This is a genomic window from Shewanella marinintestina, assembly GCF_023283845.1.
Taxonomy (GTDB): domain Bacteria; phylum Pseudomonadota; class Gammaproteobacteria; order Enterobacterales; family Shewanellaceae; genus Shewanella; species Shewanella marinintestina.
The window spans coordinates 57,672-115,342 of the sequence record NZ_JAKILC010000012.1 but is presented as its reverse complement, the minus strand read 5'-3'; the positions used below and the strand labels follow the sequence as shown (position 1 = coordinate 115,342).

At 43.3% G+C, this 57,671-nt stretch carries 46 protein-coding genes and 1 riboswitch (2 of these 47 cut by a window edge); of the genes, 28 read left to right on the top strand and 18 right to left on the bottom strand.

Annotated elements, in window-relative coordinates:
* The 12 genes from L2747_RS13955 to tilS all read left to right on the top strand — a co-directional run.
* Positions 1 to 26 carry the final stretch of a phosphatidate cytidylyltransferase gene (locus L2747_RS13955; RefSeq protein WP_248999628.1) on the top strand. It extends 832 nt beyond the left edge of the window, so 26 of the gene's 858 nt are visible here — the last part of the coding sequence; the start codon falls outside the window, past its left edge; it ends in the stop codon at positions 24 to 26.
* Between the two features lie 4 nt (positions 27 to 30).
* Complete coding sequence (gene ispC, locus L2747_RS13950) at positions 31 to 1,221, top strand: 1-deoxy-D-xylulose-5-phosphate reductoisomerase (protein ID WP_248999627.1); 1,191 nt, start codon at positions 31 to 33, stop codon at positions 1,219 to 1,221.
* Between the two features lie 14 nt (positions 1,222 to 1,235).
* Positions 1,236 to 2,606 carry a sigma E protease regulator RseP gene (gene rseP / locus L2747_RS13945; protein ID WP_248999626.1) on the top strand — a complete coding sequence of 457 codons (1,371 nt, stop codon included), beginning with the start codon at positions 1,236 to 1,238 and terminating at the stop codon, positions 2,604 to 2,606.
* A 31-nt stretch (positions 2,607 to 2,637) separates the two neighbouring features.
* Positions 2,638 to 5,121, top strand: a complete 2,484-nt coding sequence (gene bamA / locus L2747_RS13940; RefSeq protein ID WP_248999625.1) for an outer membrane protein assembly factor BamA — start codon at positions 2,638 to 2,640, stop codon at positions 5,119 to 5,121.
* A 59-nt stretch (positions 5,122 to 5,180) separates the two neighbouring features.
* Complete coding sequence (locus L2747_RS13935; RefSeq protein WP_248999654.1) at positions 5,181 to 5,678, top strand: OmpH/Skp family outer membrane protein; 498 nt, start codon at positions 5,181 to 5,183, stop codon at positions 5,676 to 5,678.
* 4 nt (positions 5,679 to 5,682) lie between these two features.
* A complete protein-coding gene (lpxD, locus tag L2747_RS13930; RefSeq protein WP_248999624.1) occupies positions 5,683 to 6,699 on the top strand; it encodes a UDP-3-O-(3-hydroxymyristoyl)glucosamine N-acyltransferase in 1,017 nt (338 codons plus the stop codon).
* A gap of 32 nt (positions 6,700 to 6,731) precedes the next feature.
* Positions 6,732 to 7,193, top strand: coding sequence for a 3-hydroxyacyl-ACP dehydratase FabZ (gene fabZ / locus L2747_RS13925; protein ID WP_248999623.1), 462 nt, complete (start codon positions 6,732 to 6,734; stop codon positions 7,191 to 7,193).
* Positions 7,190 to 7,960: an acyl-ACP--UDP-N-acetylglucosamine O-acyltransferase gene (lpxA, locus tag L2747_RS13920; RefSeq protein ID WP_248999622.1), complete on the top strand. Its 771-nt coding sequence runs from the start codon at positions 7,190 to 7,192 to the stop codon at positions 7,958 to 7,960. Before fabZ ends, lpxA begins: the two co-directional genes overlap by 4 nt.
* Positions 7,961 to 8,030: 70 nt before the next feature.
* Entirely contained in the window at positions 8,031 to 9,182 is a 1,152-nt protein-coding gene (gene lpxB / locus L2747_RS13915) for a lipid-A-disaccharide synthase (protein WP_248999621.1), read from the top strand.
* Positions 9,182 to 9,808, top strand: a complete 627-nt coding sequence (gene rnhB, locus L2747_RS13910) for a ribonuclease HII (protein WP_248999620.1) — start codon at positions 9,182 to 9,184, stop codon at positions 9,806 to 9,808. The genes lpxB and rnhB overlap by 1 nt, the downstream gene beginning before the upstream one ends.
* A 163-nt stretch (positions 9,809 to 9,971) precedes the next feature.
* Positions 9,972 to 13,442, top strand: a complete 3,471-nt coding sequence (dnaE, locus tag L2747_RS13905; protein ID WP_248999619.1) for a DNA polymerase III subunit alpha — start codon at positions 9,972 to 9,974, stop codon at positions 13,440 to 13,442.
* Between the two features lie 17 nt (positions 13,443 to 13,459).
* Positions 13,460 to 14,875 (top strand): tRNA lysidine(34) synthetase TilS, encoded by a 1,416-nt coding sequence (gene tilS / locus L2747_RS13900; RefSeq protein WP_248999618.1) that lies wholly within the window; start codon positions 13,460 to 13,462, stop codon positions 14,873 to 14,875.
* A gap of 215 nt (positions 14,876 to 15,090) precedes the next feature.
* On the opposite strand, the gene dgcS is transcribed toward tilS, so the two are convergent.
* Positions 15,091 to 15,981 (bottom strand): diguanylate cyclase DgcS, encoded by an 891-nt coding sequence (dgcS, locus tag L2747_RS13895; RefSeq protein ID WP_248999617.1) that lies wholly within the window; start codon positions 15,979 to 15,981, stop codon positions 15,091 to 15,093.
* A gap of 203 nt (positions 15,982 to 16,184) precedes the next feature.
* On the opposite strand from dgcS, the gene L2747_RS13890 reads away from it, so the two are divergent.
* Positions 16,185 to 18,134, top strand: coding sequence for a monovalent cation:proton antiporter family protein (locus L2747_RS13890; protein WP_248999616.1), 1,950 nt, complete (start codon positions 16,185 to 16,187; stop codon positions 18,132 to 18,134).
* A gap of 33 nt (positions 18,135 to 18,167) precedes the next feature.
* Positions 18,168 to 18,881 (top strand): SGNH/GDSL hydrolase family protein, encoded by a 714-nt coding sequence (locus L2747_RS13885; protein WP_248999615.1) that lies wholly within the window; start codon positions 18,168 to 18,170, stop codon positions 18,879 to 18,881.
* A gap of 36 nt (positions 18,882 to 18,917) precedes the next feature.
* On the opposite strand, the gene L2747_RS13880 is transcribed toward L2747_RS13885, so the two are convergent.
* The 8 genes from L2747_RS13880 to L2747_RS13845 form a co-directional block, all read right to left on the bottom strand.
* Complete coding sequence (locus tag L2747_RS13880) at positions 18,918 to 20,042, bottom strand: patatin-like phospholipase family protein (protein ID WP_248999614.1); 1,125 nt, start codon at positions 20,040 to 20,042, stop codon at positions 18,918 to 18,920.
* 249 nt (positions 20,043 to 20,291) lie between these two features.
* Positions 20,292 to 22,004, bottom strand: coding sequence for a proline--tRNA ligase (locus L2747_RS13875; RefSeq protein WP_248999613.1), 1,713 nt, complete (start codon positions 22,002 to 22,004; stop codon positions 20,292 to 20,294).
* Positions 22,005 to 22,257: 253 nt separating this feature from the next.
* Positions 22,258 to 22,902 carry an acyltransferase gene (locus tag L2747_RS13870; RefSeq protein ID WP_248999612.1) on the bottom strand — a complete coding sequence of 215 codons (645 nt, stop codon included), beginning with the start codon at positions 22,900 to 22,902 and terminating at the stop codon, positions 22,258 to 22,260.
* A 2-nt stretch (positions 22,903 to 22,904) separates the two neighbouring features.
* The gene (gene tsaA, locus L2747_RS13865) at positions 22,905 to 23,654 is read right to left on the bottom strand and encodes a tRNA (N6-threonylcarbamoyladenosine(37)-N6)-methyltransferase TrmO (protein WP_248999611.1); all 750 of its coding nucleotides are present in this window, start codon (positions 23,652 to 23,654) and stop codon (positions 22,905 to 22,907) included.
* A 30-nt stretch (positions 23,655 to 23,684) separates the two neighbouring features.
* Positions 23,685 to 24,065, bottom strand: coding sequence for an Rcs stress response system protein RcsF (gene rcsF, locus L2747_RS13860; RefSeq protein WP_248999610.1), 381 nt, complete (start codon positions 24,063 to 24,065; stop codon positions 23,685 to 23,687).
* Between the two features lie 122 nt (positions 24,066 to 24,187).
* On the bottom strand, positions 24,188 to 25,558 hold the full coding sequence (locus tag L2747_RS13855) for an amidohydrolase family protein (RefSeq protein ID WP_428848521.1): 1,371 nt from the start codon (positions 25,556 to 25,558) through the stop codon (positions 24,188 to 24,190).
* The gene (locus tag L2747_RS13850; RefSeq protein WP_248999609.1) at positions 25,558 to 28,602 is read right to left on the bottom strand and encodes an amidohydrolase family protein; all 3,045 of its coding nucleotides are present in this window, start codon (positions 28,600 to 28,602) and stop codon (positions 25,558 to 25,560) included. Before L2747_RS13850 ends, L2747_RS13855 begins: the two co-directional genes overlap by 1 nt.
* A 160-nt stretch (positions 28,603 to 28,762) precedes the next feature.
* Positions 28,763 to 29,155, bottom strand: coding sequence for an H-NS histone family protein (locus tag L2747_RS13845; protein WP_248999608.1), 393 nt, complete (start codon positions 29,153 to 29,155; stop codon positions 28,763 to 28,765).
* Positions 29,156 to 29,511: 356 nt separating this feature from the next.
* Between L2747_RS13845 and L2747_RS13840 the strand changes: the two genes are divergently transcribed.
* From L2747_RS13840 to L2747_RS13830, 3 genes are all read left to right on the top strand, one after another.
* Entirely contained in the window at positions 29,512 to 30,261 is a 750-nt protein-coding gene (locus L2747_RS13840) for an electron transfer flavoprotein subunit beta/FixA family protein (RefSeq protein ID WP_248999607.1), read from the top strand.
* Positions 30,261 to 31,184, top strand: coding sequence for an electron transfer flavoprotein subunit alpha/FixB family protein (locus tag L2747_RS13835; protein WP_248999606.1), 924 nt, complete (start codon positions 30,261 to 30,263; stop codon positions 31,182 to 31,184). Before L2747_RS13840 ends, L2747_RS13835 begins: the two co-directional genes overlap by 1 nt.
* A 206-nt stretch (positions 31,185 to 31,390) precedes the next feature.
* A riboswitch (Lysine riboswitch) is annotated at positions 31,391 to 31,613 on the top strand.
* 80 nt (positions 31,614 to 31,693) lie between these two features.
* Positions 31,694 to 33,274, top strand: coding sequence for a Na+/H+ antiporter NhaC family protein (locus tag L2747_RS13830; RefSeq protein ID WP_248999605.1), 1,581 nt, complete (start codon positions 31,694 to 31,696; stop codon positions 33,272 to 33,274).
* A gap of 236 nt (positions 33,275 to 33,510) precedes the next feature.
* On the opposite strand, the gene L2747_RS13825 is transcribed toward L2747_RS13830, so the two are convergent.
* Positions 33,511 to 35,643 carry a M3 family metallopeptidase gene (locus L2747_RS13825; protein ID WP_248999604.1) on the bottom strand — a complete coding sequence of 711 codons (2,133 nt, stop codon included), beginning with the start codon at positions 35,641 to 35,643 and terminating at the stop codon, positions 33,511 to 33,513.
* 379 nt (positions 35,644 to 36,022) lie between these two features.
* On the opposite strand from L2747_RS13825, the gene L2747_RS13820 reads away from it, so the two are divergent.
* The 5 genes from L2747_RS13820 (at position 36,023) to L2747_RS13800 (ending at position 41,151) form a co-directional block, all read left to right on the top strand.
* On the top strand, positions 36,023 to 36,601 hold the full coding sequence (locus L2747_RS13820) for a thymidine kinase (RefSeq protein WP_248999603.1): 579 nt from the start codon (positions 36,023 to 36,025) through the stop codon (positions 36,599 to 36,601).
* Between the two features lie 286 nt (positions 36,602 to 36,887).
* A complete protein-coding gene (locus tag L2747_RS13815) occupies positions 36,888 to 38,228 on the top strand; it encodes a DUF3137 domain-containing protein (protein ID WP_248999602.1) in 1,341 nt (446 codons plus the stop codon).
* The gene (locus L2747_RS13810; protein WP_248999601.1) at positions 38,215 to 39,477 is read left to right on the top strand and encodes a DUF3137 domain-containing protein; all 1,263 of its coding nucleotides are present in this window, start codon (positions 38,215 to 38,217) and stop codon (positions 39,475 to 39,477) included. The genes L2747_RS13815 and L2747_RS13810 overlap by 14 nt, the downstream gene beginning before the upstream one ends.
* Before the next feature lie 101 nt (positions 39,478 to 39,578).
* Positions 39,579 to 40,145, top strand: coding sequence for a LemA family protein (locus tag L2747_RS13805; protein ID WP_248999600.1), 567 nt, complete (start codon positions 39,579 to 39,581; stop codon positions 40,143 to 40,145).
* A gap of 544 nt (positions 40,146 to 40,689) precedes the next feature.
* The gene (locus L2747_RS13800; RefSeq protein ID WP_248949450.1) at positions 40,690 to 41,151 is read left to right on the top strand and encodes a hypothetical protein; all 462 of its coding nucleotides are present in this window, start codon (positions 40,690 to 40,692) and stop codon (positions 41,149 to 41,151) included.
* A 258-nt stretch (positions 41,152 to 41,409) separates the two neighbouring features.
* On the opposite strand, the gene L2747_RS13795 is transcribed toward L2747_RS13800, so the two are convergent.
* The 7 genes from L2747_RS13795 to L2747_RS13765 form a co-directional block, all read right to left on the bottom strand.
* Positions 41,410 to 41,970, bottom strand: a complete 561-nt coding sequence (locus tag L2747_RS13795; RefSeq protein WP_248949451.1) for a hypothetical protein — start codon at positions 41,968 to 41,970, stop codon at positions 41,410 to 41,412.
* Positions 41,971 to 42,455: 485 nt separating this feature from the next.
* Complete coding sequence (locus tag L2747_RS13790) at positions 42,456 to 43,730, bottom strand: hypothetical protein (RefSeq protein ID WP_248999599.1); 1,275 nt, start codon at positions 43,728 to 43,730, stop codon at positions 42,456 to 42,458.
* Positions 43,731 to 43,846: 116 nt separating this feature from the next.
* Positions 43,847 to 44,797, bottom strand: a complete 951-nt coding sequence (locus L2747_RS13785; protein WP_248999598.1) for a PA3715 family protein — start codon at positions 44,795 to 44,797, stop codon at positions 43,847 to 43,849.
* Positions 44,787 to 45,767 (bottom strand): hypothetical protein, encoded by a 981-nt coding sequence (locus L2747_RS13780; RefSeq protein WP_248999597.1) that lies wholly within the window; start codon positions 45,765 to 45,767, stop codon positions 44,787 to 44,789. The genes L2747_RS13785 and L2747_RS13780 overlap by 11 nt, the downstream gene beginning before the upstream one ends.
* Positions 45,768 to 45,797: 30 nt before the next feature.
* A complete protein-coding gene (locus tag L2747_RS13775; protein ID WP_248999596.1) occupies positions 45,798 to 46,697 on the bottom strand; it encodes a hypothetical protein in 900 nt (299 codons plus the stop codon).
* Between the two features lie 2 nt (positions 46,698 to 46,699).
* The gene (locus L2747_RS13770) at positions 46,700 to 47,425 is read right to left on the bottom strand and encodes a hypothetical protein (protein ID WP_248999595.1); all 726 of its coding nucleotides are present in this window, start codon (positions 47,423 to 47,425) and stop codon (positions 46,700 to 46,702) included.
* A gap of 45 nt (positions 47,426 to 47,470) precedes the next feature.
* On the bottom strand, positions 47,471 to 47,782 hold the full coding sequence (locus L2747_RS13765) for a hypothetical protein (protein WP_248999594.1): 312 nt from the start codon (positions 47,780 to 47,782) through the stop codon (positions 47,471 to 47,473).
* A gap of 462 nt (positions 47,783 to 48,244) precedes the next feature.
* Between L2747_RS13765 and L2747_RS13760 the strand changes: the two genes are divergently transcribed.
* Positions 48,245 to 49,681, top strand: coding sequence for a DUF1176 domain-containing protein (locus L2747_RS13760; RefSeq protein ID WP_248999593.1), 1,437 nt, complete (start codon positions 48,245 to 48,247; stop codon positions 49,679 to 49,681).
* Between the two features lie 112 nt (positions 49,682 to 49,793).
* On the opposite strand, the gene L2747_RS13755 is transcribed toward L2747_RS13760, so the two are convergent.
* On the bottom strand, positions 49,794 to 50,318 hold the full coding sequence (locus L2747_RS13755) for a methyltransferase family protein (RefSeq protein WP_428848520.1): 525 nt from the start codon (positions 50,316 to 50,318) through the stop codon (positions 49,794 to 49,796).
* 665 nt (positions 50,319 to 50,983) lie between these two features.
* On the opposite strand from L2747_RS13755, the gene L2747_RS13750 reads away from it, so the two are divergent.
* The 5 genes from L2747_RS13750 to L2747_RS13730 all read left to right on the top strand — a co-directional run.
* Complete coding sequence (locus tag L2747_RS13750; RefSeq protein WP_248999592.1) at positions 50,984 to 51,910, top strand: DmsE family decaheme c-type cytochrome; 927 nt, start codon at positions 50,984 to 50,986, stop codon at positions 51,908 to 51,910.
* Positions 51,911 to 51,927: 17 nt separating this feature from the next.
* Positions 51,928 to 53,952 (top strand): MtrB/PioB family decaheme-associated outer membrane protein, encoded by a 2,025-nt coding sequence (locus L2747_RS13745; RefSeq protein WP_248999591.1) that lies wholly within the window; start codon positions 51,928 to 51,930, stop codon positions 53,950 to 53,952.
* A gap of 39 nt (positions 53,953 to 53,991) precedes the next feature.
* A complete protein-coding gene (locus tag L2747_RS13740; RefSeq protein ID WP_248999590.1) occupies positions 53,992 to 56,502 on the top strand; it encodes a DMSO/selenate family reductase complex A subunit in 2,511 nt (836 codons plus the stop codon).
* A 14-nt stretch (positions 56,503 to 56,516) separates the two neighbouring features.
* Positions 56,517 to 57,182, top strand: coding sequence for a DMSO/selenate family reductase complex B subunit (locus L2747_RS13735; protein WP_012156042.1), 666 nt, complete (start codon positions 56,517 to 56,519; stop codon positions 57,180 to 57,182).
* Positions 57,183 to 57,266: 84 nt separating this feature from the next.
* A protein-coding gene (locus L2747_RS13730) for a TorD/DmsD family molecular chaperone (protein WP_248999589.1) crosses the window boundary here: on the top strand, positions 57,267 to 57,671 show its 5' portion. The gene runs 306 nt beyond the window's last position; the window shows 405 of its 711 coding nt (coding positions 1-405); the start codon lies at positions 57,267 to 57,269; the stop codon falls past the right edge of the window.

Here is a 57,671-nt window from a genome sequence, read left to right as displayed (position 1 = left end):
TAATCTATATAGCTTTTTGGATGTAACTAAATGCAAAACATGGTGATTTTAGGCGCGACAGGCTCTATCGGGGCAAGCACTTTAAGTGTTATTGCGCGTAATCCAGAGCAATACAAGGTGTTTGCTTTAGTGGCAAATACCAATGTCGCAAAGATGCTAGAGATTTGTAATTTGCATCAACCTAAAATTGTTCATATGGTCGATGTTAATGCAGCGAGAGCATTAAAAGCACAGCTGCCAGCTCATTTAGGTATCGAGGTCACCACTGGTGAAGATGAGTTATTGTCACTGGTCGCCAGCAGTGAAGTCGATACCGTGATGGCTGCTATTGTTGGCGCTGCGGGGCTTCCTTCAACGTTAGCTGCGGTTAATGCGGGTAAGCGTGTATTGCTGGCTAATAAAGAGTCGTTGGTGATGTCTGGCCAACTGTTTATCGAAGCAATGCAAAAGTCTGGCGCACAAGTATTACCTGTTGATAGTGAACACAATGCTATTTTTCAGTGTTTGTCCGAGCGTTCACAATTAGAGATTGGCCGCTGTGATTTAACCGCTGCTGGCGTATCGCATATTTTGCTTACTGGCTCTGGCGGGCCATTTTTAAAATCTGAGCTATCGACATTGTCAGGCATGACGCCTGATCAAGCTTGTAAGCATCCTAACTGGTCTATGGGGCGTAAAATCTCCGTTGACTCGGCTACGATGATGAACAAAGGCCTAGAATACATTGAAGCCCGCTGGTTGTTTAACGCGAGCTCGGAGCAATTAAAGGTGGTTATTCATCCGCAAAGCGTGATTCATTCGATGGTGCAATATCGCGATGGTTCTGTGTTGGCGCAATTAGGTAACCCTGATATGCGTACACCTATTGCGCATTGCATGTCTTTTCCACAGAGAATTACATCAGGAGTTGAACCTTTAGACTTTTTCAAAGTCGGACAGTTAAGCTTCTTAGAACCTGACTTTAATCGTTTTCCTTGTTTAGCATTAGCCATTGAAGCATGTAAACAGGGCCAAGAAGCGACAACCGTATTAAATGCTGCCAATGAGATTTCGGTGCAAGCATTTTTAGACGGCAAAATACGTTTTACCGATATAGCAAAAATAAACGAACAGAGCTTAATGAATACGGCAACGCATCCATTAAATAACATTGACGATATCTTGGCGCTTGATGCACAAAGCCGTCGATATACGTTAGATGCCATCAATAAGCTGAATTAGTTCAGAGGAAAGGAATGATCGATTTTTTATGGAACCTTGGTTCCTTTATTGTTGCTTTAGGGATTTTAATTGCTGCCCATGAATATGGGCACTTTTGGGTTGCACGTCGCTGTGGTGTGAAGGTCGAACGCTTTTCAATTGGCTTTGGCAAAGCTATTTGGCGTAAGACGGGGCAAGACGGCACAGAGTATGTGTTGGCAATGATCCCATTGGGTGGTTACGTCAAAATGCTTGATGAGCGTGTTGATGAAGTCCCTGAAGAGCTGAAAGACCAAGCCTTTAACCGCAAAACCGTTTGGCAGCGAATTGCGATTGTTAGTGCTGGACCAATTGCTAACTTCCTGTTTGCAATAGTCGCACTTTATGCCATGTATCTAATTGGTGTTCCCGCTGTTAAGCCTGTTATCGATTCAACGATTGCCGACACTCCCGCGGCGCAAATTATCGTTAAAGAACCTATGCAAGTCATTGCCGTCGGTGGCCAAAAGGTCAGAGATTGGGAAGAAGTGAACCTTGCATTGGCCGGCCATATTGGTGATAGCAAGGTTGATGTCACTGTTGCTCCTTTGTCACGTTTAGAAGGTGCTTCAGGCGATGAAAAAACTTATTCTTTAAATACGCAAGATTGGAAATTTAATCCTGAGAAAGAATTGCCAATCACAGCGATTGGTCTTGGGATGTATCGTCCTGCTATTTTGCCTGAACTTGGTATGGTAACCGAAGACGGTGCTGCTGGGATCGCAGGGATTAAAGTGGGCGATACCTTAGTCGCGATTGATGGCGAGAAATATAAAGATTGGCCGCGATTTGTTGAAATAGTGCAAAACTCAGCTAATAAGCCGCTTTCAATTACCGTACGTCGTAACGGTGAACAGTTAAAAATAGATGTTACGCCAAAATCACGTGAGAATGCTGCCGGCAAACTTGAGGGCGTTATTGGTGTTGCACCCACTTCTGAGCCATGGCCAGAGAATATGAAAGTGCAGTTGGAATATGGATTTTTAGAATCTTTTCCTGTTGCAGTCGATAAAACATGGCAACTTGTCTCTGTCAGCATTAAGATGATTGGCAAGTTATTTACTGGTGACGTTTCGGTTAAAAATTTGAGTGGCCCTATTTCTATTGCACAAGGTGCGGGTAATAGTGCTAACGTCGGACTGGTATATTTTTTAGGTTTTCTTGCATTGATTAGCGTTAACTTAGGTATTATTAATTTATTGCCTTTGCCAGTGCTAGATGGAGGACACCTTTTGTATTACTTCGTTGAGGTAATTACAGGCAGGCCTGTACCGGAGAAGGTACAGGAAATTGGATTCAGAATTGGGGCAGCAATGCTGCTGATGTTGATGAGTGTTGCGCTCTTCAATGACTTTTCCCGACTCTGAGCAAGGACAGACAAATAATTAGAAGTGCTCTATGAGATTGAATAAACTTTTTGCCTCGATGTTATTAGTCGGAGCGTCTTTTTCAGGGAACGGTTGGGCAGAAACATTCCAACCCTTTGAAGTAGCTGATATCCAAGTTGAAGGTTTACAGCGAGTGGCACTCGGTGCGGCTTTGCTTAACTTACCTGTGAAGGTAGGGGATACCGTTGATCAATTAAAATTGCAGCAAGCGATTAAAAGCTTGTATGCATCGACTAACTTCGAAAAGATCGAAGTGCTACGGGACGGCAATGTTCTGGTAGTGAAAGTGACTGAAAGACCAACTATTAGCTCTGTTACTTTTGAAGGTAACAAAGATATTAAAGATGAGCAGTTACAAGAGAGTCTTGATGGTTCTGGCGTTAAAGTCGGCGAGTCTCTTGACCGTACTATGCTTTCTGGTATCGAAAAAGGTCTACAAGATTTTTATTATGGTGTAGGTAAATACGGCGCTAAAGTTAAAGCTGAAATTATTAACTTACCTCGAAACCGAGTTGAGCTTAAATTCACCTTTACTGAAGGTTTAGCGGCTGAAATTCGTCAAATTAACGTAGTGGGTAATACCGAGTTTAGCGATGCTGAATTGATCGGCATGCTAGAACTTAAAGACTATGTTGCTTGGTGGGATCTGTTTGGTGAGCGTCGCTACCAAAAGCAAAAGCTGCAGGCTGACCTCGAAACTATCAAGACCTACTATCAGAACCGCGGTTATATTCGTTTTGATGTGACGTCTACTCAGGTTGCTATGACACCTGACCGTAAAGGCCTTTACATCACTATTAACGTTGATGAAGGTGAGCAGTACAAAGTTAAAGACGTTAACCTAACGGGCGATTTAATGGGTAAAGAAGAGGTGTTAGAAGCCATCTTGCCATTAAAATCGGGCGATATGTATAACGGTGGTGATGTTACCTTTACTGAAGAAATGTACGGTAAGTATCTAGGTCGATTCGGTTACGCATACCCAGAAGTTAAGACTTACCCTGAAATTGATGATGAGACTAAAGAAGTTAATCTTAATATCAACATCAAGCCAGGCAAGCGCGTATACGTGCGTAATATCAACTTCACTGGTAACACAGTGACTAAAGATGAAGTGATGCGTCGCCAGTTGCGTCAGATGGAAGGTGCATGGCTTAACTCTGCGCAAGTTGAGTTGTCTAAGTCAAATCTTAATCGCCTTGGTTACTTTGAAACGGTTGATACTGAAACGGTACAGGTTCCTGGCACTGATGATTTAGTTGATGTGGCTTTTAACGTTAAAGAGCAGCCATCAGGTTCGTTCAACGCGGGCGTGGGTTACGGTACAGAATCAGGCTTAAGTTTACAGTTTGGTGTTCAACAAAGTAACTTCTTAGGTACGGGTAACCAGGCGGGTGTTAATTTAAACACCAACAAATACTCTAAGAATATCAATATTAACTATACCGACCCGTACTTTACTAAAGATGGCGTTAGTCTAGGTGGTAGCATCTATTGGAGTGAGTTTGATGCTGACGAGGCAAACCTTGAAGCTTATAAGAATAGCTCTTATGGTATCGCATTAAACTCAGGTTTCCCGATCAACGAATATAACCGTATTAATGGTGGTATTGGTTACCGTCATAACGAAATTTCTGAAATTTCGGCTTATGAGCAGGCAATTCGTTTTTATGATATTTATCGCGACAGTGATGATCCGAACGCAGGCTTAAGTTTTGATAACTTCGAGTTGAGTTTAGGTTGGTCTCGCAGTAACTTAAACCGTGGTACTTTCCCATCAGATGGTTCGTCACAACGTCTGAACGGTAAGATGACGGTACCGGGTTCTGATCTACAGTATTTTAAAGCAGACTTCGACACTAACTTCTACTTCCCTATCGATCGTAAGCATAGCTTCGTCGTATTGGCTCGTGGACGTTTAGGGTATGGTAATGGTTATGGTCAATTTAATGATAACGACCAAATCTTACCGTTCTGGGAAAACTATTACTCAGGTGGTAGTAGTTCACTACGTGGCTTTAAGTCGAACTCTGTAGGTCCGCGTTCATTCTACTTATACCGTGGTAGTGAGCCTTGTTCGCCAGATCCATCGGGTGAAGGTTGTAACTTGCCGGGTGATCCTAACCAAATTCAGGTGAGCTCTGGTCGTTCAATCGGTGGTAATGCCATTGCAACAGCAAGTTTAGAGCTTATTGTGCCAACGCCATTCTTGGATGAGGCCTATACAAATTCTGTTCGTACCAGCTTCTTCGTCGATGCCGGTAACGTATGGGATACTGAGTTTGACTATGATTCGTATCGTTACCTTCCTGTTGAAGAGTTTGATAAACTAGAAGATTATAGCGATCCGAGCCGTATTCGTGCCTCTTGGGGTATGAGTGTGCAGTGGTTATCGCCAATGGGTCCAATGGTATTTAGCCTTGCATGGCCAATCAAGGAATACGAGGATGATGAAACCGAAATCTTCTCGTTTAATATTGGTAAAACTTTCTAAAATCAATTTGAAAAAAGTCGGCAAGTTTTGCTGAAATAAAGGAGTTTGTTTTGAATAAGATGTTGAATCGCGCAATGATGGTTTTGGTTCTTTTAGGCGCACCGTTAGCGGCGCACGCTGAAAAGATCGCAGTAGTTGATATGCAAGCTGTATTTGAGCAGTTGCCACAGCGTGAGCAAGTGAACGAAACATTAAAAGCTGAGTTCGGTGATCGTGTTGCTGCAGTGCAAAAGATGCAAGAAGAACTTCGTGGCTTGCTAGAAAAGCAACAACGTGATGCTGCATTGATGAGCGAAGCTCAGAAGACTGAAATGATGCGTAAAATGGAATCTATGAAAGCTGAGCTACAATTGAAAGGCAAAGCATTAGATGAAGACATGCGTCGTCGTAACGGTGAAGAGCAGAACAAACTATTGTTAGAAGTTCAAAAGACAATTAACACTATTGCTGAAAAAGAGCAGTATGACATGGTACTTCAACGCGGTGCCGTTATTTATGTTAAGCCAAGCGCTGACATTAGTAACAAGGTGGTTGAGGCTTTAGGTAAAGGCAAGTAAATAGATGAAAAGCTATACTTTAAGAGTATTGGCTGACCATTTAAATGCAGACGTTCAAGGTGATGACACAGTTGAAATTTCAACTGTTGGCACCTTGGACGGTGCAGGTTCAGGTCAAATCTCTTTTCTGGCAAATTCTAAGTATCGTTCGCAGTTGGCTAGCTCAGCTGCGTCGGCGATCTTAATGACGCCAAAAGATGCTGAAGATTTTGTAGGCAATGCGATCGTATTAAACGATCCATACGTGGGTTTCGCACGCATTGCACAATTTCTTGATACAACGCCAAAGGCGGCTGACAGTATTCACCCATCTGCACAAATAGCGGCTTCTGCTATGCTAGGTGAAGGCGTGGCTATTGGTGCTAATGCGGTAATTGGCGAGAATGTTATTTTAGGTAACGACGTCCAAATCGGTGCTGGTTGCGTGGTAGGCCAAGACAGTGTGATTGGTTCAAATACACTTCTTTGGGCAAATGTAACTGTGTATCACGACGTGCATTTAGGTCAAGACTGTATTATTCATTCTGGTGCCATTTTAGGTTCTGATGGTTTCGGTTACGCCAATGAACGTGGTCAATGGATTAAAATCCCACAAACTGGTGGCGTCCGCATTGGTGATAGAGTTGAAATCGGTGCAAATACAACAGTCGATCGTGGTGCTATTGATCACACTGAAATCCATGACGGGGTTATCTTAGATAATCAAGTTCAGATTGCGCATAACGATATCATTGGTGCGAATACCGCGATTGCGGGCAGCACAGTAGTTGCAGGCAGTGTGACTATTGGTAAGTATTGCATTATTGGTGGTAACTGTGCAATTTCAGGCCATTTGAGTATTACTGATGGTGTTCATGTGACAGGCAGTACCAACGTCACCAGCATTATTCGTGAGAAAGGCGTTTATTCATCGGCGACAGCTGCAATGGATAATAAACTGTGGCGTAAAAACACCGTACGTTTTAGACAGCTAGATACGCTATTTCAGCGCGTTAAAGCACTAGAAAATAACGTAAAGTAAATGACTGCATTGAGCAGATAAAGGAAAGTTTAGTGTCAAATCAATTAAATACAATGGATATTAAAGAGATCCTAAAATTTTTACCTCACAGGTATCCATTTTTATTGATCGATAGAGTTTTAGATTTCACTCCGGGTGAAACTTTGCACGCTATCAAGAACGTCACAATTAACGAGCCATTTTTCCAGGGACATTTCCCGGTTCAACCTGTGATGCCTGGTGTGTTGATTTTAGAAGCAATGGCACAAGCAACAGGTCTACTTGCTTTTAAAACAATGAGTGATGAGCCGTCTAACGACGCATTATATTATTTTGCTGGTATCGACAAAGCGCGTTTTAAGCGTGTTGTTGAGCCAGGTGACCAACTTCATTTTGAAGTACAGATGATTAAAGAGCGCCGCGGGATTGGCGTGTTTACTGGCGTTGCAAAAGTGGATGGCGAGATTGTTTGTTCAGCAGAAATCATGTGTGCACGTAGAGAGATTTCTAAGTGATTGATAAATTAGCTTATATCCACCCGGATGCCAAAATTGGTAACAATGTTACTATTGGTCCTTGGACTTACATTGGTGCCGATGTTGAGATCGGTGATGACTGTTGGTTTAGCTCACACGTTGTTGTGAAAGGTCCAACGGTTATCGGTAAAGGCAATAAGTTTTACCAATTTGCTTCAGTTGGCGAAGATTGCCAAGACAAGAAGTTTGCTGGTGAAGCGACACGATTAATTATTGGTGACAATAACGTTATTCGTGAGTCAGTAACCATTCACCGCGGTACTACTCAAGATGAGTGGGAAACGCGTATTGGCTCAAACAACCTATTTATGGCGTATGTGCATATTGCACACGACTGTGTTGTAGGTAGCAACGTGATTATGGCTAATAACGCGTCAATCGCGGGCCACGTGCACGTTGGTGACTGGGCTATTTTGGGCGGTATGACTGGTGTACACCAATTTGTTCACATTGGTGCTCACGCCTTTACGGCGGGTAGTTCGCTAATCTTAAATGATGTTCCACCATTTGTGATGGCGTCTGGTTCGCCAGCAATCCCTCGAGGATTGAACATCGAAGGGTTAAAGCGCCGTGGATTCTCAAAAGAATCTCAGCTTTCAGTCCGCAGAGCCTATAAGACGCTATACCGTAGCAACTTAACCGTTGCAGAAGCGATTGAGCAGCTTAAAGAGGCTGCAGTTGATGACGAACAAGTTCAAATGTTAATTGAATTTGTTGCCTCCTCTCAACGAGGAATCATCCGCTAAGCAAGTTATCGAACCCGTGTCAAAGCGGGTTCTTTATTTCCATCCTACCAATAATGATAGACGTCACTTTATGAGTTCAAACAATCCTCGTATTTTTGCTATGGTTGCCGGAGAGATCTCAGGCGATATCTTGGGGGCAGGCTTAATTAAAGCGCTGCAAGTTAATTATCCTGATGCTAAGTTTGTTGGCATTGGTGGCCCGCGTATGGAAGCACTAGGTTTTGAATCTATTTTTTCATATGAAGAATTGGCGGTAATGGGGATTGTGGAAGTGCTTTCTCGTTTGCCTAGATTGCTAAAAGTTCGCAAAACTTTGATCGTAAAGCTAACTGAAATTAATCCCGATTGCTTTATTGGTATCGATGCTCCAGATTTTAATATTGGCCTTGAGCTTAAACTAAAGCAACGCGGCATTAAAACCGTGCATTATGTTAGTCCGTCAGTGTGGGCATGGCGACCAAAGCGTATTTTCAAAATTGCCAAAGCAACTGATATGGTATTGTCTTTATTACCTTTTGAAAAAGCGTTTTATGATGAGCACCAAGTACCTTGCACCTTTGTAGGTCATACCTTGGCAGACGATATTCCACTTGAGAATGATAAGGTACAAGCGCGAAAGCTACTTGAACTCGATCAAAGCGCAGAATACTTGGCGATTTTACCAGGATCTCGAGGTGGGGAGTTAAAACAGCTTGCAGAACCTTTTGTTAAAGCTGCAAGCCTAATAAAGCAGCGTTATCCGGATATCAAATTTGTCACGCCGTTAGTTAATCAAAAGCGTCGTGAACAGTTTGAGGAAGCATTACGTGAACATGCTCCAGATCTAGAGATCCATTTAGTAGAAGGCCAGTCTCGTGAAGTCATGAGTGCTGCCGATTGCATACTGCTAGCTTCCGGCACTGCAACACTTGAAGCTATGTTAGTTAAAAGACCTATGGTTGTGGCGTACCGCGTTAGCCCAATAACGTACCGGATTGCTAAAGGGATGATGCTGACCAAGCGTTACTCATTGCCAAACTTACTCGCCGATGACGATGTGATTGAAGAGCTTATTCAAGCCGATTGCACGCCAGAAAAAATTGCTATGGCAGTTGGTGTTCAACTCGATAACGATTTCACACCGACTTATGATCGCTTTATGCAAATGCATCAATCATTGCGTTGTGATGCCAGTGCTCGTGCGGCAGATGCTGTAATTAAATTGATTGAGGAGTCTGCGTAATGGCTGTAATTAAAGGAATTACTCCTGAGCAGGTTGCTGAGATCTGTATTGGTCAGTATGCCGGCGTCGATGAAGTGGGTCGTGGTCCACTAATCGGCAATGTAGTTACCGCAGCAGTTATTTTAGACCCGAATAATCCGATAGAAGGATTAAATGATTCTAAAAAATTGTCGGAGAAAAAGCGCGAACTATTGTTCGAGCAAATTCAGCAAAAAGCCTTGAGTGTTAGTGTCGGTTCTGCGAGCCCAGTTGAGATTGATGAGCTTAATATTTTGCATGCGACTATGCTGGCGATGCAGCGCGCAGTAGCAGGACTTACTATTAAACCTAGCAGTGTATTAGTCGATGGCAATCGCACGCCAGATTTTGGGGTGGAAAGTCACGCTATCATCAAAGGCGACGGCTTAATTGATGCGATAAGTGCGGCTTCGATTATTGCAAAAGTGGTTCGAGATCGTGAGATGGATGCTCTTGCTGCTCAATATCCAGCATACGGCTTTGATAAGCATAAAGGTTATCCAACTAAAGCGCACTTTGAAGCACTTGCTCAGCACGGCGTGTTATCAGAGCATCGTAAGAGCTTTAGGCCTGTTCGTGAAGCTTTAGAAGCAAAGCAGGGCGGCTAGTCGTTAAGACCTAGTACTTAGCTTAGTTAATCGCTAACTTGGGCGAAAACTAACACATCTCTCATCTGGGCTAATAGTTTAACTTGTTTGCTGTTGGCCCATGTTTTACCCTGTAAGATTGACTAGCAGTCTTCATCTATCAAAAAGAAAGATACTCCATATTATGTCTGATCCACGTTTTGTGCATTTACGCGTTCATAGCGACTTTTCCATGTCTGATGGACTCTCTAAGGTTAAGCCTATTCTAGGAAAAGTGGCCGAACTTGGAATGCCTGCCGTCGCCCTAACAGATCAGACGAATATGTGCGGTTTAGTAAAGTTTTACGAGGCTAGTCATGGCAACGGTATCAAGCCAATTATTGGTACTGACTTTTGGGTTCAAGTGCCTGGGTTTGATGAGTTTTGCTCGATCACCGCACTTGCGATGGATAATACTGGTTACTCGAATTTAACGTTATTGATCAGCGACGCATACTTACGCGGTAATATCAATGACAAAGCGGTTATCGATCATGAATGGCTGGCAAAATATAGCGAGGGTTTGATTTTACTGTCTGGTGCTAAAGACGGTGATGTTGGTCGCGCGCTATTAAAAGAAAACAAAGCGCAAGTTGATAATTTAATTGAGTTTTATCAAACCCACTTTCCTGATAGATATTATTTAGAGCTGCTACGCACCGGTCGTCCTGACGAAGAGCGCTATTTGCATATGGCCGTTGAACTTGCAGAGCAAAAAGGCCTCCCGGTGGTTGCGACTAACCAAGTGGTATTTAATAAGCCTGAGCAGTTTGATGCTCACGAGATCCGCGTAGCCATTTACGACGGTTTTACCCTTGCCGATCCACGTCGTCCCAAAAAATATAGCGACCAGCAATATTTTAAAAGCAGTGAAGAGATGTGCGAACTGTTTGAAGACATTCCTGAAGCCATTCAAAACACGGTTGAGATTGCTAAGCGTTGTAACGTAACTGTGCGCTTGCATGAATACTTCTTACCTAACTTTCCGACAGGTGATTTGACCATTGAAGACTTCTTGGTTGATGTGTCTGAAAAAGGCCTAGAAGAGCGCTTAGAGTTTCTGTTCCCAGATCCTGCAGAGCGCGCAGAAAAGCGCCCCGAATATGATGAGCGTCTTGATGTAGAGCTCAAAGTTATCAACCAAATGGGGTTCCCTGGTTACTTCCTCATCGTAATGGAGTTTATCCAGTGGGGTAAGGACAACGATATCCCAATTGGACCTGGTCGTGGTTCTGGTGCGGGTTCCTTGGTGGCTTACGCCCTTAAAATTACCGATCTGGATCCACTCGAATATGACTTACTGTTCGAGCGATTCTTGAACCCGGAACGTGTATCTATGCCCGACTTCGACGTCGACTTCTGTATGGATAGACGCGATGAAGTGATCGATCACGTAGCAGAGCTTTACGGCCGTGACGCGGTATCACAGATCATTACGTTCGGTACTATGGCGGCTAAAGCGGTAATTCGAGACGTGGGTCGTGTACTAGGCCATCCATACGGTTTTGTTGACCGTATTTCGAAGATGATCCCAGCCGAGCCAGGTATGACTCTGGCTAAGGCGTTTGAAGTTGAGCCGGGGCTGCAAGAATCTTACGATGGCGATGAAGAAGTAAAAGATCTTATCGACATGTGCCGAATCTTGGAAGGTGTGACCCGTAACGCCGGTAAGCACGCCGGTGGTGTGGTTATCGCACCAACCAAAATCACAGACTTTTCGCCAATTTATTGTGATACCGAAGGTTTAAACCCTGTCACTCAGTTCGATAAGAACGACGTTGAAACCGCAGGCCTGGTTAAGTTCGATTTCTTGGGTCTACGAACGCTCACCATTATTGACTGGGCGCTACAGATGGTGAATAGCGTTAAAGATAAAAATGGAGAAGAGCGGGTTCGCATAGAATCTATTTCGCTTACGGATCCTAAATGCTTTAAGTTACTTCAACGATATGAAACAACTGCGGTATTCCAGCTGGAATCTCGCGGTATGAAAGACCTGATTAAGCGTCTTCAGCCAGACTGCTTCGAAGACATGATTGCACTAGTGGCACTGTTTAGACCCGGTCCACTGCAATCGGGCATGGTAGATAACTTTATCGAGCGTAAGCACGGTCGTGAGGAAGTATCGTATCCAGATGCTGAATATCAGCATGAATCGTTAAAAGAGCTACTGTCACCGACTTACGGCATTATCTTGTATCAAGAGCAGGTGATGCAGATTGCTCAGGTACTTGCTGGTTACACCTTGGGCGGCGCGGATATGCTTCGTCGTGCTATGGGTAAGAAAAAGCCAGAAGAGATGGCTAAGCAGCGCGGTACGTTTGAAGCTGGCGCGATTGAAAACGGCGTAGATGGTCCACTGTCGATGAAGATTTTCGACTTGGTGGAAAAATTCGCGGGTTACGGTTTTAACAAATCTCACTCAGCTGCTTATGCGTTAGTTTCCTATCAAACGCTTTGGCTAAAAACTCACTATCCTGCCCAGTTTATGGCAGCGGTAATGTCAGCCGATATGGATAACACGGATAAGATTGTCACCTTGGTGGATGAATGTGAGCGCATGGGAATGCCGTTGCTACCACCTGATGTGAACAAGGGCTTATTTAGATTTACCGTCGATGACGACTTAAATATTGTTTACGGAATTGGTGCGGTTAAAGGCGTGGGTGAAGGCCCGGTTGATTCTATTCTTAAAGCACGTGAAAACGGGCCATTTATAGATCTATTTGATTTCTGTGCTCGAATCGATCTTAAAAAGCTTAATCGCAGAGTGATTGAGAAGCTGATTTGCGCTGGTGCGCTGGATAACTTAGGTCCGCACCGCGCAGCCATGATGGCGACCTTGCCAGAGGCCATTCGCGCAGCAGATCAACATGCTAAAGCCGAAGCTATCGGTCAGCACGATATGTTTGGTTTGCTCAATAGTGAGCCAGAAGATAGTAAACAGCAGTTTGTTGAATGCACACCTTGGCCAGATAAAGTGTGGCTTGAAGGTGAGCGAGATACCCTAGGTTTATACCTCACGGGTCACCCCATTAATCAGTATTTGAAAGAGCTAAAACATTATACATCTGGTCGATTGAAAGATGTACATCCGACAGATCGCGGCAAGACCATGAAAGCCGCAGGTCTAGTGGTTGCGACACGTGTGATGATGACAAAACGTGGCTCAAAAATGGGGCTTGTGACGCTTGATGACAAGAGTGCGCGTTTAGAGATCATGTTATTTACTGAAGCATTCGAGAAATTTAATCACTTGCTCGAAAAAGACCGTATTTTGATTATCGAAGGCGAAGTCAGCTTTGACGACTTTTCTGGTGGTAATCGAATGACCGCACGTAATATTATTGATATGGGGGAGGCGCGTAGCCATTTTGCCAATGCCGTTGAGATTGAAATGCAGTCAGACAAGGTCAATGAGCAATGGTTAAATGAATTCAAATCTGCGGTAGAGCCCTGGAAAGCAGGTGCCGTGCCGGTATTGATTAACTATGCTCAACCACAATCAAAAGCTCAGTTTACTCTGGGGGATGAGTGGCGAGTCAACCCGACAGACGAGCTTATGTTAGCACTTGAGTCGTTAACGGGTTCTGGTCAGGTCAAGATTGTTTTTTAAGTAAATGGCTTTTTAAGATGAATATAACTTCACTTATCCAAAATTGCTTAGCACTGCTGCCGGCCCCAAATGTGAGTTCGACTGAGTCTGTTGCGATTGGTAAGCAGCCTAAACGTAAATTGGTATTGGCCTATAGTGGGGGAGTCGATTCTGAGATCCTCGCGTATGGTTTAGGTCAGTTTGCCCAAATAAACTCGGCTTACGAGTGCCTGTTGGTACATGTCCATCACGGCCTAAGTACTAATGCAAATAGCTGGGTTGACCACTGCTTATTACAAGCTAAAAGCTACAACTTGCCATGCGTGATTAAGTACGTGCAAGTTAATCTCGCGCCTAGAACCAGCATTGAAGCTGAAGCCAGAAATGTACGCTATCAGGCTTTATTAGCCGAGCTTTCAGTGAACGATATTCTAATGACTGCGCATCATCAAGATGATCAGCTTGAAACTGTATTACTGGCCCTTAAGCGCGGTCTAGGTCCAAAAGGCTTGTCTGCTATGGGCAAGGTGCAGCGTGTCAATCAACAGCAATGGTTGGTAAGGCCTTTGCTTGACTGCAGTAAAGATCAAATCGAAGGTTATGCAGCACAGCATAATATTGGGCATATTCAAGATGAAAGTAACTTTGATGGTAAGTACGATAGAAATTTTCTGCGTTTAGATATCATCCCCAAACTTAAGCAACGTTGGAGTGCCATAGCTGCTACTGCCAGCCGCAGCGCCGAACTATGTGCATTGCAACAATCAGTACTTGAAGAAGAAACTGTAAAACGTTTACCGCAAGTACAAAAGTTAATAGGTGTGGATAACGTCCTTGAAGTCATTAAGTTAGCGACTTTCTCTAATGCTTGGCAATCGCTACTATTGCGTGGGCACATGGAGCAACTTGGTTTTGCACCACCATCAAAAATACAGGGCGAGCAAATTTTATCTCAACTATTGGATGCCAAAGAGGATGCCAATATAGAGGTGCGTTTAGCTGATGTGGTTATTCGGCGTTTTAAAAATAACGCCTATTTTTTAGCAGAGAGTATTCACTCACTTAAACCTTTACATAAAGTTGAAATGCTTGAAGAGATAAAGCTGGATGAGGTGATACATAATGGAATTGACTTGCCTTCTGGTCAACGCTTATTAGGCAAGTATATAGCAGCTGATTTAGAGCCATTGTTGAGATTACCATTGCCAACAGAGCTGGTGTCCATTGTATACGCTTTGCCGGGAAGTACTCGTAGTCACCCACATTTTCGCAGTAAGGGTCGAGAGCTAAAAAAAATCTGGCAAGAGCTAGAATTACCTCCATGGAAACGAGGACACGTACCACTGCTGTGTTATAACGGTAAACTGGTTGCCGCTATAGGGTTTTGGATTGAAAAGTCTGCCATAGCTACATCAGGTGAGACAGGCTTAGCACTGAGTTTAAATAACACTTAAATGTGCTTTTGTTTGAGCTATCTATAATTGAGCAATATTACTGGCTAACGTTCAAAGCTTAATTTTGGCAGGGATCTGTTGATGAGCAGTGTTTATTCAGAGTCGATAGCCTGTTCTGTAACAGGTTTAATGAGTTGGCCTCATTCACTAAAACACTATTAACTCAATAAACTGCCTTTAATTCATCAGAATACTATTTACTGTTTAGAGTGCTATTAACCCGATAAGCCACTGTGTATTCGATAACATTGTCCACCTGCAGCTTTAGCCAGGTAGAGCGCATTATCTGCACGTTGATAAAATGTTTGTTCTGAGTCATTAGCACGCCATTGGCTGATCCCCATACTGGTGCGCACCTGATAATTATCTAAATATTGGTGAGTGGCAACTGCATCGAGCACGCGCTGGCACAATATTGCAGCATCTTCAGCATTTGCTTGAATAAGCAGTGTAAACTCATCTCCTCCTATTCTAAAAGCCTGATCTGTATCTCTAATTGTTGAATTGAGCATTCTGGCAAATTCAATCAAAGCCTTGTCGCCAAGCGGATGACCATGGTCATCATTCAATTGCTTAAAATTATCTAAGTCTAATGCAATTAACGATAAATCGCTGTTATGGCGTTGAGCGCGAGCGATCTCTTTTTTCAAGCTTTCTTGGTAATAATGACGATTTCCAAGTTGAGTTAGCGCGTCATACATGGCTTGCAGTGACATTTCTCTGTATTGAATGGCGTTAAATAGTGGTTGTAGCACAAGCGATTGTAATTGGTTGAGCTTCTGGGTTTGAGAGGGCACCAAAGGGGCTTTTAGATTATAGTTAACAGTGAACTGACAGTCGGCAATCATTAAGTGTTGCTCTATGGCATACCCTTTTTGGCTCCCCCAATGAAAGTGGTAATCTTTATAATCTAAACGGACACCATAAAGCGGCAAGTGTTGCCCCATTATTTTTCCAAAACAGGCAAACACTGTCCGCGGATCAAGATGTTGGTGTAGCTGCTGGATAATATTGACTAGGTCAATCTCCTGCGGTGCTGGTGCACAGACTCCCATCGGCTTGCGATATTCAATAGGAAAAGATTCGGTAGCAAGACCAAATTCCATTGCTAAGTTACTCCCAGTGTTTAACGGCGGCATTTAACCGTGTTTTAACTTTCTTATAAAAATATCAAGCAAGAAGCGTGCCTTTATAAGAGGCAATAATATTTGTCTTTATTTGTCATTAGGTTACTCTCTAGTTAAATCGGTGAAATAAAACAGTGTCGGCATTTTGACTAATGCCTTTGATTAAGGAGTATCAAGTCGCCATGGAACACAGCTTTCTCATTCAAATTTTGCTGATGCTGGTGATCGCTATCGTGTCGATTGCGATCTTAAGGCGTGCGGGGTTACCCGCAATTTTGGCTTACTTGGTGACGGGTGTGATAAGTGGCCCTAGCGGTTTTCATTGGTTTACTCAACATCAGATGCAATCGGTTGCCGAGCTTGGCGTCGTACTATTAATGTTTAGCTTAGGCCTTGAGTTTTCTTTGCCTCGATTATGGGCAATGCGTCGCACTGTATTTGGCTTAGGTAGTGCACAAGTTGTGGTAACCACATTGCTGAGTATGGGGATTGCATTGTTATGTAATCTTACGGTTACAGAATCCGTCGTAGTGGGCTCTGCAATTGCTTTGTCCTCTACAGCCATTGTGCTTAAACTCCTTAATGAACAAGGCTGGTTAAGGCGCAGACACGGCGAACTATCAGTTAGTGTGCTGTTATTTCAAGATATCGCAGTCGTACCGTTATTAATCTTACTCCCCTTACTTGCCAGTGATGGCGAAGCGTTGTTGTGGAATGATGTAGTTTACGCCTTGCTCAAAGGGGTATTAGCTTTTATCGCGCTAATGGCATTTGGTAAATGGGCCTTGCCCAAATTGTTCGATGAAGTGGCGCGCTCTCGTTCCAATGAACTGTTTGTACTATCCACATTAGTTGTGGCTTTAGTCACTGGCGCGATTACTCAATGGTTAGGTTTGTCTATGGCGTTAGGTGCGTTTATGGCGGGTATGCTATTAGGTGAAAGCCAGTACCGGCGTCAACTTGAGGCTGATATTAGGCCTTTTAGAGACTTGTTGATGGGCCTCTTCTTTATCTCTATTGGTATGTTGCTCGACTTTGAGTTGGTTGCGCAGTACTGGTGGCAGATCATCTTTATTCTTATTGCTGTCATTCTAGGTAAAGCACTGGTTATTTTCTCTTTGCTGAAGATTGTTAAAGAGTCATTTCGCTCTTCAGTCGCCACAGCGCTGAGTTTAGCCCAGGTCGGTGAATTTAGTTTTGTTGTGTTGGCTTTGGCAGTTAACTATCAGTTGCTGGATAGCAAAACCAGTACAACTTTAGTCATGGTAGCAGTGCTCTCGATGGCACTTGCACCTTGGTTAGTTCGTCATAGTGTGGATATTGCCAGAAGGCTGCAAGGTCTCAAACCTAAAAAAGGTACCAGTGAGCCTTTGAATGTGACGGTGGACGCTAAAGACGATCTCGTGCTTATTTTAGGCTATGGCCGCGTTGGGCAAACGATTGCACGCTTTATGAAAACAGAGGCTATTCCTTATTTGGTGCTGGACCTTGATCCAACAAGGGTGTCTGAAGCGAGAACTGCAGGTGAGCCGGTTTACTTTGGCGATGTGTGTAAAAGAAGCATTCTAAAGCAGGCTAAAGTACGCGATGCTAAGTTGATTGTCATTACCTTTAGTAGTGAACGGATCTTAGAGGAGGTTCTGCCGCTTTGCCGACAGCTAGCACCAGAGGCAAAAATTTTAGTACGTACCCGTGATGATTCCGGCATGGAAGCGCTAGAAGAGGCTGGGGCAAGCCAGGTTATTCCAGAAACCTTGGAAGGTAGCTTGATGTTAGTTTCCCAAGTTTTGTATCAATGTGGCGTGCCGTTAGCACGAATATTAAAGCGGCTTGAGATAGAACGTCGTAATCACTATCAATACTTACATGGCTTCTTTTCTGGGGCAGAGACTGACTTTACCCTTGAGTTATTGCACGCTGTAGCTTTACCTAAGGGAGCTAATGCCGTTGGGCTTACATTGGCTGATATTCCTTGGGAAAAACTACGAGTTGAGTTAAGAGCAGTTAGAAGGGCTGGGGCAGAGGTCGAAAGCCCAGAGTTTGATTGGCAGATTAAGTCCGGTGATATTTTAATATTGTTGGGTAAGCCTAGACGCATAGAAAAGGCTGAGATCTTTTTACTGCAAGGATAGATCTTGTCTGTCTAAAATGCTCAAGGAGAGAGAATGCATTATTTGGTTTTTATCATTTTGGCGCCTTGGCTGTTTTTACAGGGCAAAAGAGTCAAACAAAATACCCCAAGACTACCAGAGGCCGCTGGCGAGCGTATCGGTGTTTCAGGTGATGGCAGTGCATTATCAGTTTTGGTTTTGGGTGATTCAGCCGCAGCAGGTGTCGGAGTGGCTCAACAATCAGAGGCACTTACAGGCGTTGTGGTCAAAGAGCTTGCTCGCCAATACCAAGTAAATTGGCAGTTGTTGGCTAAATCTGGTAGCAACACTGAAAAAGCAACGTGCATGTTGGATCAGTTACTGAGCGTAACCCCGTCATTGCGGTTTGATGTAGTGATAGTTTCGCTTGGCGTTAATGATGTATTAAGTCCTTTGTCCGCAAAGCGCTGGATTAAGCAGCAAAAAGTATTGATTGAATTGATTGCAACTAAAGCAAACTGTCAAAGCTTAGTGTTAACACGTGTCCCGCCTATGGGAGACTTTCCGGTTTTACCACAGCCACTACGCTGGTTTTTAGGTAAGCGAAGCAATGAGTTTAATCGTTATCTAGAAAAGTTAGCTGCAGAAAATAGCTGCTTTACCTTGCTTGATTTTGGCCATCAACTTGATGCCAGCGCTATGGCAAAAGATGGCTTTCATCCGGGACAAGCCATATATCAAGACTGGGGAAAAAGCGCAGCAGAGGTGATTATTAAGAGCTTGAATTAAAGTGCTATTACTTGTTTGACCTCGTTAAATAAAATCTTAACGAATATCGAAAAACTGTTTAATATCGTCAATCTGACACATCGCATCTTCATATCCCAGTTCGATTAATGCACTGCAGTAGCCTTGCTCAAACAGCAGGTAAGAAACGATACTCGAGTCTGAGTGCTGATTGATGCCAAGTGCTCTAAGCATCATTTTGATGGCGAAAGGCATATCTTCAAAGTAACGAGACGCCATTGCACTTAAATCCTCGCTTGGCTTAATCACTAAGGTCTCTATATTCTTCAAAGGTAAGCCTTTACGGCTTTGTTCAGGGATCAACTCTAATGTGTTGTTGATACGCTCCAACCTTTCTAAGTCGCTATTTAAGGTGTCAGAAAATATGGTGTCGAGAAGGTGGCCTGCAATGGTTGCAGTTTTTGGGTGATGTTCTAATTCTTTGGCTTTAACCTTATGTGGGCTCTCAAGGTTAATAACCATGATTTTGTCAGCGCCAAGATGGATAGGGCCGCTAAGTGGTGCCAACTGATGCACTGAACCATCCCCGTAGTACTCTTGATTAAGTCTAATCGAGGGAAACACCATTGGGATCGCAGAGCTTGCCAAAAGGTGGTCGGTATTAAGCCGAGTGCGCACGCCATGACGCCTTGCTCTTTGCCAGTTATCAATATGGGCATTAGCCTGAAAAAAGGTAACTGAACGAGAGTTATTATAACAAGAGGTGTCTAAGCTTACGGCTTCTAATGCGCCGCTATTGATGTTGCGGTCAATTCGCTCAAAACTGATTAGATTATTGAGTAGATCTCGCAGAGGAGCGCTATTAAACAGGCTGCCAGCGGTATTGGATACACCATTACTTTGTAGGCCTTTTAAACCCATTTTACTCAAGTGTTTTAATACGCCGCCAATCGATGCATGGTAGACTTTTTTAGCGTGGATATGCCGCCAAACCCACTCAAGTTTTCTCACTCCAAGATGAAAACATGAAGCGTGAGTTGCTAAAGATGTAGCATTGATTGCGCCAGCAGAAGTGCCACAGACAATTTTAAAGGGAATACCATGGTTACGTGGGTAAAATTGCACAATCGCTTTTAGTACCCCTATTTGATAGGCTGCTCGCGCTCCACCACCACCAAGTACTAACGCCGTTTTTTCTGGCAATTCGACGCTCCTTATCGTTTGAAAAATAAAATGTATTTATTATATTGTCGTTAATTTCAGCATATGTGACTCGGCAAGCTTGTTCAAGAAAAAGCGTAAAAATTATTCACTCATTTATATCGTCAACATCACGTAAATGCGCGTTCGAAAGGCTGACTAAGTTGGCTGGTTTTTAGCTTGAGATATAAAAAAACGCCGATGAAATCATCGGCGTTTTTATTCGTACATTAGCTAAAGCACATTAGCAAATTAAGCTTGTTGTGCTTTTAAGAACTCAACGATTTGGTCTAGTGGGATATCTTGCTTTTCACCAGTACGACGGTTCTTATATTCGAACATGCCATTATCGATATTACGGTCACCAATAACCACTACATGTGGAATACCGATAAGCTCCATATCAGCAAACATTACACCTGGACGCTCTTTACGATCATCAAACATCACTTCGATGCCTGCATCATTTAGGTCTTGGTATAGCTGCTCTGCGATATCTTTAACGCGGTGCGACTTATGCATGTTCATTGGCAAAATACCAACAGTAAACGGTGCAATAGCTTCTGGCCAGATAATACCGCGGTCATCGTTGTTCTGCTCAATTGCAGCAGCAACCATACGGCTAACACCTACGCCGTAACAACCCATAAGTAATGTCTGAGACTTACCATTTTGGTCTAGTACGTTAGCGTTCATCGCTTCTGAGTAGTTGGTGCCTAACTGGAAGATATGACCCACTTCGATACCGCGAAGTAGTGCTATCGTGCCTTTACCACATGGGCTAGGCTCACCTTCGATAATGTTACGTAGATCGAATGCTGCCGTTTCTGGAAGGTCACGCTCCCAGTTGATACCGAAATAGTGCTTACCATCTTCGTTTGCACCAGCGCCAAAGTCGCTCATGATGCTAACGCTGTGATCAACAAATACAGGCATGTTTAGGCCTACAGGACCGATAGAACCTGTACCAGCACCTACTGCATCACGAATAGCCGCTTCATCAGCAAATTCAAATGGCGCTAAGACAGCGTCAATTTTTTCAGCTTTTACTTCGTTAAGCTCGTGGTCACCACGAATAACGATAGCCACTAATGGCGCTTCTTCAGTCGAACCTTTAACGATAAGAGTCTTAACTGTTTTCTCAATCGCAATACCGTGTTGTTCAACAAGCTCTGCAATTGTTTTAGCGTTTGGCGTATCGACTAACGTCATTTCGCTAGTAGCGGCTTGACGAGTTTCAGTCGGCATTGGTGCTTCACATTTTTCAATGTTTGCCGCGTAATCGCTTTCAGTAGAGTAAGCAATTAAGTCTTCACCACTGTTAGCTAACACGTGGAATTCGTGCGACAAGCTACCACCGATAGAACCGGTATCAGCCATAACTGGACGGAATGCTAAACCTAAACGCTCTAGGATGTTGCAATAAGCTTGGAACATCGCTTCGTAAGTTTCATTCATGGTTTCTTGATCGATATGGAAAGAATAAGCATCTTTCATCAAGAATTCACGTGAACGCATTACACCAAAACGTGGACGAACTTCGTCACGGAATTTGGTTTGAATTTGGTATAGGTTAAGCGGTAACTGCTTGTATGAGTTAACCTCTTTACGCACGATATCAGTGATCACTTCTTCGTGAGTTGGACCAAGTACGAAATCACGGTTGTGACGGTCTTGGAAACGAAGTAGCTCAGGACCAAACTTTTCAAAACGGCCTGTTTCAACCCAAAGATCGGCAGGCTGAACCATAGGCATTAGAATTTCAACCGAGCCCGCTTTGTTCATTTCTTCACGAACAATCGCTTCGATTTTACGTAGTACACGTAAACCTGTCGGCAACCAGCTGTATAAGCCTGATGCGTTACGACGGATCATACCCGCACGTAACATTAACTGATGACTAACGACTTCTGCGTTTGCAGGAGTTTCTTTTTGAGTTGATAGCAGGTACTTGCTTACGCGCATTACCGGTGTCCAAATTTGAGTTGAATGGGCGCTATTTTATCACTTGTAGAGGTTCTGTCACCTAGGTATTTAGGGAATTAATCGATTTTATTGGCTTTGGCAGAGTGCTATAGAGCTTTTGTAAGGTCAATAAGGTTGATTTTGTATACTAAATAGTTCGAGGGAAGCTTTTATAAAAGTGGAGATATTCAACATCAAAGTACTAATTTAGGGGGGCTTAAGTTGAATATCCATCAACTAAGCTGATTTTCGCCTAGTTTTTATCGCGTCTATCGCCTATGAGACGGGCTGGGTTGCCGGCAACGATGGCATAATCAGCTACATCTTTAGTCACGATAGCGCCCATACCAATAACCGCATGATTACCTATGGTGACGCCATCTACAATACCTGCTTGGGCACCAATCCATACGTCTTCACCAATTACCACGCCTTTAGAGTTTGAGGCTTGCTGGTAGATTGGCGTGTCAGGCGCCATACCATGATTAAAGGCATAAATGGTGACATTGTTAGCAATCCGAGTTTGATTACCTATGCTGATACCGTGACGACCACCATCAAGAGAGCAACCATGATTTATCGCTACTTCATTGCCTAAGGTTATCGGCCCATGTAGAAAACTGTCAGCGGCAATCATACACTGCGCGCCGATAATGATATTGCGGCCCGGCTCGGCAAATAGATTTGCTTCAGGGGCAACAAAGCAACGCTCACCAATACTGACGGTTTCAACCGCACAAAAATACGCTTGAACTTCGTCTTGCCAAGGCTTTGCCCACTCAAGATGTTTATCTTTAAGTGAGAAATACAGCCAAGGCATATAAGACAAGCGCTTTTTATGTTGAGTGCGGTAGTCAGGCTTTGGCATTAAATTAGCTGGCGCGTTTGATTCTGACATCGTTAGTCATGCGCCTGTGAAGCTAGCTTTTGGTTAATGGTTGATGCTCTTAACTCAATAACCTTTATACCTGCATCCGTAACAATCCAGAGGATATCCAAATCGTACAGTGCCACTTGGTATAGCTTAGGATCGGCTTTGGCCTTTTTATAAGCCGGACGGGGATCTTGCGCTAAAACGCCTTCAATCAATTCTGCAAGGCGCGGGTAAGCAGGATTTTGCTGATACTTTTCAAGCTGAATTTGCGCTTGCTCATTAAAGTATACATTGGCTAACACTGGCGCTTCTTGAGCAATGCCCCCTTGAGCATTCTTAATCGAATCCGAAAAGGGAATATAAGGTTTAATATCAATAATTGGCGTGCCATCGAGCAAGTCCATGCCAGAGATCTCAAGGCTGACTTTACCATTATGGGTATGCACTGCGTGCAACTTAACCACTGACTGACCAATACCGTTGGGCCTGAATGTTGAGCGGGTAGCAAACACGCCAAGCTTTTCATTACCGCCAAGCCTTGGTGGGCGCACAGTGGTTTTCCAGCCAGCGGCTAAATTTTCATGAAAACAGAAAAGTAACCATAAGTGTGAGTATTGCTCTAGGCCTCTAACAGCATCAATTTGGTTAAATGGTGGTGCTAGCTCAACAAAACCGCGAGCGGCACTAACAAGACCGGGTTGTCTTGGAATACCAAATTTTTGTTTATATGGCGTGCGGCAATAAGCCACGGCTTGGATCTGACTGTTAAAAGACATTTAGGTTACTTCTAAAATAAGTAAATATGATTACTTTTGGTTGGTAGTGACAATTGCTTGGCCTACGCATAAAGCGCGGCTAACACAGTTTTGAGTGGCTTCCTCAATCAGCAAGCAGTTTTTGATAACGAGCCCATTGGCTTGTTTATCTGCTGCGGCACGGCGAGCAATAGTGCGAGCTTCAACAATTGATGCTGGGGCATCATTTTCTGAAACCTGACAGGTTTCCCCTTCAACTAAGCCTTTTATTTCAAAAGGGCCTACAGGTTGTAATGCGCCTTCATACATTGTCACATCAGACGCTTTAAAGTAGTCGTTAATAGCATCGCTATCTAAGTTACTGTTAAAGGTATAGTCACCGGCACAGCCGCTGAGCACTAAAAGTAAAGCTGATGGTAGTAAATATTTCATTATCGCTGGCCTGTATTATTGTATTGGTTGAGGAGCAGTCGTTGAAAACGTTAAATAAAAAAGTGCTCATTAAGAGCACTTTTTAAAGGGTTTATTTTTTATTGCGCTATAAGTTGGAAATTCTAGCGCTTTAGATACTTTTGATAAAGCTGTTGATGACGATTATTCAAATCAATTTTGCGGCCATCAATATAGATAGATTCGATACCGGCTTGCATCGGATCTAATATATCACCCGTTGCTAAGATGATATTAGCCTTAAAACCCGGAGCGATGGCGCCCATATCGTCAATATCAAGAACTTTTGCAGCATCTAAGGTTATGCTTTGCAGCGCTTCTTGCTTTGTTAAACCATAAGCCACACTTTGCCCTGCGGCAAAGGGCAAATTACGGCTATTCCAGTCAGATGAAAAACCAATGGCAAAAGGCACTTGTGCTTGCTTCAGTAGAGCTGGGATTTTAAAGGCCAAATCAATGGGCTCATCTTTGCGCTTTGGTAAGGCAAGCGTTTGGTTGTAGATTACTTTGGCATTCACTTCTGCCAATGCATCAGCTACGCGCCAAGCATCGTAACCGCCAACAATAACGATGTTAAAACTGTATTGTTTGGCTAAAGCAATTGCTTGTTCTATTTGCTGTTGCGACTGCGCATGAATAAACAATTGGCCGTTACCTTCATAAAGCGGGGCAAGAGCTTGCCAGCGAAGATCGATTTTGTTGATTTTACCAGCTTGCTTAGCCAGTAAATAACGTTGACCATCCGCAAAGGCGTTGAAAACGAGCTCTACTCGGCGGTCTAGATCCGCAAGCTGTTCTTTACGTTTATCAGCATCTTTGGACAACCAACGAACATGTGGCCAATACAGGTGGAACTGTTTGTTAGATGCAACTAAAGCATCTTCAATAGTCCAACTATCCATAGCAACCAGTGCCGATTGCCCCGCTAAACCATCTCCTTGCGGCACAACTTGAGCATGGGTTATACCGTTAACTCTGACTGTCGGAATAATTTCGGAATCTGGGTTAAAGGCGCTAATGGCTTCTAATTGGGGATTGATAAAACCCACTTCATAAGCATCATTACTTGGGCGCATCATTTCTACTTCAACTAAACCCATGGTGGTATCAAGTGCAATAAGTCCCGGATACAGATGCTTACCACTGGCATCGACCACTTGAGCGTTATCTAGTAACTCCGAATAGTCCGTTTTTTGCGGTGTTGTTGATGTTATGTCTGCAGAAGCGGCATCAATATCTTGCGCTACAGCGATCACTTTACCATCAGCAATCAGCACATCACTGTCTTGCATCACTCCATTTGTTACCGTATGCACAGTAGCGTTAGTAAATAATATTGGCTGAGTTTGCACCTTGGCTGGCAACATGTCATGGCCATTAGCCATAAAACATAAAGGGAGACCAAGTAGGGCAATTGCTTTGCTTATAGTTATAGGTTTAAAAGCAGTACGCTTCAAAGAGATGTTAATACTCATTACAGTGCTCCTGTCGCTGACTGCTGCCATGCATTGAAGTGGGTGTCACAGTGCCATTCAGGCTCAGTTAAGTCGATTGGGGTTTCGCCTTGCTTATGGGCGTCATCGCTAAGTAACACCTTTTGGATCAAAGCTGCGCGCTCCTTAGCAACTTCGATTTGAGCGATTTTATCTTGTTCACGATCAAAGTAGCGGCGGCCACTAATCCAAGTTGAATCAACTTTTGCGTAAACTGAAAGTGGTTGATTGTCCCAAAGTACAATGTCGGCTTGTTTACCTTCAACGAGTGAGCCGACTTTGTCTGCAATGCCAAGTTGAATAGCTGGGTTAATGGTGATCATCTTCCAAGCATCTTCTGCCGACATGCCGCAATACATCATCGATTTCGCTGCTTCCTGATTAAGACGACGCTGCATCTCGTAATCATCTGAGTTAATACTGGTTAATACGCCTTTGTCTTGCATTAGACAGGTATTTTGAGGAATCGCATCGTATACCTCAAATTTATAGGCCCACCAATCAGAAAAGGTCGAGGCATAGGCGCCATGCTTAGCCATTTCATCAGCAACTTTGTAACCTTCAAGAATATGGGTAAAAGTACCTGCTTTGAAGTTATAAGCTTCAGCTAACCGCAAGAACATTAAGATCTCAGATTGCACATAAGAGTGAATATGCACATCACGAGTTTGCTCTAGCACTTCGGCTATCGCTTCTAAACGGTAATTGTATTGTGGTGCTACGGTGCGCCTGCGTTCGCTTGAACGCATTTTCTTATAGTTAACTTGGGCTTTGCGATAAGCAAGGGCTTCATTAAAGGCTTCACTAAAGAGTGATTTCACGCCAATGCGGCTTTGCGGGAAGCGGCGGGTGTAGTCATCTCCCCAGTTACTTTGCTTAACGTTTTCACCAAGTGCAAATTTAATGCTGGCTGGCGCACCTTCGAACTTCATCTGTTCTGCGGTATCACCCCATTTAAGTTGAATGGTTTGTGCTTGACCACCAATTGGGTTCGCGCTTCCATGTAATAACTGCGCGGTCGTCACGCCACCGGCAAGGCTGCGATAGATAGCAATATCATCAGGGTTGATAACATCGCCAATGCGCACTTCTGAGGTAATGGCATCGGTGCCTTCATTGGTGCCACCATTTAATGCAATATGTGAATGCTCATCGATAATTCCAGCAGTAACATGTTTACCCGTTGCATCAATAGCGCTGTAACCTGAAGGGGTTTTAAGATCTTGTCCTATTTCTTCAATTTTCCCCTTAGAAATAATTAAGTCGCTGTTGGCTAGTACTCCACTTTTATCTGACGTCCAAATAGTGGCGTTTTTAATATGCACTTTGTCTAGCTTAGGTTGTGCACTTAAACCATAGGCGACATTTGGTGAGGTTTGCTTAGAAATCAGATTTACGTTTTCAAGTGCCTTATCATTAGCGGCATCTGATGTCGCAATAGGCTCTAGTTTAATACCACCAAAAGGTAGAGTTTGGTTATTGGCATTGAGTAATCGGCCTCTAACTCCCTGTTTATCTAGCCATAAAGTAAAGCGACTAACTCCCTCTATCCCAGCTTCTGATAGATTAGCGCTAAAGGTGAGGCGGCCCGACTGGTAGTCTAGGTTTGCTAGGCTAATATCTTGTTCGCCGCTTGACAATGTGCCACTTAGCTTAGGTGATTGCTCAATAGCTAAGTCAAAATTTAGCTCACCAATTTGTATTTGGTAAGGGGTATCTAACAGCGAGCGGTCTCGGTTAACAACTTGCTGCTCCTTACCTTGTAACCACATGCTGACAATTTTACCGTCTTTAAAGATATTACCGTCGGTAATAACCAAATCGGCCATATAACCTGATTTTAGTTTGCCTGCGATATGTTCAACACCTGATATTTCAGCTGCATCTGTAGTTAACGCAGCTAGTGCCGCCTCTTGTGATAAACCACGAGTAACCGCTAATTTTAGCCTAGGCCAAAACTTATCAGCGTCAATCCCATGCTGAGTTAACGCAAATGGGATCTCAGCATCGGCAACCATAGCCAAATTACTTGGTGCTCGCTCCCAATGCCTTAAAGAAGATAGACTGACTTCGCGCTCACTATCGCCATCGGTAATATCCGGCGCTGCAGGATAATTAAGCGGTAGAATAAGGCTAAAAGGGTAAGACTTTAATTCGTTAAGTCTGGTGTATTCGCTACCATTACCAATAAGACTGCCATTATATTCATGCTCATTTAATAGCTTTGCTGCTCGTAGCTGGTTATTCAAATTTTTTGTTTCAAAAATGAATGTCTGCTTTTTAGCATCAGCTAATCTTTCAAAGGCAATATTAAATTCAACTATATTGCTAGAAATTGACTTTTTATTCTTATTTTCGTTATACCATTTAGCATCTGAGAAGGTTTGTCTAATTAATGCCATACTCCCCATTAATGACTGCGGATAATCTTGAATTGAAGATCCTTTGTTAAAAGCCATAAACTGATTTGTCTGGGCTTTATAAATAATGTCATTTGCTTTTTTATCAGCTAAAGATAATGCAACACCTTGGCCACGAAATATGCCGTCTAAATAACTAGACTGTACACTGGTAAAGCCATTATCTATCCATTTTTTTGCTTGTTCTTTATCTGGATAGACATAATTAAACCATTGCATTTCAGAATGTATTGCGCCATTGCTGGCATTGCCACCAATACGCTTTATTTCATAAACAGGGCCAGATGTTGATTCTACTTCCCTTTCATACTCAATAGCATAATCAGTAAAGGGATCAATAAAGCCGGGATAAACAGTATGGCCACTTAAATCAATAATATACGCATCTTCAGGCACATCATTATTTTTAACAATAGCCTTAATTTTATTATTCTCTATCAATAAGGTTGCGTTCTCTACGACTTCTCCAGGAGATAGCATCAGAGTGGCATGACTTAGGGCTGTGAGTCTTGGCGTGTTATCGGTTAGTTGCTCATTAGCAAGTAGGGCTGGCGAGCATAACAAGCTAAATAAAGCGAGAGGAGTTTTGATTGTATGTTTACGCATTCTTCTACTTATTATTGTTAGATAAACAGGGATACAAGCAGGGTACCCTAACTTATTGGCAAAGACTAAGTAGTATTTGTAACTATCAGTGTGAAATTTTAACTTATAAACGAAAAAGCCTCGCAAATAGCGAGGCTTTTATAAATAGGTCGACTTGAAGTTAGATCAAGAAGTCTTCCATAGTACGGCCTTGTTCAAGCTGGTTCTTAAATACTGTTGGCATACGGCCTTGACCAGTCCATTGAACCATTTCGCCTTCAACTTCAATTTGGTATTTAGCTGGGCGTGGAGCACGCTTTTTAGGAGCAGCTTTAACTGCAGCACCACCAATATCATCTACAGATAAACCAATTGCTTCCATTTGCTTACGGATCTCTTCGATCTTAGCATTACGTTCTGCCATTGCTTCTTGTTCTTCTGCTTGCTGAGAAGCTTTTTCTTCAATAATTTTATCTAACTTAACTGCTAGTTCTTTTAAATCATTAAGTGATAACTCTTTTACTGCAGCTTTAAAGCGACGGCCGTGCGTCAATATTTCAAGAAAATCGCTCATAATTATTTAGGTCCGATTAAGAATAAGAGGGAATAACATTAATTGCGTAAATAATAGAAACTATTTGTCTGAGGATCAAATATTATTTTGGAATTATACATATTCATTATTTAAAACCTTTATTAGTTAAATTGAATAACAGAACGAATATGGTCGGTTAATAAATGTTTTATAGCTGTTTAATTCAAGCAAATGTTATGTAGTGTCAACCTGAATGAACAGGTGTTTGAAACCTAGTTGACGTTAACGTTAACAGCACGTAAAGTGAGCTTAATTTTGGTAATCGCAGCTTGGTAATATATTGCTGTTAGGTTGCTTAATCCCAATCATTATAAGAGACGTAAGAAGGAAGCCCTATGAAAGTATTGGTGCCAGTTAAACGTGTCGTCGATGCCAACGTAAAGGTCAGAGTTAACGCTGACAATACCGGTGTTGATACCGCAAACTTGAAAATGGCGATTAACCCATTTTGTGAAATCGCTGTTGAAGAAGCCGTTCGTTTAAAGGAAGCCGGAAGCGCCTCTGAAATTGTGGTATTAAGTATTGGACCTAAAGCGTCACAAGAGCAATTAAGAACGGCATTAGCATTGGGCGCTGATCGCGCTATCCATATTGAAACTGACGAAGATTTAGTGCCTCTTTCAATCGCTAAGTTGATTCATGCTGTACAACAAAAAGAGCAAGCGCAACTGGTTATCTTAGGTAAGCAGTCTATTGATGGTGACAATAACCAAACTGGGCAAATGCTTGCAGCTATCGCTAAAATGCCTCAGGCAACTTTTGCTTCTGAAGTAAAGCTCGATGGCGACAAGTTAGTCGTTACGCGTGAAATAGATGGCGGCCTGCAAACAGTTAACTTATCACTGCCTGCGGTAGTTACTGCAGATCTACGTTTGAACGAGCCTCGCTATGCCAAGTTACCTAATATTATGAAAGCTAAGCGCAAGCCACTTGAGTCGTTAACGCCTGCTGATTTTGACGTAACACTTAAATCTCATCAAAACATTATTAAAGTGGCTCCGCCAGCAGAACGCAGCGGTGGCATTATGGTGGGTTCTGTTGAAGAGCTAGTTGAAAAGTTAAAAAATGAAGCGAAGGTGATCTAATGGCGATTTTAGTATTAGCAGAACACGATAACGTTAGCTTAAAACTCGATACCGCTAAAGTTGTGGCTTGTGGCCAAGCGATTGGTGGTGACATTGATGTATTAGTTGTTGGTCACGACTGCGCTGCAGTAGCCACAGAAGCACAAAAACTAAATGGAGTACGTAATGTTTTAGTCGCTGACTCTGCATCTTACGCTAATCATCTTGCTGAAAACGTATCAGACCTTATGTTGGCTATTGCTGCTGATTACGAGCATGTTTTAGCTGCAGCTTCTAGCTTTGGTAAAGATGTACTGCCGCGTGTTGCAGCGTTACTTGATGTATCTCAGTTATCTGAAGTCATTGAAGTGGTGAGTAGCGATACATTTGTTCGTCCAGTTTATGCGGGTAACGCATTAGCGACTGTGCAAAGCTTAGATGACAAGAAAGTGATGACAGTACGTTCAAGCGCTTTTGATGCCGTCGCAACAGATGGTAGTGCAGAGTTAGTTACGCTTTCACAAGATATTTCGCCACAAGTTGAATTTGTTGAGCAAAGCTTAACAGAGTCGGAGCGTCCAGAATTGGGTAGCGCATCGGTAGTGGTATCTGGCGGTCGTGCATTAGGTAACAGCGAAAACTTCGGTATTTTAGAACAACTAGCTGACAAACTCGGTGGTGCATTGGGCGCGTCTCGTGCTGCAGTTGATGCCGGTTATGTGCCAAACGATTTACAAGTTGGTCAAACGGGTAAGATTGTTGCACCTGATTTGTATATAGCGGTAGGTATTTCTGGTGCTATTCAACATCTTGCAGGTATGAAAGACTCTAAAGTGATTGTGGCGATAAACAAAGATCCTGAAGCACCTATTTTCCAGGTGGCAGACTACGGTCTTGAAGCTGATCTGTTTGAAGCTGTACCACAATTATTGGCTCAACTTTAATCGGTTCGCGCGGTCATACCGATAACGCGGTTAACAGCAATCTCAAGCCGGTTGTGAATATACGGTTTCGTTTGTGTTAACCAGTGTGGGTGCTATTTGGTATTGTGTGTGATCTGTGTCACGATAAGCGGCTTTAGGGTAGCATCTCTAAAGCCGCTTATGTTTTTATGTCCGTCACGCTTTTTGAGCTAGTCTTAAATTGCGTCCTGAGAAGTAGAGGTGCATTAAATATCAGTATCGATAAGTAGGGTGATTCCGCTGATCTATCGAGAAAGGATTTGATGCCGAAGTGACATAGCATATCGGGGCTTGTTGCTGGGGCTGTGACCAAATAGGGACAGCACTGCCATAGTATCTCTTATCTGGAAGATAAGAGATTTTTATATTAATGACGAACCATTAATATGGCTATGGAGCGCTACTGATAGGACAGGTGTAATCAGATATCTATTGCTATATCCCACCAGTTCAGTCGGCCTCCATTCGTATTTAGCGAAGAAATTAAAAAAATGACAATTATAAGCTATGCCGATTCGGCTTTATCGCTACTACCTCCGGTAGTCGCAATCGTACTGGCGATGTTAACGCGTCGTGTTTTACTCTCCTTAGGTGTGGGCATTTTATTGGGAGCTTTATTGCTTACCGATTTTTCTGCCATGCAAACAGCACAATATCTTGGAGATAAAGTGTCAGCTCTAGTATGGGATGATGGAGCTTTTAACAGCTGGAACCTCTATATTCTTGGCTTCTTAGTATTACTAGGAATGATCACTGCGCTAATCACCGTAAGTGGTTCAGCGAGAGCTTTTGCTGATTGGGCTCGTACTCATATTCGTAATAAACGCGACGCCAAACTATTAACTATGTTTTTAGGTTGTGTGGTGTTTATTGATGATTATTTCAATAGTTTAGTTGTAGGTAGTGTGGCAAGACCACTTACTGACAGATACTACATTTCACGCAGTAAACTGGCTTATTTGCTGGACTCAACTGCCGCACCGATTTGTGTTATCTCACCTGTATCAAGCTGGGGAGCATACATTATCGCTTTGATTGGCGGCATCTTAACTGCTCATGGTTTTACTGATACTGGCCACTTAAGTGTGTTCGTGCAGATGATCCCAATGAACTTCTACGCGATTTTTGCACTGCTATTATTGCTTTGTGTTGCCTTAATGGGTCTTGACATTGGTCCTATGCGTCAACATGAGTTAAGAGCGCAAAAAGGTGAGCTTTATGACGAGTCTAAAGGTTTGCCACCTGGAGCTAACTCAGACTTACCAGAAGCGGATACAGGTAAGATCATGGGCTTATTCCTACCGATCACAGTACTTGTGTTTGCTACTTTCTACTTTATGGTTAGTAGCGGCGGTGATGCATTAGCAGCAAAAGGTGCTGAGTTTAGCTTGATTGGTGCTTTCGAAAATACCGACGTCGGTTCATCACTATTCTTTGGTGCTGCAATTGGCTTAGCGGTAACACTAGCGCTAGTTATTTACCAAGGCGTTGCTAAATCGATGATCGCAAAAGGCCTATTTGAAGGCGCTAAGTCGATGCTACCAGCTATCTATATCTTACTTTTTGCTTGGACAATCGCAGGTGTGATTGGTCAACTAGAAACAGGTAAGTACATGGCAAGCCTAGCAACCGGTAATATTCCATTTGCTATGCTACCAGCAGTGCTATTTATTCTTGCTGGTTTGACTGCATTCTCAACCGGCACTAGCTGGGGGACCTTTGGTATCATGCTACCAATTGCTGCGGATATGGCGATGGGTAGTCACACCGGTATGATGCTACCAATGCTTGCATCAGTGCTTGCTGGTGCGGTATTTGGTGACCACTGTTCACCGATTTCAGATACTACGATTTTGTCGTCAACAGGTGCTAACTGTCATCACATTGACCACGTAATGACACAGCTGCCATACGCGTTGATTGTTGCAGGGATCAGCATGGTGGGTTACCTAGTATTAGGTTTCACTGAGTCTGTTACAGCAGGTCTGGTTGCTTGTAGCGTATTGTTCGTGATTAGTATTATTGTTCTACGCATTAAAGCCTGTTCGCCTGATGCAGCATGTAAGCAGTAAGGCGACATTATCATTGGCTTAGTGATTAAAGGCTAATTCCAAAGATAATTAAAACCGCTCTTTATCGAGCGGTTTTTTAATGGCTAAAATTCTTGCTAGGGATAGCTAGAAATCATTAGATATAAAAAAAGCTCCCAGATTAGGGAGCTTTCATTTTAACCTTTAGTGTTAACACTCGCTCTGCTTATTGCTGACTAACCTTGAGCCGGATTAGATTAAGCCACGAGGCTCTAACGTTAGTTTAAGCCACGACGCTCTAGCAGTGCTTCAGTTGTTGGCTCTTGGCCTCTAAAGGCTTTGTAAGCATCCATAGGTGCCACTGTGTTGCCCACTTCGCGAATGGTTTTTCTAAACTTCATACCGATTTCACGGTCAAGCCCGCCTTGAGTTTGTACGTAAGCAAACGCATCAGCCGCTAAAATCTCACTCCACATATAAGCGTAGTAACTTGCTGAGTAACCACCTGGGAACGCATGGGCAAAGTAAGTTGATTTATAACGTGGTGGCACTGCTGGTAAATCTACACCGTGCTTTTTAAGCGCTGCCGCTTCAAAGCTCGCCACATCTTGCAGCGGGCTGCCGGCTTTAAGAGTATGCCACTCAAGATCCAATAGGGCTGCTGACATATACTCTAAGGTATCGAAACCTTGGTTAAAGCTGCGTGACTTTAATAACTTTTCAAGTAGCTCTTTTGGAATAGGCTCGCCAGTTTCATAGTGCTTCGCGTAGTTGGCTAACACTTTAGGGTGCGCAGCCCAATCTTCTTCAAAGGTTGATGGGAACTCAACAAAGTCGCGTGATACTGATGTGCCAGACAGTGTTGGGTATTTCACCTTTGAGAACATGCCATGAGTACCGTGGCCCATTTCATGGAACATGGTGGTGACTTCATCGTAGCTAACAAATGTTGGCTCACCAGCTGGCGCTTTTTTAATGTTCATTACGTTAATCACAACAGGCTTGTTGTTTAATAACTCAGATTGGGCCACAAATGAACTCATCCACGCGCCACCACGCTTACCTTCACGTGAGAAGTAATCGGCGTAGAAAATAGCCATGCTGCTGCCATCTTCATCGAACATTTCGTAGGCTTTTACATCTTCATGGTAAACAGGCAGATCTGGGCGTGGTTTAAGCGTCACGCCATATAGCGCTTGTAAGGTGAAGAACACACCATCTTCTAGTACACGGTCAAATTCAAAGTACGGCGTAATTGCACTTTCATCTAAGTCGTATTTTTCTTGACGTACAAGTTCAGCGTAATACGCCCAATCCCACGGCGCTAGCTCAAAGTCGCCACCAGTTTGATTGATCATCGCTTGAATATCAGCCGCTTCTTTTTCGGTGTTTTTAATCACCGCTGGCACCATAGAGCCAAACATCTTGTAAACCGCTTCCGGTGTTTTAGCCATTTGTGGCTCTAGGCGGTATTCAGCCCAGTTTTTATAACCAAGTAACTCAGCGCGTTCTGCGCGAAGTTGTGCCAGTCTTGCCACTAAAGACGCAGTTTCGTTCTCACCTTCAAGACCACGTTCAGCTGATGCTTGCCAAATTTGCTGACGCAGGGCTCTGTCTTGCAGCTGAGTCAGTACTGGCTGACGTGTCGTGTTAGTAATGTTTAGTTGATACTTACCTGCGTGACCGTTAGCTTCAGCATCAGTAGCTGCAGCATTGATAGCAGCCTCCGATAAACCGGCTAACTGAGCTTTTGAATCAACAATTATCGCAATCTCTTTAGTTAAGCGCATTAAGCGCTGTGCAAACTCGTTAGTTAGCGTTGACTGCTCTTCATTAAGCACACGGATCTGTTGCTTTTGATCTTCAGTTAGTTTGGCACCCGCACGTACAAAACGTTTGTAGTAAACCTCAACTAAGCGGTTCTCTTCAGACGACAAATTTAAGCTATCTCTTTGTTGATATAGGGTTTCTATACGCTTAAATAGTTCTGGGTTTAAATTAATATTGTCTGAGTGAGCCGCCATTTTTGGCGCCATTTCGCTTTGAATTTTACGCAGTGTGGTATTGCTATCAGTACCGGCTAGGTTGTAAAACACCTTCGAAGTTCGGTTGAGTAGCTCACCACTTTTTTCCATTGCAACAATGGTGTTAGCAAATGTAGGCGCTTGTGAGTTGTTAGCAATATCGAGGATCTGTTGATATTGCGCCTGCATGCCCAAAGTTAAGGCTGGCTGAAAATGCTCATCCTTAATTTTTGTAAAGTCTGGAGCTTGATACTGCAAGGTGCTTGCCTGTAAGAATGGGTTCTGTGCTTGTACCATAACAGCATTGGTGTTTTCAGGTGATGTGGTTGAGCATGCGCTCAGGGTTAATGTTGCGGCAATTGCTGCAGCAATAAGTGACTTATGCATAGATTTTCGACTTCCTTTATTATAATTGTGTTTTTAATTTAACGCTTTGGCATTAAACGTGTCTTAATGTGAGTCATTTTGTGTATCAATGCTGGATTTCGTGTTGGTTTTGTTGTGTTTGTCACATATTTCCTTCTAGTCGTAGCCCTGCTATTTGTGGACTTTCATAGTGCTGACGGAGGAAAACTAGTTAAAATAAGCTGTTCAGTTAAAAAGTGAAGAATGACTCACTAAATTCACCTTCTTATCTAGAGGTTTGTTGGGAAATAAAGCTGAGCATAAATTTTGTGATTTGAACGAATATCCTGTTTCGTTAATATGATTTTTTTTACCAAATTAATGCTAAACTAGCGCCGAACTCACCTTTAAGGATTTTAGTTTGGCGCAGCTCTATTTCTATTACTCAGCAATGAATGCGGGTAAATCAACTTCGTTATTACAGTCTTCTTATAACTATCGTGAACGCGGCATGAATACCTTAGTCATGACTGCCTCAATTGACGATCGTTATGGTGTAGGTAAAGTCGCATCGCGTATCGGTATTGAAACCGACGCACAAGTGTTTGGTAGCAACGACAACCTCACTGAAATGGTGCGCGCGAGTCTTGCAGTGCAAGCACTGCACTGTATCTTGATTGACGAATCCCAGTTTCTAAGCAAAGAGCAAGTTAAGCAATTGACTTACGTGGTTGATGTACTTGATATTCCTGTACTTTGTTATGGCCTGAAAACAGACTTTCAAGGTGAATTATTTACGGGTAGTCAGTATTTACTTGCTTGGGCGGATAAACTGGTAGAGCTAAAAACCATTTGTCACTGTGGCCGTAAAGCCAATATGGTGGTGCGTCTTGATGGTAATGGTAAGCCAATGCGTGAAGGTGAGCAGGTAGCGATTGGTGGTAACGAAAGCTACGAGTCAGTGTGTCGTAAGCATTTCAGAGAATTTATCTGGGACTAGTATTTTTCCCTGAGAATTTAAAAGCCAATACTTATCAGTGTTGGCTTTTTTTATGGTTTATCGCGGACTAGCATTACTAATATTGAATAATCAGCAAGCAAAAAAAAATAATGTGAGTCCTTACTAACCTTTAAAGCCCGTTATAAAGCGTTTTATATTTTATAAAATACTTATATTGATTCTACTTTGTAAATAGTGACTTAAACCGCTGTATTTTTAGCTGTTTTTCTGCATAATGCCTCACTTGTTTTACCCGTCTTTGCCTGTGGTTGTACAAGGATTTTCAATGCAGCATAACCAAAAAGTTGCACAACATATTGCCAAACTGCGCAGTGATGTTGATGCCGCTACCTCTCAAGATGACCTGCTCGAGGTTATCACTCAAGTTAAACACCATCCGGGACCATTAGATTATCGCGATAAGATAACGCACTCTGTTAAGTGGTTACTGATCAGCGCTTGTGTCTTGTGTATCTTTTTCATCTTTATGCGCCTCTGGTATGAACAAGTAGAGCCTTTAGCTAAGTTAGTGATCGATGACTCTTGCTATTGGCTTCCTGTCGCGCTGAGTACATTATTAGCCAGTTTTTGCCATGAGCGCGGATGGCTGCCTGTCCCGATGGTAGTCAGCTTTACACTGCTGGTGGCAGCAATGGCTCTGGTGACAATATATGTACCTGAATGGCCAGAAGCCTATTGGACTGCGCTGCGTATTTTTGGCTATGTCATTAGTGTTGGAGAGATTGACAACCAGCAGTTTGCGTTGTGGTTTATTCTGATCATCACCAGTTCAATCACCTGGGTATGGTTAGATTATCGCGCTAATTGGCGTAAACATCTTTCCGATAAAATATTCCTCTGTGACGCGCTATTTAATAATGGCTTAAAACAAACTAAGCCCGCACCCGAAGACAAACTAGATGCACTTGTAAAGCAGTTTGCAGAGTTTCGTCGCGGTAGTGGCACGCGTGATATTGAGCAAATGTTTGCCGGGCAATATCAAGGTGAGCAGCACAGCTTTAACTATAAGCTTTATCACTTTCAATATACGATAAAGCGCACTCAAACCAGTTCAGATGGTAATGGCGGTTATAAAACCAAAACCGTTCATGAACATCGGGACCGTTACGGTATGTTGCTCGATTTTCCATTCGCTAACGGTTTGTGCCTAGATGCTGAAGACGAGGTAAAGCTTAAAGACTCGGTTTATGCTGAAAAGTATCAAACAGAGTCAAATGCATTTAATGACATTTATCGAGTACAGGCCTGCGATAAACTCACCGCGGCACGCTTTTTAACGCCTGCAATGATAGAAACGTTACTTGACCTTAATCGCAACTTTATTTCACCTATGGTTGAGATCGCCCCAGATGGCCGTTTGTGTATTGCCTCTACCAGTAAGCTGATTATTGAAAAACGTAAACATTCACTGGCAAAGCCAGATGAATTTTATCAAGAAATTGCCGGCCATACCGAGTTAAAGCGGGTGCAAAAATTGCTTGCAGCAGTCTATGAGCTTATGCGTTTATCTGATAACAATTTTGTTCGTAATCCTAAAGAAAGTGTCAATTTAAACCCATTAACGCAAATAAAAAACTCGGAGAACAATGCTCATGTTAGCCTATAACGCTCAAGTCACTCGCAATATCGCTGCGATCCGCAACGATGTTGAGGCAGCAAAAAGCCAAGAGGACTTGATAGCATTAGTGCGCAGAGTCGAGCACCATCAGGGCCCATTAGATTATCGGGATAATTGGTATCGTTTTTTCTGCGCAGTTTCGTTGTTTTTCGCCTTGTTGCCGATAGCTTTTGAGTTGGGATTAGTCGTCCCTGATTTTGTGATGCACATTCTTAAAAGCGCACTGGGCTACAGTGTGTTCTGGTATCCAATGTTGTGCTTGGCCACAATAACGCGTTTTTGTGAGGATAAAGGCAAGCGCTTGCCTATTCCAGGCCCAATATGGGGCCGGATGGCGTTAATGGCGGCAGTCGGTGCGAGCTTAAATCTTATTCCTGCTTGGCCATATTGGTACTGGGATCTGTATTTCGATACGCTGGCGTCATTTTTAGGCTTGTGGTATCCGAGCTCAGGGTTCGCGGCGCATAATGGCGTGATTGGCGTGTTAATGCTGTTTTGGCTACGAGGCCGAATGAAGTGGCGTAACAAGTTATCAGATAAAATATTTTTAAAAGATGCTCTATTTAATAATAACTTAGAGGCCGTGCCGTTTGATGGCAAAAAGCTCGCTAAAGAGCTAGAAGCTAGTTTTAGAGAGTTTAAGCGCGGTAACGATTTACGCGAAATCGAAAGTCTATACAAAAGTACTTATCAAGGCGAAGTACATCAATTTGACTACCAGCTTTATCGTTTTCACTATGTTGAAGAACGCACTGAAACAACGACCGATGCCAATGGTAAAACGACTACACGCACGGTAAGGGACCATTATTATCGCCACGGTTTGTTATTAGATTTTCCGTTTGCAGAGGACATGAGCATCAGCAACGACTTTGGTATTAAGCGCCGAGGTGAACGCTATAAAAGTGCCTCTAATGAGTTTAATCGCCAATATCGAGTCCATGCAACCGAGCTGATGACGGCTGCGCGTTTACTATCGCCAGCGGTTGAAGAAAAGCTCGCGGTGTTTGCTAAACAATTAAAAAAGCCAGTATTCGAATTCAGCCAGCAAGGAAGGTTGTGCTTGGCGGTAACCGATGATCTATTAGCGATTAAACGAGTACATGGCTTAGATAACCCCAAGGCATTCGCTGAAGAGCTAGCTGGTCATACTGAATTAAAGCAAATGACACAGATGCTCGAAATCGTGCACGAGGTGATGCGCTATAGCGATAACAATTTTAAGGCAAGTGCTTAAATCGTTGGCCAAAGCCCTTAATCGCCAAAAGCCCAAAACAGTTTACCCAGTGACCCCCGGGTTAAATTGAAGATAAATTGAAGATAAAAAAGGAAAGTTAAATGGATAGTTCAGTAATAGGCTTAATTGTTGTTGCCGTAGTGGTCGCCGCTATCATCATGTTGTACAACGGCATTATTGGTAAACACAATGCGGTTGATCGCGCATGGGCGTCGGTACTGACTCAAGAGCGCCAAAAGAACAAGATCATTCCAATGGTTGAGCAGTTAGTAGAGCAATACAAACTGCATGAGTCTGAAGTATTAACGAAAGTCACTGAGCTACGTAGCGCCATTGCAGAAATGAGTTCAGGTGTCGACACGGCAAAGCTTGCCGCCGCTGAGCAGCGCACTCAAGATTTAATGCAAGGCCTTAAAGTCACTGTTGAAGCTTACCCCGAGCTGAAAGCGTCTGATGTATATATGAAGTTAATGGCTGACATTAGCGAGCAACAAGAGCAAATTGGCGCAGCGATTCGTATTTTCAACGCCAACGTTGAAGACTTTAATAACGCGATTGAGATGTTCCCTGGCTCGCTCATTAACAGCATGTTGGTACGTAAGCAGAAAATCGCCAGCTTTAGCGATAGCGAAGCCCAAGCTGGGTTTGAGTATAAACCTAATTTATAGCCAATTGGTCTGGGCTTTAGCCCTCGTAGGGTAACAGGCTGCGCCTGAACTTAAGCAATCAAGCTGCGCTTGATAAACGTCGTGGGATTCCATCCCACACCCGGGCAAGGAGGACTGTTCGTCCTTATCAAGAACATCCTTGTTCAAAAGCCAGCTCGCTGTCCATGGCTCTCGCTCAGAGAGTCCATGGTTATGCACTTCGCCCTTGCATCCACCATGACGCCCCAAACGGAGTTGTCTCCCTCACTCATCTTCGAAAATCTCTATCGCCTCATATTCGCCGTTCATGGCTCACCTAAGGCTATTTCGGCATCCATGCCTCAATCACGAAATTGTTCTTCAATGACCTCGGCAACTCCGATGGGGAATTGGTGTTGTCTGTACGTTCAGTAACTAATTTTTGCCCCAAAATGTGTTACAAGCAATTGCTAATAGCATAAACATACCTAATGATTAGTAACAGAGTTAGAACTTATTCATACATAATAATGAAAATTGTTTTATCACCGTCAAGGTTAATTGTCGCGCAATAAGAGAGAGTGAAGTGTCTAAAAAAAATGGCGATGGCCGAGACTTTGAAATTGCTGCAAAAGTATTACGTCTGAAACATGATGGTTTTAGCCATACTCAAGTTGCTATAAAAGTATATGCGGGAGGAGATAATCAGGCGAGAAAGAGTGAAGTAGATAGCGAACGTTCAAGGGTTAAGAAAATTCTGAGGAAAGCAAAAAAGGTATATATCGATACCCCAGAAGGTAAAAATCAGACAGATTTAGCTAAAGAGTATGAATCTGAACTCAATTGTATTTTGATGGCTATGTTATGTGAATCCACAAACATTCAAGAGTATGACGCTATACCTAAGGATGGATATCTAAGCCTTGTTGATCTTGATGGCGGTCTATACGGGAATGCCAGACCAATGACTAAAACTGAGATTTTTGATGCGTTCAAAGCTATGGATGAAGAAACACAAGCATGTTTTGGTAAAAAATCAGAGAAGTAATGGTTTTGAGCTATAACGGCACCCCCTTCACAAACTCTCTTTGTGACATATTGGCCTCATACTTTAACTGCATGAGGCATAAGATACATGAATCTATTAATTGATATCCCAGAGCTAAAAAAATTCATCCGCACACTGTGGCGATGGATTCGTGATGGAAAAACTCAAAAATTGCTCAGGATTATTTATTGGTTAATTTCTGTATAACGCGTAACTAACCATTAAATATGCATGCTATTGGAAGATCTTATTCTATGGCTAGCTTGTAACCTTTAGTTCTTTTAGTTTGGAGAGAAATGGCTTGAATTTTGCCCCAACTATAGCCATTTCTTCTCGCCCAAAAATAGAAACCGAATAGGTGTCGATATGTTGAACACGCATTTTCACCTGTTTGGCATTTGCCATTTTGATGAAGTCCTCAATTGGCATAGCCATTCTACGAGTGGAATAGACTGAGCTCATATCACCGAAGCTGAGATTTTTTTCGGGATATTGAGTCAGATGACCTACAGTTATGGGGCTTGGTATGTCTTTGCCATCAATCTTAAAATCAGCCCCCATTATGTTCTCTATACCTGATATGCCTACAGTCAGAATTATTTCGCTTGGTATACTGCTTTTCCATTCAAAACCTAAGCCTGTTTGGTGGTCAGAGAAGCTACTATTAGCAGGGACTATCGGTTGCTTAATTATTAACGTGTCATCAAATCGATCTTTAGTTACTGAAAGGGAAGGAGTCATAGCGTCATTTATCGAGGTGCAGCCTGTCATGACTAGGAATAAGATTACAGTGAGAAAGGTTGATTTGGAAATATTCATATTTAACATTATGTTGGTATCAAGAGAGTCCAATTTTATCTTCAGAAAAGTGCTTAACAATAGTGTTTGCAGTATATGGGGCTGACAATATTCAAAAAATGAGACGAAAGTTCAGCTTTATCAAGATGTGCGGCGTCAGTGTAAACTGACGTTGCTTGCCTTACATTTACTAATCCCATGACCTACTTTGATAACTTTGCACTAAATGATTTTTGTCCAAAAATAAGTTAGAGAACTTTAGCTAATTAACTCATGAGATCAAATAATTAAGATACCCATAATTGTGAATGCTGGTTTCCTTTACTAGGCTTTAGTTCAGGCTAAATAGAGGAGTTTGTTATGCCAACACCAAGATTGAAAAGGTGTTTGCCATGGATATTTGTGCTGTACCTTTGAAACAATACTTCATTTAGAGCAGAACATCACTTATGAAGAGTTCATCTCTCAGTGCCGCGCAAGACTGAGAGATGAGTTTTAGCGATACATCATCGAAAATTGTTGTCGCTGAGCCGCATGAGTTGCTCTACAGCTTCGAGTAAATGATTTAACTTTTTCAATTCACTGCGACCTGCTAGTTCCTCGGCAAATTCTGTAGGGGTTGCCAATCCGTATTGACGCTTAAGTTTAAGTAAATCATCATCGTCAATAGCTAGGCAGCACTGGCCGTTGGCGTTCACCTCAAACACTAAACGGCGATATGCATCTTTTAGCTCCAGAAACTTTTCTACAGTAGCGGGTTTTAGCAATTTAGCGGCTTGCATTTTATGTTGGCAAACCGTTTTATAACTTTGATTAAAGGCGTTGGAGGCATCTTTGTATTTGGTGCCTTTTATGGCGGGGACGCCGTCTGCATCGAGCGCAACGCTTTTCACGTAGGGAAAATCAAATAACAATCCGTGACGATGGTAGTGGTCGTACACTGTGCGTCTTGTGGTTTTACCATTGGCGTCAGTATCGGTTTGTCTGCGTTTAATTACGTAATGAAAGTGATACAGATTAAACTGGAAACTGTGCGCTTTACCTTGATATTGCCCTTCATAAAAGGCGTCGATGGTTCGGCGGTGATTACCCCGATGAAACTCTTTGAACTGAGCTTCAAGTGCTTTGGATTTAGCTTCAGGCGTTATCTTGACCTGAGTTAAATTGTTGTCGTGGAGGATGTCTAAATGGTGGATGCGATCTGATACTGGCTCGCGCCAACGTTTGCGCACACGTAACCAGACCCACAGGATAGGAACAATAACACCAGCCAATAGCGCTAGGTTAATCGGGATTTTGATTTGCCCATCTAGGCTAATGAGTTGAATGAGCTTTTCAAATACGAACCAATAAGCCAAATGCCATTGGGGAAAAATATTTGCGATGAGCAAGGGGCAGGCGGCTATGGCTGCCATTCTAAGCCAAGGGCGACTTATGGAGCGAAACAGCGGTATAGGTTTACCTTTGCGTTCGAGAGAAGTGACTAAAAAGGGAGCCGAGATTGTCGGTAGCCAATAGACAGAGCTCTCAATAACATCAAACACTAAACGAGTAAGACCGCTGGTAAATTGCGGGTAGACATAATTAACTAAAATACCATAGCTGCTAAATGCAAGCAGTAACCACTTTAGTAAATTAGGTAGCTTGTCATTGTAATCAAGTGGGCCGGGGTGATGCTTAACTGATTCGACAACTTCAATGAGTTGCGCCTCGGAGGTGGCGGCTTCAACATTTGCTTTTATTTGCTCAATATTAGCTTTCACCCGTTTATTGTGGTTCATTTTATTCCTTCTAGTACCGCTGTTGCGCCAACAGTGTAAAAACGCCTATCTGTAGGCGTTTTGGTATTAATATTCACCGCTATTGAATTCGAATTTAATGTGGTAGCAATAAACTCTTACCTAGGCTTCCACCATGCCTCGCTGTGTTGCCAGTCTCTTTTATCACTAAATTTGGACTCTAGAATGTAATAACGTTCACCATTAAACCGCAAATGGGTAATGGTGGTACGGCTTTGGCTGCTATCTGTGCGTTTGGGCAAAGCACCTGACAGCTTAGTCTTAGTGAGCAGTTTTAGGTCGGCAAAGCCTTTGTATTGTTTTGGCTCAATATGCAGCGCACCTTTGCCGCTCTCAACGATATAGCGCTTTGTTAAACCCGCTTTGTCGTTAGTTTCACTTTTAATGACCTCAGGTGTTCTGGCAACATGGTAGCCACTTGGCTCGTTTTGCCAGACTTTCCAATAATACAAGGGCAGTTTTTCCACCACGGGGATTAAAAAGCGCCCTTGATGAACAAATAAATTCAAATAATCAGATTGATACTCACTTGCGCCCTCAGGGTGTTGCTGCGCTTGTACTCGTACACCCAGTGCGCGGGTATCATTGTTAAGCTTGTAGTTAGCGGTATCAATCCAAAGTGGTGACTGTACTGCCGAATTTTGCTCTTTGTTATCTAGCGAGTCTGCAATAATGGTTAATCCTGGTCCCTCGTATAAACTGCCAGTATGACGAGCGATAACCTCATGAGTTTGAGTGTCCATAATGACGGTGCGTAGGGTGTAACGCCTTTCACCTGCATAGCTTCCGCCTGTCCATTGTAAGTATGCGCCCATGGTAAATTGTTCTTGGTGCGGCAGTTGCTTACATACAGCAGCGCTGAACCCTCGAACATCACCACTGTCATTTTCCATTGCTTCCAGGGCATCTATGTTGCACGCTTGCTTGGCATGACTTGCTGGCGAAAACGCTAGCGTGCAAGTCAAAATAGCGCAAGTTAAAAGGCTGCTGTTAAATAGCGCGGTTAATCTGCAGCCGAACGGGGTTATTGAAGGCTTGTTAGTTAGCATTTTGGCTCTCCGATTGACTGCTGTTTGGATCTGTTTTCGATGCGCTTTCATCGTCGCTGTCACTTAAAAAATTGACGCCAGTTTGGTTGATTTGCCAAAACTCGGGGGAGGGTAATCGCTCGGTGACAAACGGATAACGCTTGCCATCATATTTAAGCTCGCTGTTAAAATTGATTGGTTCTACTTGATCGTATTCGCCATCGGTACGGTATTGCTGACCTTGGGTTATTAACTTTAAATCATGGTAGCCATGGCTAGTTGTTGGTAACACCTCAACTTCACCTTCAACGCCATAGTGCAGGTATACCCCACCGTTACTTCCAGCGAGATCTGTGCCTTCAATTTCGTAATCCAGTGGTAGGTGTTTCAGTACTGGGCGTAACTTATGACCTTGTTGTACAAACAAGGTCATAAAGCGGTTGGTTTTAAAGGCTTGATAGTCACCATGTTGCTGGCTTTGTGGTGAATTGTCGTAGTTGACAAGGTCGAGCATTAAACCCACTGCTATCGTATTATCGCTTAGCGCGTATTCGCGGTGGATGATACTATTCGTGTCAGAATGCACCTTAATGTTGCTACTTTCATGAATGATCCCCGTATAGCGTGCTTCAACTTTATTGCTATAGCGGTTAACGAGGATTACTCGCCATAGATAGCTTGTGTAGTTATGCTCGATTTCTTTGTAGGGCTGGAAATAAGAGAGTAACGCTTGCTCTTTATTATGTGGCAACACCCAGCACACTGGATAGTATGTTGCCGAGCTATTACCGTGCTTTCTGCTGAGGAGTGCGGAATCAAAATCGATCACGCTGTTTAATTGATTCAATCCACAATCTTGTTGTTGACCTTTTTGTTGCTCATATAACGCTTGTTCAAGAGTGTCTTTTTTTAAGCTGCCGAGTGAGTAGCTATTGGCGCTACAGAGAGTAGCCAATAGTAATGCGGTAAAAATAATTAATGGTTTATTCATAAGGTCGATTAACTTGTTCTGGTGATTTTATTAATTAGCAAGGGCGCGATAAATCGAGGTTTTATAACCTCTAACTTGTACGCCTTTACGTAGCGGGATAGCGTATTGCGGCAGCGGTCGATTGCTGTAATCGATATATTGCGGTGTCGCGTAATAAAACACGCCTCGATATTGCTGCGGTAAGTCTTGCTGCTGCAGCAAATCATATTGCTGGTTATAACTGCTAATAGGTATTGGTTTACCGTTATTGTTAATCACTTCACCAAGCTTGTCGGCCAGTGCCCGAGAGGTTCTTTGTGCGCCGGCATCTTCTACCCAGTTAGCAATTAATTGACCTTTAGCATTATGTTTGAGGGGCATTAAAATAGTGTCTTTAATCACTGGGATGGTTTTGACTTGCGCTAATTTCATTTGATAAAGCTCAAGCTGCAGTGCTTTGTTTTTTGAAACGTTATCTATGTGCGGTGCATTGATGCCATAAACCATGTGGTCACAGGTTGTTTCGTCATAGCCTTGGTTGCTGCATACAGCGCCCCAGTCAGGCATGGTGATTTCAATCAGTGCAGCACCGTAACCAGCATGACTGCTACTCAATTTTGTGTCTGTCGCCTCAAAGTAGCTGCCAAGAATGTTGTAATCAACACTGCGGCGGCTTTGCAACCAGCGCTGACTATAGGAGTCACTGCGCTTACCTTCACAAATCAGTAAAGGAAAAGGGATTCGGTTCCCCGCACTAGCGGCTTGGTACATGGTTTTACGTTCATGCTCATCAAACTGACAACTGCCTAAATCGGTCATCAAAGTTTGAATTTTTAGCGCATTTTCAGCATCAGCATTGCTTGGCAACAAGCTACAACCGCTGAGTAAACCGATGCTTGCAATACAAGTTGCTAATAGGGAATTAGACCCAGTGTTCGTTAATATAAACATGATTATTGAGGCAACCTTTTGGAGTCTGAGTTTGAGTCTGGAGCAGGATCTGAATCTGCAATAAACTTGCGCGCTAGTTCAAGGTTCATGCCTTTATTACTTGTTATGGCCTGTGCTCTTAAGGCGGCTGATTGTGCGATTATCTGTTGTAATAACTCATCGGTGAGCAGGGTGTATTTTTGGTAGGTAAACCCAAATAGTGAGTTTTCACCATACAGCGCGAGCTTGTCGCCAGATTGATAACTATCCCAATCCTGTTTACTAATGCCGCAAATATAATCGTTGCCCCAGAAACGGTAGCCTTGCAGGTATAAACCGCCATCACAGGTGCGGCTGTAATAGCCAAAACGTTTATCATCAATCGTAGCAATGACGACAGCTTTATCGGCAACAAAGCTATGTAGCAGTACTGGTAACCCTTTAGCTATTGAAAAATGCAATAAAATGGGAATGCCGATAGTGACAGATAAGATAACTTTTATCGGGCTGCGAGGTTGATTATCGAGGTTTACTCTTAGCCATGAATTTTTCTGCCTTAATCCCCAAAACAGCGCAAAAAGCAAAAGCACCGATAGCGAAGCGGCAAAAAAGCTGAGTAGCTCGTAAAGCACATCATTAACTAGGGTATCGCTAAACACGGCAACCATCATCAAAGCCAGCAGTAACATAAAAAAGTATCCCAGCACTTTTTGTGTTCTGGTGGTTTTTGGCGCGAAGATATTACCCATGCAGTTCCTTAGCTTGTGGTGTTGAGAGTCCTTGAGCCTAATACGTTACGATAAAAGGTAGGGCAGGTTTTGTGATAGTAGGTAAAGGATATAAAGAGCGAGTGCAGTATTTGCCCATAAACCGTAGCGGAGGCTTTTATAATAAACCTTGGAAAACACCAAACTGCCAATCACCAGTGCGCTTACCCAAATTAAGCATTTAAAGATAAACACTAGACCTGTGCCTACACCTTCGTGGTCGACCCGTGCCACACCGATCAGAAAGTTGGGGCCAATAAATTGCAGCAGCGGTATAGCAATAACAAACAGGGCCTTGCCAAGAGGGGTCTGCATCAATGTTGAGGTAGCATCTGGCATATTGTATTAGTCCGATTTACTGTTTTTATTAATGCAGTTTTAAATAGCATGTTAATAAATGCCTTTTAGATAAATGCATATCTAATGGCCTGGATTAACTTAGGGCCCGCACTATTGAGTGCGGGCACCATATCGATAGTCGCTTTATGATTACAAGTGTATGAATTGTAAATTGTTATAACGCCTTTTGTTTTGTGATGCGGGTCACAAAAATGCTTTCGGGTTGAATACCCTTGGCTGTTATTTATTCACAATGGCGGTGTCATTAAGGCGTAGGGTGTTTAGCAAAACGATATAAATTAACTTATTAGCAATCATTTTTTGTTGGATAGGTTTTTTATCGAAAAGTCATCTGCTATTGGCAAGTAACAGAAGTTTAGGCTTACGCAAAGGATTGCCAATTAAATTTATAGTTTGGAGTGTTTAATGCTGCCGTTTTCGAAAACAGTAAGATCTGGTTCCATGTTTGTTTCAATATTTGTCTCAATTTTTACCTCTCCATTTACGTTAGCGTCGCAGGTGCAGAGCTTTTCTCATGGTGACTGGCAAGTCACCTGCGATAATACTCACACTTGCCGTACAGTGGGTTACCATAATCCTGAACAGCAACATAAACTTGATGAGTACGCTCCGGTTTCTGTGATATTAGAGCGAGCTGCGGGAGCTGACGCCCAGCTGACCGCGAAAGTGAAGTTTGGTCAGATTGTAATGGATTCGACTGACAACCGTGACAAGTCTACTGAAACAATCACGCTTAGCATTAATGATAACTATCAAAGCCAATTAGGCCCTGAGTTGCCAGCTTATGAAGAGATGGACCTCAGCTTTAGTGGTGAGCATGAGCTAAGCAAGGAACAAGTTAGCCAATTACTCAATGCACTAACCATGAAGGGCCAAGCGTCGATTAAATTTATCGATAGTGCGGGCAAAGTGTGGCGATTATCAACTAAAGGCTCTACTGCTGTTTTATTAAAAATGGACGATTATCAAGGCTTGGTTAACACGCCTTTTGCGATTGTGAAAAAAGGCGTTCGTAGCAACAATTTGGTGCAGCCAAAGCAAGCGCCTGTTATTTCGGTACCCGCTCAGCCAATACCCGTTACAACTGCGGCAGATCTTGCATTGGCCACAGATGCAGACTTTATCCTTAGAATGAGAGCAGCACTTGATAACGCCTGTGATAATGTCCCAGCAGAAGACGAGCCTTTAAAGCTTGAGGTTACCAGGCTGACATCAAATAAGCTTGTAGTGTCAACTATGTGTTGGTTCGCTGCATATAACTATGGCGAAGCTGTTTGGCTGGTTGATGATAACTTTGAGACCGAACCTGTGTTAGTCACTGACAGTGCGGTGAATTATGCTAATGGCGTGATTGATGAGTTTATGCGTGGGCGCGGTGTAGGAGATTGCGTGTCTGCAAGACGCTATATTTGGAACGGCAGTGAGTTTGTTTTAGCTGATTCTTATTCTACCGGAGCCTGCCGAGAGATTGCGGCTGGTGGGGCTTGGTATATCCCTACCACAGTGAGCACGGTGATTGTTGGTGATGATCCAGCCGCAGGATTTGATTGTCTGTCTGAGCAAGCTTATAGCACAGAAGGTATGACTAAGTGCGGTCTGCGAGAGTTAGCTAATGTCGAGTGGAAACTCACCGAGGTTATTAAATCTATTAGTGCCCTTGAACACGTGGCAAGTAATAGTGAGTTAAGCACCGCCTATAGTCAGGCGCAGGCCTCTTGGTTAACGTATCGTAATGATGTTTGTAAGGCTGAGATGCTGACATATGTTGAAGGTTCTATGGCGATGCCTGTATTGGTAGGCTGTAAGATTGAGCTAACACAAAAGCGCTTAAGGGAGCTGCAGTTAACTAAAGAGTCGCTTATTTTCCGCGACTTTTAATTGCTCAAAAGTTATTGAGAGCCGATATCTAGAGATGATAATCGGCTCTTATCAAGCAATGTGATTTCTTTTCTATTTTGTTTCTATTCTATTTACTTTTATTTTATTTGGGTCAAATCCAAGGTCTGACTCGCTTTTTATAGTCTATAAACGTCTGACCAAATATCACTTCCAGTGCGCGTTCTTCCGGCGCAATCTGAAAGCGCTGCATATAAAGCATAAAGCCTATAATTCCGAGCACGCTGCAAAGTGAAGCTAAATAAACAGCCCAAGCACATAAAGCTAATGCCATACCTAAATACATAGGGTTACGGCTGAATTTATACATGCCAGAGGTGACGAGTGCAGAAGTGGATTCAGGTTTGAGTGGGTTAACTGTAGTGCGTGCCTGTCGAAAGCTGATAACGCCAGCGATGGCCGCAATGATACCTAAACCCAAAAAGCTGCATATGGCGATTAGCTTTATGACGGCCAGCGTCGCAGTACTCGTATAAAACAGGTCTGGGCTTACGCCATTAGCTGGATTTTGAGTTAGTGCTGGAGTGAGTAATGTCATTGCCCACATGATGCTAGCAAAAACAAAAGCGACAATTGGAGGCGGGATTGTATTTTCTAATCTGTTAGTGAAAATCGACAAAACTCGTCCTGTGAGTTATTTGAGATGTTAACAAAATAATAGGTTAATCAAGCCTATCAATAAATAGTCTTTGGTTAATTATAAGAAACTGTGTTGACGACCTTCTCTGCTAATAAGGTTTAGCGGAGAAAGTACTTTTATCTTTGTAATACACAGGCTGTTTAGTCTGTTGTTTTTGGCTTTGACTCGTTATTTAGATGATTAAGTTATAATTAAATGGCTTTGTATAACGTATTTTATTGGTTTATTAAACATTACGTTTACTTATTTGGAGGTATCTCTGTTTAGTTACGGAATAGTTCGAGAAATCTTCGTGATCTAGCTTCAAAAATCTCACCGCGCAAAATCAATTGCTTAACAATTATAATCTATATTAGTAACTCGTGATGATGATAATCATTATTGTTTGTTTTGTATCTTATTGATTTCATGTCGTTTGATGCATTTTGACTTTTATAAGGTGCGGCTTAAATAGATCTTTATAGTGTGAGCCAGCGAACGTATTTCTATAAAATACGCGTCATGCCTCAAGTTGTTGGCAGATATGCGGATTGTTGAAGTCAGATATCGCTAAAGAATAAAATACCCACTTCGATATACAACCGGCCTGTAAGTTAATGTCCAGTAGAAAAACCATAAAGTCAGTGAGTCTTGTGGCCAAGTTAATGGCTAGCAGTTTACTCACGCTGCTTATTTGTGTTGCTCCTGTTAAAGCAACACCTTGGGATAAGCTTGATTCAGCTCAACTCGAGCAAAAACTAACCGAAAAATTTGCCGAAGGTAAATACTCTCCGAAAGGGGCTGACTCTTGCCTGATGTGTCATAAGAAGAATACCAAAGTCATGGAGATTTTTGACGGTGTTCACGGTGACATGAATAACAGCAAGTCTCCTATGGCCGGTATTCAGTGTGAAGCATGTCATGGCCCGTTAGGTAAGCATAATCGTGGTGGTAAAGAGCCAATGATTAGCTTCAGTCCTGACAGCAAGCTACCTGCTGAAACGCAAAACAGTGTTTGCCAAGGTTGTCATAACGACCCTAAACAGATGGCATGGCATAACAGCACTCACAATCTAGAAGAAGTGGCTTGTAGTGATTGTCATAACGTTCACGCGGCAAAAGATCCTGCTCTTGACCGTTTAACGGTTAACGACACTTGTACTTCTTGTCATACCCGCGCTAAAGCTGACATGAATAAGCGTTCATCACACCCAATGAAGTGGGACCAGATGACGTGTATTGATTGTCACAACCCACACGGTTCTATGACCGAAAGTGCGTTGATTAAGCCAAGCCTTAATGAAACTTGTGCTGAGTGTCATGCCGACAAGCGCGGCCCATTCCTATGGGAGCATGCGCCGGTAATGGAAGATTGCTCAAGCTGTCATACACCGCACGGTAGTGTTAACGACAACTTACTTAAGTCGCGTACTCCGCAGTTATGTCAGCAATGTCACGCAGACGATGGCCATGCAAGCCGCATGACAAGCCAAGCTGGTCTAGATGCATTCAGTGCGGGTAAGAGTTGTTTAAATTGCCACAGCAAGATCCATGGTTCTAACCATCCTGCTGGCAGCAACTTTGCCCGTTAAGTCTAGGAGTGACAAATATGCGTTTAATTAACCCTTTTTCATTAAACCTGATCACCTTAGCGTTACTAGGTGCAGGGACCAGCGCGTTTGCGGCTGATTTTGGTGTGCAAAACGCCAATATCGCCGAAGGCAAAACGGCTAACTATCAGTGTAAGCGTTGTGTTGAAACACAAGGTTATATAGGTAGTGTTGGCGTGAGTGTTGGCTCGGTTGATGCTGATGACAACCATGCTATCAATCAGTTTGGCACCGGAGAAGACGGCGCTATCGCTGGCGTGAATGCCGATCTTGCTTATCAGCAAAGTGGCTACAAAGCAAAAGTTCAAGCTCACCAGTTGGGTATGGATAACGGCTTTGTGACTATGGAAGCTGGTAAGAGCGGTCACTATAAGCTTGATGTCGATTACCAAACGATTACCACGAACCAAGGCAGCAATGCTTCGACCAATCTTTGGCAAAACAATGGCATGCTTACGCCAAGCGATCAAACTCGCGTATTGGATTTAGCCTTACAAAGACAGCGCAGTGGTATCGGTTTTGAGTATGATTTCTCTGAAGTATTAGGTCTTGGCCTAAGCAGTTATGCACGCTATGACCGCGAAGATAAAACCGGTCACCGCAGTGCAAGCCTAACTAGCCCAACGCCAACTAACTTTGCTGAAGCAGTTGATGAAACTACAGATAAATTCAGTGCCGGTGTGGTACTTGACGGTGCTAACTGGTTGTCAGAACTGAGCTATAACGGCTCACGTTACGATAATAATATGAGCGACTTAAGTCTGCCATATGCCTATGACGTTTATAGCGCAACCCCAGACAACCAAGCACATCAAGTGTCTTTGTCTGGTCAATACCGTTTAGCTTCGAGTGTATTTAGCGGTCGTGTGGTTACTGGTCGTATGATCCAAGACCAAGACCTTATCCAGATGAGCGGCAACCCAATCCAAAACTGGGACGGTCAGGTTGATACTTTAAGTTCAAACCTAGCGGCTAGCACGCGAGTAAGCAGTCGCTTACGTCTAGGTGCAAGCTATGACTACAGCAAGCGTGATAATCGCTCATCGGTATTTGACTTTGCTCAATACGAGTTCAATTCAATGTCGGGTGCGTTTAAACAAAACGTGCCTATGGATATTGAACGTCAAACCTTTAAAACCAACGCGAGCTACCGTATTGCCAGTGGTTACCGCTTACAAGCTGGTTACGACTATAAACAAGTTGAACGTAGCTACGGTGAGCGTGAAGAGACTCGTGATAATGAGTTTTGGAGCAAGCTAAACATCCGTGCAATCGACAAGCTAACCCTAGATTTTGGTGTCAGCTATGGCGAGCGTGGCGGTAGTGACTACCAAGCTAATGAGCTTACCAGCGACGAAACCGAGTCGTTAATGCGTAAGTACAATCTTGCCGATCGCAAGCGCACAGAAGTTAACGCTAGAGCAAGCTATGCGCCGCTTGAATGGTTAACTTTCGATGTTAGCACTTACTACGCTAATGATGATTATGACGCCACTGAAATCGGCCTGACTCAGGCTAAAGATTACGGTTACGACATGAATGTTCATATTCAAGTTGCTGAGCCGTTGTCAGTGTATGCATTTGCGGGTCTGCAGTGGATTGATTCAGACCAAAACGGTGACCAAGCGTCAGTTTGGCACACAGAAGTGAATGACGAGTTTATTAACCTAGGTTTGGGTGCGACTTACTCTGGCTTGATGGATGGCAGATTGATTTTAGGTAGTGATTATCTATTTGCTAACTCATCAAGCAATACAGGTGTTAATGGCTGCAACTATGGCAACTCAAATCCAAACAGTTATGGCAGCTATTACTCGTACAATCACAGTGTGAGTTTATACGGCCAATACCTGATCTCTGAGCAAATGGCTGTCAAGTTGGCTTACCAGTTTGAACGTTATTTTGATACCGACAGTGCTGCGGTCACTCCCGATAGCATTCCAGGTTTAATCACCTTGGGTGACCTGAACCACAATTACAACGCCCATCAACTGATGTTGACCTTCAGCTACAAGCTGAAATAAGTCGATTCAGATATTAATAAGTTTGAGGAAAACAAGATTATGGAACGTAGAAGTTTCTTAAAAATGAGTGCCGCGCTGGGCTGCGCCGCAACAGTTACCGGCTGTAATTCAAGCTCTGATGATGCCAATGTTATTCCGCCACAGCCGCCAGTAACTGACGAAGTGGTGAACTGGTCATCTTGCCTAGTTAACTGTGGTTCTAACTGTCCAATTAAGGTTTTTACTAAAGACGGTATCGTAACCCGTGTTGAAACTGACCACCAAGTAACCGATGAGTACGGATTACATGAAGTACGTGCTTGTGCGCGTGGTCGTTCACTACGTCAAAGAAACTACGCTGTTGACCGTTTAAAGACACCAATGAAGCGTGTTGGCGAGCGTGGTAAAGCTGAATTTGTACCAATTAGCTGGGACGAAGCAACTAGCATTATCGCTGAAAAGCTTGCTGCTGTTTACGCACAAGAAAATGGTGCTAAGTCAGTATTCCGTAGCTACGGTTCTGGTGCTTACTACGGTTTTGCATCAAATGCGTGTTTCAACCGTCTATTTAACCTAAACGGCGGTTACCTTAATGCTTATGGTAACTACTCTTGGGCGCAGCAGATGGAAGCGGCGAAGCACACTTTCGGTACTGGCAGTACTAGCGGCTCGTCAACGATTACTATCGAAGACAGTGACTTCTTCTTAGGCGTGGCTTACAACCCAAGCGAAATCCGTCAGTCGGGTTCTGGTGAAGGTTACGATTACCTACAGGCGCTACAAAGAAACAACGGCCTAGAAGTGGTGATGATTGATCCTCGTTACACTGACTCTATGTTAGGTAAAGAATCAAGCTGGTTACCAATTCGTCCAGGCACTGATGCTGCGTTTGCTGAAGCGGTTGCTTATGTGATGATCAACCACGCGAACTTTGCGGGTCAATCGCTACCGTTTGTACTTGAGCATTCAGTGGGTTTCAACAAGCAGTCAATTGAAGATCAAAAAGCGATTTTTGCAGCGAGCAGCGATGCTACTGACCAAGAATACGCGAAGGTGATGAACTCAGATGAAAACTACCAAGACTACATTCTAGGTCAAGGTATTTACACTGACGCTAAAACACCTGAGTGGGCTGAAAAAATCTGTGGTATTTCTGCAGAGAAAATCCGCTACATCGCTGGCAAGCTAATGACAGCTAAAGCACCTTACATTGTTGTGGGCGCTGGCGTTAACCGTCAAGCAAACGGCGAGCAAAGCATGCGTTCTCTATACATGCTATCAGTGCTAACCGGTAAGCTAGGTACTCGCGGTGCATCAAACGGTGAACTGCCATACATGAGCAGTATGTCTCGTGCAGGTATTCCAACAGGTAGCAACCCAGTTAAAGAAAGCATCTCTTTCTTCACTTGGTCTGAAGCGATTAACCATGGCGAAACCATGACGGCGCGTAGCCACGGTATTCGCGGCACTGATGGCCTTGATACGCCACTTGGCGCTAACATCAAGTTCATTCTGTCTGCATCTGATAGCTCGCTACTGAACCAGCACGCTGAAATCAACAATACGGCTGATATCTTCCGTAATGCTGAAGACTTATTCATCGTATCTTGTGATTGCTGGATGACGCCTGGCGCTAAGTTTGCTGACATCATCCTACCTGACACTAGCTGGTTAGAATCAAACGACTTAGTTAACGATTCATATGCTTCTGGTTCATTAGGCTACCTAACTGCAATGTCTTCTTCTGTTGAGACTATGTGGGATTGTAAGTCTATGTACGAAGCGGCAGCGATGATCGCAGACAAGATGGGCGTTGGTGCAGGCTTTAGAGATGGCAAGAACGAAGATGAGTGGTTAGAAGAGCTTTACCAAAGCACTAAAGCTAACAGCAATAACATCGGTGTTTCTCCTGCGTTCCCGGCCACTTACAAAGAAGCACAAGAAATTGGTTTCTTCCGTAAGAACATGAACGATAACCACGTTGCACTGCAAAGCTTCGTTAAAGAAGGCAAAGCGCTTTCAACACCAAGTGGCAAGATTGAAATCTACTCTGCTGAGCTTGCATGGCGCGCGGCTAACTGGGATCAAGAGTCTGAGACAAAGGTTAAGGGTGACACCATCACAGCTATTCCACAGTACACAGTAACGTGGGACGGTTATGAAGATGAAGGCACTAAAGAAGATTACCCAATTCAGTTAGCGGGTTACCACACTAAGGGCCGTACTCACTCAAGCTACCACAACGTACCTTGGTTACGTGAAGCGGTAGAAGACGCTGTTTGGGTTAACCCAATGGACGGCGCTAAACACGGTTTAAGCTCTGGCGACAAGGTTGAGATGTACAACGAGCGTGGTTCAATTGAAGTAACTGTACGTATCACACCACGTGTTGCTCCTGGTGTATTTGCCCTAGGACAAGGTGCTTGGTACAACCCAGGCAATAAGCGAGGCAGCACTGGTCATATCGTTGACGAAGGCGGCGCAATCAACTCGTTAACTCGCTACCAGCCTAGCCCTGTCGCTAAAGGTAACCCACAGCACACTATTCGTGTTGCCATTAAAAAGATTTAAGAGAGTAGTTAATTATGACTGAAGCAACTCAATACGGTTTTTACGTCGACAGCACTAAGTGTACTGGCTGTAAAGCGTGTCATGTATCTTGTAAAGACCGTCAAGGTAACGAGATCCGTAACAATACCAACCCTGAACAAAATGGCGTACCTGCGCTAAATGGTGTGACTTGGCGCCGTGTGTACGAATACGGTGGCGGACAATGGACTGAAGGTCAAAATGGCTGTTTTGAGCAAAGTGTATTTGCTTACTATATGTCTATTGGTTGTAACCACTGTTCAGAGCCTGTGTGTGTTAAAGCTTGCCCGACGGGTGCAATGCACAAACGCCGTGAAGATGGCCTAGTTCACGTAGCACAAGACCTATGTATCGGTTGTGAGAGCTGTGCTCGTGCATGCCCATACGACGCACCACAAATTGACCGTGAACGTAAAGTCATGACCAAGTGTGATGGTTGTTTCGAGCGTATCGCTGATGGCCGTAAGCCTGTATGTGTTGAGTCTTGTCCGCTACGTGCACTAGACTTTGACACTATGGATAACCTACGCGCTAAATATGGTAACGGCGATGGTCACATTGCACCATTACCACCTGAGTCAATCACTTCACCAAACCTTATCATCAAGGCGAACGTGAATGGTGGACAAGGCGGCGATATTCTTAACCCAACTGAGGTATAACTTCAGCTAAAGGTTAAGTATTAAGGTCTTTAAATAGCACAACAGCAGCGGGCTTGATAGCCCGCTTAGCTTGTAAGGTAAATTATGTCTTCAAAATCTGAGTCGTTAAGTCATTCATCTATTGCTGCAGTGGACTTTGCCGAGTATCAAGGGCTAGCGCGAATACTGCATCATTGTCTTATTCGTTATCCCGAAGCCGGTTTTATCGATGGGCTAAAAGAGTGTGATGTGACTGGCAGCTGGCCAGAGTTTGGCGGACGTGAGCAAAATTGCATTGGTCGTCAATTGCTGGGTGATTTTTTACAGCAATGGTCGAGTGAAGTGAGCGCGGAAGATGCAGAGAAGGCATTAATTACCTTAAAGCTGGATTACGGCCAACTTTTCTTTGGGCCAGGCGAACCGACAGCTGTGCCGCAAGGCTCAGTCTACTTGTGTGAAGAGCAGTTAATTAACGATAGAACCACAGTTGAACTGATGGATTTTTATCGG

What these genes read in the sequence shown, in the direction of transcription:
- L2747_RS13775 (WP_248999596.1), bottom strand. Translation starts at nt 46,697, where the DNA reads ATGTTTATATTAACGAACACTGGGTCTAATTCCCTATTAGCAACTTGT.
- dnaE (WP_248999619.1), top strand. Translation starts at nt 9,972, where the DNA reads ATGTCTGATCCACGTTTTGTGCATTTACGCGTTCATAGCGACTTTTCC.
- L2747_RS13875 (WP_248999613.1), bottom strand. Translation starts at nt 22,004, where the DNA reads ATGCGCGTAAGCAAGTACCTGCTATCAACTCAAAAAGAAACTCCTGCA.
- L2747_RS13760 (WP_248999593.1), top strand. Translation starts at nt 48,245, where the DNA reads ATGTTTGTTTCAATATTTGTCTCAATTTTTACCTCTCCATTTACGTTA.
- lpxB (WP_248999621.1), top strand. Translation starts at nt 8,031, where the DNA reads ATGAGTTCAAACAATCCTCGTATTTTTGCTATGGTTGCCGGAGAGATC.
- L2747_RS13790 (WP_248999599.1), bottom strand. Translation starts at nt 43,730, where the DNA reads ATGAACCACAATAAACGGGTGAAAGCTAATATTGAGCAAATAAAAGCA.
- L2747_RS13745 (WP_248999591.1), top strand. Translation starts at nt 51,928, where the DNA reads ATGCGTTTAATTAACCCTTTTTCATTAAACCTGATCACCTTAGCGTTA.
- L2747_RS13740 (WP_248999590.1), top strand. Translation starts at nt 53,992, where the DNA reads ATGGAACGTAGAAGTTTCTTAAAAATGAGTGCCGCGCTGGGCTGCGCC.
- L2747_RS13870 (WP_248999612.1), bottom strand. Translation starts at nt 22,902, where the DNA reads ATGTCAGAATCAAACGCGCCAGCTAATTTAATGCCAAAGCCTGACTAC.
- ispC (WP_248999627.1), top strand. Translation starts at nt 31, where the DNA reads ATGCAAAACATGGTGATTTTAGGCGCGACAGGCTCTATCGGGGCAAGC.
- L2747_RS13735 (WP_012156042.1), top strand. Translation starts at nt 56,517, where the DNA reads ATGACTGAAGCAACTCAATACGGTTTTTACGTCGACAGCACTAAGTGT.
- L2747_RS13805 (WP_248999600.1), top strand. Translation starts at nt 39,579, where the DNA reads ATGGATAGTTCAGTAATAGGCTTAATTGTTGTTGCCGTAGTGGTCGCC.
- L2747_RS13830 (WP_248999605.1), top strand. Translation starts at nt 31,694, where the DNA reads ATGACAATTATAAGCTATGCCGATTCGGCTTTATCGCTACTACCTCCG.
- L2747_RS13785 (WP_248999598.1), bottom strand. Translation starts at nt 44,797, where the DNA reads ATGCTAACTAACAAGCCTTCAATAACCCCGTTCGGCTGCAGATTAACC.
- L2747_RS13815 (WP_248999602.1), top strand. Translation starts at nt 36,888, where the DNA reads ATGCAGCATAACCAAAAAGTTGCACAACATATTGCCAAACTGCGCAGT.
- tilS (WP_248999618.1), top strand. Translation starts at nt 13,460, where the DNA reads ATGAATATAACTTCACTTATCCAAAATTGCTTAGCACTGCTGCCGGCC.
- L2747_RS13825 (WP_248999604.1), bottom strand. Translation starts at nt 35,643, where the DNA reads ATGCATAAGTCACTTATTGCTGCAGCAATTGCCGCAACATTAACCCTG.
- rseP (WP_248999626.1), top strand. Translation starts at nt 1,236, where the DNA reads ATGATCGATTTTTTATGGAACCTTGGTTCCTTTATTGTTGCTTTAGGG.
- dgcS (WP_248999617.1), bottom strand. Translation starts at nt 15,981, where the DNA reads ATGGAATTTGGTCTTGCTACCGAATCTTTTCCTATTGAATATCGCAAG.
- L2747_RS13750 (WP_248999592.1), top strand. Translation starts at nt 50,984, where the DNA reads ATGGCTAGCAGTTTACTCACGCTGCTTATTTGTGTTGCTCCTGTTAAA.
- L2747_RS13855 (WP_428848521.1), bottom strand. Translation starts at nt 25,558, where the DNA reads ATGAGTATTAACATCTCTTTGAAGCGTACTGCTTTTAAACCTATAACT.
- tsaA (WP_248999611.1), bottom strand. Translation starts at nt 23,654, where the DNA reads ATGTCTTTTAACAGTCAGATCCAAGCCGTGGCTTATTGCCGCACGCCA.
- L2747_RS13810 (WP_248999601.1), top strand. Translation starts at nt 38,215, where the DNA reads ATGTTAGCCTATAACGCTCAAGTCACTCGCAATATCGCTGCGATCCGC.
- L2747_RS13835 (WP_248999606.1), top strand. Translation starts at nt 30,261, where the DNA reads ATGGCGATTTTAGTATTAGCAGAACACGATAACGTTAGCTTAAAACTC.
- L2747_RS13780 (WP_248999597.1), bottom strand. Translation starts at nt 45,767, where the DNA reads ATGAATAAACCATTAATTATTTTTACCGCATTACTATTGGCTACTCTC.
- L2747_RS13890 (WP_248999616.1), top strand. Translation starts at nt 16,185, where the DNA reads ATGGAACACAGCTTTCTCATTCAAATTTTGCTGATGCTGGTGATCGCT.
- L2747_RS13885 (WP_248999615.1), top strand. Translation starts at nt 18,168, where the DNA reads ATGCATTATTTGGTTTTTATCATTTTGGCGCCTTGGCTGTTTTTACAG.
- L2747_RS13770 (WP_248999595.1), bottom strand. Translation starts at nt 47,425, where the DNA reads ATGGGTAATATCTTCGCGCCAAAAACCACCAGAACACAAAAAGTGCTG.
- bamA (WP_248999625.1), top strand. Translation starts at nt 2,638, where the DNA reads ATGAGATTGAATAAACTTTTTGCCTCGATGTTATTAGTCGGAGCGTCT.
- rnhB (WP_248999620.1), top strand. Translation starts at nt 9,182, where the DNA reads ATGGCTGTAATTAAAGGAATTACTCCTGAGCAGGTTGCTGAGATCTGT.
- L2747_RS13935 (WP_248999654.1), top strand. Translation starts at nt 5,181, where the DNA reads ATGTTGAATCGCGCAATGATGGTTTTGGTTCTTTTAGGCGCACCGTTA.
- L2747_RS13850 (WP_248999609.1), bottom strand. Translation starts at nt 28,602, where the DNA reads ATGCGTAAACATACAATCAAAACTCCTCTCGCTTTATTTAGCTTGTTA.
- L2747_RS13845 (WP_248999608.1), bottom strand. Translation starts at nt 29,155, where the DNA reads ATGAGCGATTTTCTTGAAATATTGACGCACGGCCGTCGCTTTAAAGCT.
- L2747_RS13840 (WP_248999607.1), top strand. Translation starts at nt 29,512, where the DNA reads ATGAAAGTATTGGTGCCAGTTAAACGTGTCGTCGATGCCAACGTAAAG.
- L2747_RS13795 (WP_248949451.1), bottom strand. Translation starts at nt 41,970, where the DNA reads ATGAATATTTCCAAATCAACCTTTCTCACTGTAATCTTATTCCTAGTC.
- rcsF (WP_248999610.1), bottom strand. Translation starts at nt 24,065, where the DNA reads ATGAAATATTTACTACCATCAGCTTTACTTTTAGTGCTCAGCGGCTGT.
- lpxD (WP_248999624.1), top strand. Translation starts at nt 5,683, where the DNA reads ATGAAAAGCTATACTTTAAGAGTATTGGCTGACCATTTAAATGCAGAC.
- L2747_RS13765 (WP_248999594.1), bottom strand. Translation starts at nt 47,782, where the DNA reads ATGCCAGATGCTACCTCAACATTGATGCAGACCCCTCTTGGCAAGGCC.